Source organism: Bacillus sp. EKM501B (assembly GCF_011800505.1).
Taxonomy (GTDB): Bacteria; Bacillota; Bacilli; order Bacillales; family Bacillaceae_G; genus Bacillus_A; species Bacillus_A cereus.
Genome location: NZ_JAALFZ010000028.1, coordinates 1 through 53,996, shown reverse-complemented (window position 1 = coordinate 53,996; position 53,996 = coordinate 1). Strand labels below are relative to the sequence as shown.

Genomic DNA, 53,996 nt, shown 5'->3' with positions numbered 1-53,996 from the left:
ATTGAGGATCCAACTTTTCTCCACCGCAGATGACCACTTCTAAATTCTTAGCTTTTTTCGTTTGTCCAGCTAAAAGTGCACGTAAGGTTGCCGGAACGAATTGAGCAATGCGGACTTTGTGCTCATTCAAGAAGTCAATTAGCATTTCCTTTTGGAACACCACTTGTTTTTCCGCAATAACGACAACAGCTCCCGACATGAGTGGAATCAACGTTTCCTCCACACTAACATCAAAGGCAGAATTGGTCATATGAAGAATAGCATCTCCAGGAGCCACATGATACGTCCTTTCAAACCATTGCCATAAATTCAGTACACTGTGCTGTTCAATCAAGACGCCTTTCGGCTCCCCAGTTGATCCAGAAGTATAAATCATATAGGCTAGATGATGCCCTTCTGCCACTGAAGGTGGATTCGTTGTACGCTCTCCTTCCATCCCCTCATCCAAATAAATTACTTTGCCTGAGTATGAGTCTGTTCTTTCTTTCAGCACCGACTGTGTAAGTAAAAGAGGGACCGCGCTGTCTTTCAGCATGTACTCAATACGGCTATCTGGATATTGAGGGTCAATTGGTACATAGGCTCCCCCCGCCTTTAAAATTCCCAGCATCCCGATGAGTAGATCAAATGATGGGCGAACCATGATGCCTACCAACATATCCGTTCCAACACCTTGTTGAATGAGAACATGTGCTAGCTGATTGGCACGACTGTTCAATTCTCCGTAGGAGATGGAGCTTCCTCTAAAGACAGCCGCTGTTTCCTCCGGACGCACCTTAGCCTGCTTTTCAAATTGAGCCGAGATAGATTGGTAGGAAGGTATCGGTACAAAAGTATCATTCATACCAGCCAATAGCTCTTGTTCCTCCTGGGAAAGCAACCCGATTTCACTGATTATTTGATGTGGATCGGCCACCATCGTCTCGATAAGATGTTCAAAATGTTTTGCCATCTGTTTGATAGTTTCTTTTCTGAATAAACTTGTACTATATTCAAACCGGCACCCAAGGCAATCATTAAGAACTGCAGCCTCCAATGTTAAATCAACTTTAGAAGTGTTATAGTCTGTATCGACAATAGACATTTTGACACCTTCAGACAGCTCATAACTCTCTTTGACATCTTGTAGAGCAAATACAGTCTGATAAATAGGATTTCTGCTTGGATCACGATTGAGTTTCAGTTGCTTGGCTAGTTCATCAATAGGGTATTGCTGATGATTCAGCATACCAAGCATATCGCGTTTGACTTCTTGGCAAAATTGAGCGAAACTAGCTGTTCTGCCAACTACCTTCCTAATAGGAAGAGTGTTGACAAATAATCCTGTAATCCTTTCTATATTTGAATGAATGCGTCCTGATATAGGTGTACCAACGATCAAGTCATCTTGACCCGTGTATTTTGATAACAAGACAAAATATACTGATAAGAGACTCATATAAAGCGTCAGGCCGTGCTTCATAGAATAATCTTTTAGTTTGTTTAGTAGATTTATATTTAATTCAAATTCAAATGTTTTTCCATCAAAAGATTGCACATCTGGCCTTGGGAAATCAGCAGGCAAATTGAGCTGTTCTGTATGGTCAACAAGAATGTCCCTCCAAAAATCTCGGTGTGCAGAAAACCGATCTGCTTCTAATTGGCGCTTCTCCCATACAGCGTAATCTTTGTACCCAAGTTCCAATTGTGGCAAAGTTCTCCCCTGATATATCAATGCCAATTCTTCCATAAATACTTGGAGAGACATACCATCGAAAATAATATGATGAAAGTCTAATAATAAAACATGTTTTTGAAGAGATTGTATTTTAATCAACCGTGCCTGCATCAAGGGAGGCTTGTCCAATGAAAACGAATGAGGCGAAGCGCAAATAATCTCCTCTATTTCAGATTCCTTGTATACATCATAATCCACATGCAAGGAAACGTTTGTATGAACTTTCTGCTTAATGACGCCATCTTCTTTTATAAAAGCGGTTCTAAGCGATTCATGTCGATTGACTAACTTTTGCATTGCATCTATAAGCGCACCCGCGTCAAGTGGCCCATCTATTTGGAATACACAAGGTATGTTAAACAGATTAGCGTCTGTAATTAATGATCTTGTGTATACCCCTTCTTGCGCAGCTGTCACAGGATAAGAATCACTCTTCTTAGCAGGTAGCAGCTGTTCAAAATTGCCTATCTTCATTTTTTCTTCAATGACATCTGCCATTGCAAACAAAAGTGTATTAGAAAAAATATCCCCTAGCGTCAGTCGAATCCCGAACTCATTCTCAATCTCATTCAAAAGTTTTAATGCTTGCAATGAATGAAAACCTAGCTGGATAAAATCAGAAGTTGCATGTAAATCATCTACCTTTAGCGTTTTCTTCCAAACTTCGGCTAATTTTGCCTCAACTGCTTTATGAAACAAACCTGTCTCTTCCTTTTCCTTGAAAAAGACTTCAGGCTCTGGCAGCTCTCTCCGATTGACTTTGTGGTTTTCAGTTAAAGGCAATCGGTCTAATTGAATAAAATATGTCGGGACCATATAGTCCGGCAACTCTCTAAATAAAAAGGCTTTTATTTGATTTGTGATATCTACTTCATCTGATTCAAAGTAAGCGGCCAATACGGTTTGATGGGAGTTAGGTTTAACAGTCTTTACAACCGCTCTCCTCACCAAAGAGTGCTGAATCATTTTTGCCTCAATCTCTCCAATTTCAATTCGATGCCCTCTAATTTTGACTTGAAAGTCATTGCGCCCAAGAAACTGAATATTTCCATCAGGCAGCATTTTCGCTTGATCCCCTGTCTTATACAGCCTTTCAGAGGGATCATAAGGGTTTAAGATGAATTTTTCCTCTGTCAGCTCTACATTGTTCAAATAGCCTCTGGCGACGCCTTTTCCACCAATGTACAACTCCCCTATATAATGAGGTGGAAGAAGCTCCATGTTTTCACTAAAAATGTACATTGACATATTTGATAACGGTTTACCGATTGGCGTAATACCCTCATAATCTGCAAACGCCTGCTCAGAACAATAAATGCTCGATTCAATTGTCGCTTCAGTGACACCATACGTGTTAACAATTCGTATACTTTCACCATAACGTTCTAAGAGACGTTCATAGTCTTCTTTCAAACAAGAATCAGCACCCAGCACAACCAATTCAAGAGAAGTATGCTTAATCCCTTTTTCATACATGTCATCTAAAAGAGGAACAATTAAAGCTGGTGTTGATTCCAGCATTGTAATCTGATGTGTCTCAATCAAATTTTGAATACGTACTAAATCACGCTTTGCTTCTGACGAACAAATGACAAGGGTTCCTTGATTCAATAAAGCTCTTGCCATATCCCCAGAAAAGACATCAAACGAAAAGCTGGCCATCTGTAAGATACAAGGCTTCATTTCTTGAAAACCGTATGCTTCGTTATAGGCTTTCCACATATTTAGATAATTCCGATGTTCAATCATAACCCCCTTTGGCGTGCCTGTTGTTCCAGACGTATATATGATATAGCATAAATCTTCAGGCTTCGTCAGGTTTTCAATAGAAGATCTCGGCTGTTGCTGAATTGCTTCATCTTGAAAGTGGATGCATTCAATAGAAGCATCTTGTTCTACTCTATTTACTTGATCCGTCAGCAAAATCACAGAACTGCTGTCTTTTAGAATAAATTGGATTCTCTGCTCTGGAAATTCGGCATCGATTGGGACATAAGCTCCACCTGCTTTCATCACCGCTATCGATCCAACGATCATATCTTCTGTACGATTAGTAAGAATAGCAACTGTTTTTTCTCGTGTTATCCCCTTTTGTCGAAGGAGTCGTGCAAGCTGATTCGACCGCTCATCCAGTTCCTTATACGTCAGTGTGCGCTCCTCACAAACAACCGCTATCTTTTCAGGTATTCTTTTTGCAATTCTTTGAAAAATCTGTTGGAAATATTCCTCCGGTTCATGACAGACTATTTCCATTTGCTCCCTAAAATATAAGGATTGATCAGTAACTGTTAATAAATCTAAATTTCCAATCTGCTGCTGCGGAGCCAATAATGCTTTAGAAAGTAAAAGCATTATTCTATTAAACATGTCGCGGATCTCTGTCTCTTCAAATAAATCAACTCTATAGTCGATTTCAAATGCAATGTCTTCCCCATTTTTTACAATATGAAAGGCGAGATCATTGATTTCATAACCGTTATATAAAAAATCAACATTATATCTAATCCCATCTGTCTTAGGGAAATCCACCTCCAAATATTGTAAGGAAGTTGTATACAAATAATCATGCGTGCTGTGCTTTTTTCGCCAATCATTTAAAATACGATTATATGGATATTTTTGATGCCTCATTGTTCTAATCTGCTGCTGATTTAAATTTCTTACGAATGAAGAAAAAGTGAGAGCTGGATCAACCTCTACACGAAAAGGAACAGTGCTAACAAGCATGCCAAACAATTCCTTTTCACGAAGCGTTGTCCGATTGGAAAACATTGTACCGATTACAATATCCTTTTTCTGACTCATTTTGGACATATACAAGAAAACGCCTGACAAGAACAAATTAAATAAACTAATATGATTCTTAGTCGAATATTCTTTCAACTTTTCCGCAAGAGATTTCGGAACTGCTTTAGACAGCCGTATTGCTTTCGCACTGCTGCAATAATCGTTGCTAGGCTTAAGAGATGTTAATTCTGGCCTACTTTGGAAAATCTGTTCCCAATAAAGACGATCCTTTTCATAACGCGGACTTTTCTCGTATGTCTGCTCCGCTTCAATTTGCTCGATAAACGATGGACTTTTCACCATATCGATGACCGCACCACTTGCTAAATCAGTGTAAATGGAAATAATGGTCTCTATGCAACTCATGACAGACACAGCATCTGAAATAATATGATGAATATTCACATAAAGAAAGCACTGATGCCTGCTTTCTTTAAACACTTTAAAATCAAAAAGATCCTCGTCCTCTAGTGGTAAAGGTTGCTGAAAGTGGGCAAGTGCAGCCTCTTTTACACTTTCAGTGCCTGCATCTTTTAACTCGATAATTTCTATTTCTTTTTCAATATATTCAGCTACATACTGAACTGGTTCGCCTTCTTTTCTAGAAATCATACGTAAACGGATATTGTCTGTTCGTTTTATATACTCATTTATAGCAATAGAAATTAGATTATAAAGAAGGGGCTGCTCTGTAGCCAATTGTATAAGTGCCCCGTTGTTTGAAATACTTGTATTAGGATACATTTTTTCAACATACCAAATGCCCAGCTGTCCATTACTTAATGGAAAATAACGACTCATCTACATGTACCTCCTCATATATCCTTATTTTCTACAAACTGGCCTTGCTCCATTTTGATAAGATGATCAGCCTTATGGAAGTATTGATCGTCATGTGTAATCGCAATGACACACTTCCCTTCATCTCTTAACATAGGAAGCAAATTGTAGTAGAAGAATTTGCGATATTCTGGATCTTGATCTGCCGCCCATTCATCAAATAAACAAATAGGTCGATCCTCTAAATATGAAACTAGCAAAGCCAAACGCTTCTTTTGACCTGTCGACAGTTTAGTCGTGCTGAATTCACCATCTTTGATTGTGACCTTATCCTGAATTCTAAGAAGCCCAAGCAAGCTTTGAATTTCCTGCTCTCTTCCATCAATATCTATACCATAGAGACGGTCAAAAAGATAAAAGTCGCTAAAAATTGCAGAATAGTATTCTTGGATTTGTTCTGGTGTTTTAGAAACGCCGTTAATGAGAGTTTCTCCTCGATCAGCCGGATAAAGGCCGGTAACAAGCTTAGCAAAGGTTGATTTCCCACTTCCATTCCCTCCAGTAATAAAGGTAATTTCTCCAGCCTTAAATTCATAATCAATTGGTCCAACTGAAAAATCTTCTCCGCTTGTACCTTTATATTGGAATTGGACTCCCTTTAAAGTGAGAATCACTTTCTTTTCAGGCGACGGTTCGACAGAAATACGGTCTTCTTTTTCTAATTCAGCGACCTCTTCCATTAAACTATTAATACGTTTCCAGCTTACTTGAATCTGCATAATTTGCGGAAAAGAATGCAGCAGATAGGTGACAGGGCCAATCATATAAAGGAAAATAAAAACATAATTGTACAGCAATTCACCTTGCATTTTGAAAATCAGTGGAAAGAGAAACGCCACAAATCCAACAACCGACAATAGAATCATGTCTTCCATAATAAAAGCGTTAGCGAACTTTAGGTCAACCTTTGTCCCCTTTTTACGATAGTCGCTGCAAGCTTCTTCAAAATTTTGTTGGAATGCCAGTTTTCTTGCTCTATTTAGCTTCAACTCTTTGAATCCTGCCAACATGTCATTAATAAAACCAAAAAACTTATTTTGAATGTCCCTTGTCTCTTCATACAGTCTAGTTGCTTCCCCTGCAACAAATAGATTGATTAGAATAGTGACCACAACAACGCCCAAAGATAAAACAAGGCCCCAAAAGCTCAACATACCCAAATAAATTAGACAGAAAAACAAAGTAATTAAATTGGTCGCACCAGTAACTGCTAAATGCATGCCTTCACTAATTTTTTCTGTATCATTATTTAAACAAGCACTGATTTTTCCTTTCTCAAAACGCTCCATTCGTTCAAATGGAATTTGCAACGTTTTATCAATCAGCTTAACCCTTTTTTCATAAACTACTCGATTGGTAATTACAGCAATCCTTGTACGAATGTATCGTTCTGCAATGATATGAACAACCAACCCAATTAAAAAGGCATAGAATAAACCATTCGTAAAGTTGTCTTTCGTATTTAACGATTGATTAATGATGTATATGACAAACGTATTGCTCAACCCACTTACAGCCCCACTGATAATCATTAGCAGAAACTGTTCCTGCCCTTCTTTTTTATAAAATAAAGTAAGCGTATAGTAGAGAATATACAGACCTATCAATCCAATCGATAACCAATATACAATTGACATTTGTGTACTAACTGCTTGTAAATCGACAAACTCAGATTTTAGCCACTTATAAGATTCATGAAGAACGTAAATTAAGGCCCCATATATAACAACTGCCACACCCAAAAGCAATCTATTCTTTGCCGATACAACAAGTGAACGCTCTTTTCTCAGAGCCTGTACAATGACTCTGTATAAAATAAATAAATTGATGCAAATAAACACGCCGATGACAAACGAAGCCCCTGTCAAGGCACGTCCAATATCTGCTAGTGATTGCTCACTGCTAAAATTCAACGTTATTCCCCCCTTCAAAAACTCTAACTCTTTGTATTTTATTTCCTCTTTATTTCTCTCTACATATACAATGAAGGTTCCTTTTATTAATGCAAACACGCCTTGCTTTCTCACCACTTCCACCATTCAAAATGACAAGATTACCTGCTTAGATAATTTGAGAAATTGTATATATTGTAGCAAGCAAAAAACAAGTGCATTTTGATTGTTTCTGCAATTCTCATTTCCAAAATGGGGCTTAACTATACAAGATCCCTTACAACGAGTAAACTCCAAGATTATTTTTCTCTATCTATATTAATTAAATAAACAATTTTTCATAGTTCACTTGATATTTCCATTCCATTCAATTGTAGGGTGTTGAATCAAATAGGATGCATAATTCCCACAAAACCCAAAGTTATTGACAAGCACGCTAGATATGTTCGCAAATGCCTTTTCTTTCATAATATTTGCGGTAATTTTCGGATCAAGCTGATCTAAACCTGTTGTCGGCGGAATACATTGCAGCTTCAAGGCCAATAAAGCAGCTGCTGTTCCCAAAAAACCTGAACAACGCAACAAATGCCCACATGCTCCTTTATGAGAACTCACCGGTATACTGCTTCCATCTTCAATGGTTTCCACCAATGCTTCTGATTCGATCACATCTCCTTGCGGCGTTCCAGTTGCATGAGCATGTATATAATCTGGCTTATTGACCCCTGCCAGTTGGAGCGCTGTTTGAATAGATTTGACTACCTTTCCCTTATCTAGCTCAATCATATTTTGCTTTTCTCCCCCTAATACACAACTGGCACCGTCAAGCCATGCCAACGGCTTATGTTTACGTTCTTTCAAACTATCCGCCGACTCTAATATAATGACTCCTGCCCCCTCACCGATCGTAATACCATTTCTCTTGAGATCAAAGGGCTTTGCTTCAGTTTTTGTTATGGCTCTGACAATATCAAGTGAAGCAAAGTCATACTTATTAAATACTTCTGCACGTGCGATAAAGACCCTATCCAACTGGCCATGTCGAATCATGCTGTAGCCAATTGAAAGTGCTGTACCAATTGACGCACAAGCAGACGTCGGTCTAATGATGTTTCTTGTCTGAAATAAAGAAGTTGGAAGATGATGTTCAGGATCCATGATCCATTCATTAGCTTCATTTTCCATTGTGTCATTGTCCGGCCCTGTTACAACCGGAAGAATCAATCCCGTCCTGTGATGTTCTATCTTTTTTTCACTTAAACCAGCGATTTCTACAGCCTCTTTCATGGCAAATGATAAAAATTGTTTAGCGATACTTTCCTTAGAATGAAGAACATTCCCCTTTACCTGGCCAGCTATTTGACTCCTAAAACCACTTGCATCAAAACGGGTAATAGGCGACATAGCACATTCCCCTGAATATAACCCTTCTTCAAATGAATTCATTCCAAGCCCAAATGGAGAAACAAGCCCCATTCCACTAATGCCAATCCTATTCATATTTACAGCTCCTTCCACTGCCTTTATGTTAAACGACTTACACCTTGTCCTTTATTACTCTCGACGCAATGGTGAATCCATTCACTAAAACTTAAGTGTTCATCATGTTCGTTTTCCCATTCCCAGTTCCGTATTTCAAACAGAGGTTGGTAGTTTTGAAGACGGCATGCATTTGTTAAAGCGGCAATTGTAATCCGACCGGTGAAATTTTCATAGTCAGTTTCAGGTGCACGATAAATTTCTGCCACTAACATTAGACCGGCCAGTCGGTCTACTAAAGCGTTATGTGCTAATCCAATTCCATACATTTTGCCACAGTAATCTGCAAACGTTGTAGAGGGTCCATTGAGACCAAGTTGTATGGCTGCTTGAGCAGTTGGAAGACTATTTTCAAAAGATATCGTCATGTGAGGCCTAACAGCCTTTTTTCCTTTTTCCAAAGCTTCTACGTATCGTTCAATATCAGGCCAAATCGCATTTGAAACATTGACAAACAGGCCAATATCATCATTAGAATGGACAAATCCTTGATGTGATAATTCAGTAATAATTTTATACAGTCCTTCACATAACGGTTCTACAGTCTCATCGTTAAATTTACTTTTTTGATATTGAAAGGGTTCTCTTTCAATTGGTATCTCATTTTTTGTGATCCATTGATAGCTTGGAACCCCGTTTATAACGTCGACTTCAATGCCAATAAGAACAACTGAAGGTTCATTCTTCACTCAATCACACCCTTTGCTTGTTTTGTAAAACACATTTCCCTTAAAGCATTCCGGTCAATTTTTCCATTTGCCAGCATCGGAAATTCATCCAGTTGTTTGTAATAAAAAGGAACTTGTTCTTTTTCTAAATGCTTTTGTGCATAGCATTTTACATTTTTTGAGTTGATTTCACTTTTGTTTTTGCTAATGTATATGGCAGCGAGACGCACACCGTTGTTTTCATTATGAACACCAATAACGACAACGTCTTGAATTTCTTGAAAGTGGCGCAGCTTATTCTCGATATATTCAGGACTAATATTTTTTTCTTTAATCACAATAATATTTTTCGTCCGGCCTATAATTTTTACATAACCTTCCTCATTGATCTCTGCTAAATCTCCAGTATTAAGCCATCCTTCAGAATCGAGTGGATTTTCCTGTGAATTTGGACCAAAATAGCCCATCATATTGCTAGGGCTCCTAACAAGTAGCTCTCCCTTTTCGTTCAGTTTTAATTCCGTCCCTTCCAGTGGCCTTCCCACCGTTCCTATACAAAAATCATTCCATGCATTCAACGCCACATTGGGTCCAGCTTCTGAAAGCCCATATCCGTCGAGAATAGGACGTTTTATTAGTTCAAACCATTTTTCTGCGACAGTTTCAGGTAAGATTTCTCCTCCACATCCCCAGCTCCGCATGTTGGAAACTGCCTTTCGTTCATCCATGTCCTTACTGAAATGCTCAAGCATGATTTTGTAGAATGAAGGTGTTCCCTCAAACAAAGTAGCACCACTTTCTTTCATTAATTGCAAAACATACCGAGGCCGCAAATGTTCTGGAATAACCAGGTTCATTTTGCATGTTTCAATGATATTAATCAGAGTCAAGCCATAAGCTCCCCACAAAGGAACAGCCGCAAACATAATATCTCTTTCGGTAAAGCCCATTCTTGTGATTGTTTGTTCACTTTGATATTTGATTCCCTTTTTAGACCAGATGACAAATTTAGGCATACCAGTAACCGATCCTGTCGTTCTGATAATAGCCCCGATTCCTTCTGGAAGAAGTGCCTTTTCAATGCCATCATAACGTTCAACACAAAAACCATGATCCGCCTCATAGCAGAAAAGCGGCACTTGAATCCGCGCAAGCTCTTTTTGAGGATTTTTCATCGCACCTGTCACGACTGGAATAATTCCCAGTTCACTACACCCTTTATAGGCTGCGTAAAATAGCAGCGGATCTCTTATTGAAAGAGCGACAGCCTCTTTCGACTCTATATGGTTAGCCTTCATTAAGAGGATGAATTTATTTGTTAAATATTGAATTTTATCTGTTTGATCTTGATGGCCGACACTCACTTTGTTTTTTAATCCTATCATGCCCTACACCCCATACTCCTGTTGTACTGTATATGGAATATCCGTTTTCCAGTCTATGCATATTTCAATTAAGGACAGTTTCCCCTGTTTACATTGCTCTTTAGCTTCACAAATAGCATTTTTGAATTCTTCTTCATTAGTTGGAGAGTAAAAAGCTCCTTGAAGAGATTGAATCGCATGAGCCCATTGATGCTCTCTAAAATCACATCCAATAGAAACATTCATTTTTTGTTGATTAAATCGCGGCCACGAATAGCCTCCATTATTAATAACGATATAAATCATACCCAAACCCAGCTCGTATGCTGCATCTAATGCCCCTTTTCCCATTTCAAATGAGCCATCTCCAATAAACGTAATAATGGTGGATTCAGGCTGAGCTAATTTAGCTCCGATGCTTGCCCCCATTGGCACACCAAGGGCAGTTTGTTCGCCAGGTACAAGAGTTCTTCCCAATTGATTAATAAAAATAGGATAGGAATAGCCCCATATATCATGAAGTCCGTTATCCTGAACCAAAATGTTATTTCCTTCCATGTTCTGTGACAATATATGATAAGCAGCTCTGACAGGGTGCTTTGAAAAATCAGATTTAGTCCATTCGCTAGTGAGCTGATATTTGACCCGCCTCTGTCTCTCTAGCCATGGATGTCGCTTCGATCCTTCATTCTCCTCATGTTCCAGCAGCTGCTGCACAGTTAAGGAAACGTCACCTAAGATGCTCACATCTTCATCAACGGACTTTCTCAAACTTTGGTAATCACAATCGATATGTATAAACAAATTTTCATCTGCAATATCTTTCCAACCCATTAAAGCTGTTTCTTCAAGTTGCGTGCCAAAAGCCAGAAAGACATCCCCTTCCCTCAATAATTCCTTTGCTTCTGGCAAAGCATAAAGACCTATATTGCCAAATACATGTGGATGCTGCTCATTCACAATCCCCCTACCAGAAGCAGTGGTAAACACGGCGGCCTGAAATTTTTCAGCCAAGGTCAAAAGAGATTGACCTAACAAAGAATTATTTTGACAACCTCCTCCTGCGATAAACACCGGTCGTTTTGATCTCGTTAAGATCTCTGCAGTCAAGCTTATCTGTTGTGGATGTGGGCACATGACAATCGGCTCTTTTTGAATCAATGAAGAGGGCTGCTCATACCGCTGTTGCTCCAGATCATTTGGTATTTCTAAATAAACCGGTCCAGGCTTTCCATTTATAGCCATATGTACCGCTCTTTTTAGCGCCCACTCTGCTTGATCTTCGTGTTCAACCCTATACTGCCATTTTGTGATAGCTTTCATCAATTCGATACTGTTGAGTTCTTGAAAAGCTCCTGTTCCAATGGATGTTCTCGATGTCCCTGCAGAAATGATAATCAGAGGAACACACGCAGAAAAAGACTCCAACACTGCCGTTAATCCATTCACAAGTCCTGGACCGGGGCTTGTCGCATAAACGACCGGTTTACCTGAGGCTTGAGAATACCCCATAGCCATACTTGCTGCAATTCTTTGGTCTTTCGATGTATACACATCCATATTGGCTAAGTGTGCAGATTCTAGAAGACCTTCGCCTTCTCCCACCATAGCAAAGACCTTTTTAATATTTGAATTTTTTAATAAATATGCATAAAAATCCCATATAGAAGTGAACAAAAACAACTCCCCCTAATTTTTAATTAACCTGCATTATATATTGATTAAATACTCGGTTGACTTCTTTAGAAATTAAAATTGGCCTGCTTTCCATGCAGTCGTTGTATTTCACATAACTTGCCTTTGGACCATAACCACCAAAAGGCTGATGGCCACATTCCATATCAAAAAGTGTTTTGTTAAGGGCAACTGTATAATGTTTTTTTAATGGCCCGATTAAATCTGTATTCCCAAAAACAGATACACCAAATGACGATTCCAAGCGTTTTGCATCCATAAGCCAATTGAGTACCTCAGACGCATCATGATAGGAAACAACATTAAAAATCGGGGTAAAGTGCTCCTCATATCGCGGCATATCATCCATATCGGAAACCAAAACAGTAGGTTCAATCCAACTCTTATCTATATCCACTTGGCCTCCATATACAATTTTTTCTTGATAATCAGTAAGAAATATCTCAGCCTGCAGCACTAGCTCTTTATAATTACTGTTTTTGACCTTGTCACTCATTCGTCCAGACATTTTCATCTCATTTAACTGCTGCAACAAGCATTTGACGAACCTTTTTTTTTGACTTCTGTGGATAAAAAATAAATCCGGACACATGCAATCCTGACCAGAATTGAACACTCGAGCCTCTACAGCTTTTCCAGCAGCATATTCGATATCAGCTTCAGCGCCTATGAAAAAAGGATTTAAGCCGGAACCAAAAAATAGAAAGAGCGCGCCAGGATAGTCCTTTTGAACAGATAGGCTATTATGATAATTACCTGTAAATACTACCACTTCTGCATCAGATGTTTTCTTTTTAAATTCTGCATATCCAATAGGTTCAATTTTTACATTCAAATTAGAATATTTATTAAAAAAATTATGAATTTTTAACGTAGTAGAATGAGATAATGTGGACGGTCTTAAGAAAATACTTTTACAGTAATAGCTTGGAATAATTGCATATAACATATAAGAATATAGAATAGAGTTAGTTGGATAGAAGATTGCTACTTTTTCAACTATATCTCTTTTCATATATTTCAGTTCCTTTGTTGCTTGCTCCAGAACATTAATGCTAGAACTAATTTCATACTCAGCACTTTCAATCGTGCTGACTTCCATAAGGATTGATCTTAATTCATCTTTATACTTTTTCATGTTACATATAATAAAGCTCAGCTCTTCAAAAAACACATGATCCATAAGTATTTATACCTGCCCTTCGTTAGATTTTATAAGAATATACAGACATTAAATAGTAATAAATTTATGCTTTTAGGCTTGATACTAGACTAAAAGGCAGCCCTATATTGTTTTACTAAAAAATATAACAATAATGTGGTGTTTATATGGAAAAAGCAAATGGAAAATGTCATAATGCAACATAAAAAAGAAACAGTAAAGTATATTCTAGAGAACAATAAACCCGTGGCACAATTAATTCGAGAAACTGGATTAATTGTGAATCCCTTATATAGTTGAATTAAAAAGAATAGCGAACAACTTGAAGTAAATTTCTACCTCAGGTACTGAACTAAGAGCATTACAAAAGTAATTAAATAATCTCGAAGAGGAAAATAGAATTCTAAAAAAGGCGATGCACTAATTCTGACATAGTACTCGATTAATTTAGAATTTATTCACCATCATCGCTCCCAATATTGAGTGAAGAAGATCTGCAAAGTCTGAGAATTTCTAAATGTATTTATTCCAAATGGCTATACCGACCAAAAACTTATGCGCAAAACATTTCAAGCCCCCAAGAATTCAACCAAATATATAGAAATATCAAAATTGAAAAAGAACAAGTGAGTATAGTATTCAGTATGCTTCCAGTGATTATCAAAACTATTAAAACAATATAAATTGATAGGCAACTTGAACCGCAAAAGAAACTATTACAATTAATGCTTGTATCACATACCTTCACCGCATTCTTAATCAAGAACTTGTTTATCAAACGAAGTATAAAACAATGAGTAAAGTAAAAAATCACTTTTTGAGTATATTGTATTCTTCTATAATTCAAAGAGAATCAACTCAGTATTTGGCAATCACACACCAATTGAATATGCAAAATGTATAGTCAGTTTTTCGTGATATAGAATTCCCTTCATAAAAAAGTTTAAAAATGGCATTTCTTTAAACTTTTTTATAAATGCCGTTAAGCGAAACAACGGTAGAATATCTGTGTTATCTCATTTTTATTATAACTAACTATAGAACCACCTTCCTCTACTTCAATAGAGTCTCCTTTTTGAAAACCAACGTACATACTAACGTTTAATAATTCAATTTCTACAGTTTGCTCTATCTATTTTCTACTTTTGTAATTTTTGATACTAATTCTTTTTGCTTTGAGAAACTATTAAATTATAGATTTTCATTTTAAGAATTAAGATTTTGAATTTCATCAATTCTGATAATTCATCTTTCAATAGTAGAAAATCCTACTCAGAATTTATACCTTGACTCAATACATTTTTATACGGGGTATTATTCAATGTATCGTTTGATTATACAGATACACCATTCATGACACCAACGATAGTTTCTAACATAGTTCCCAAATAATTTACTTCATTTTTCAATTCAGAGTTACTACATCACTATTTTTCCATATTATTACTTCAGCTCCATTAAATTAGCATATGTAGGTAATTTTGTAAACGAATTAATTGGAAATGAAGATTGAGAAACTTTTTCTAAACATCACATTTGTTTATATACATAATGACTTTATTTCAAAGCTAGATTTATGACACTATACAACTTTTTTATGATGTAATTTAAATAATGTTAGCAATCTTGTATCCCATTTATAATAGAAAACTACAAGACTATTAAATTATTTAACACTTATTATGAAATCTTTCGCAATATACTCTAAAATACCGGATGTATAAGTAATTCTGCCACTCTCACTTCTGTACAATGCTGTACGTTAAACCAACTTATAATTTTATCTTTAACCGTAGCTGCCCTTTTTCGATTAGCTAGAATGCCCCGCTGTAGATATTTATTTAATAATGCTAGATTAAATCGTGTATTTTCCTTAATAAGATGCTGCTTTGTAATTTCTTAATAACATGATTTATCTATTTCTTTCATGATACATAGCACAAGTAAACGTAATATTTTCAAGTAAACCTTCACTTGTTAATAACCTAAAAGAATTAGACATCTAACAAATTAAACATAAAAAGATCATTATAATTCCTTCATCGCGATCTCCTTTAATTTTTCAACAATACGCTCTAATTCATCTACATCTTTTGATGTAAGTTTGCTGTAAATTTTATCTGAGACTTGCTGTTTTACATAATCTTGCTTTGAAAAATACTCCACTCCTTTTTCATCTAACGTTATAAATATTTCACGTCGATTTTGTAGATTAATTTCTCGTTTGATATATTGATTCTTTTCTAATTTTGCAATCAGTTGGCTAACTGCACTAGAGCTTATATTCATTTCCATCGCAATTTCGCCGACCGTACTGCGCTTAGCCACGTACACAATATCTAATACAACCGCCTGTTGTGTTGTAATACCGATATTTAAATATTGTTTATAATGTTTAAATATCAGACGGTCTATTGTATATGTAGCTTCATTAATACGCTTAACTTGTTCATATAAAGACAAAAAATCACCCGCTAATACGTTAGATAACTAATATATTAAGCAACTAATATGTTAGGTAACTAATATGTTAGCAGGTGACTTATAAACCGTCAATCTTTATTATTTCCCTTAAAAGAGTTTTATCATTTTTGTACCATATTTACTTATAATAATGGATTTTGGTGCAAATACATGAAAAAGATTACAAATGCTAGTAGATTCCTAATGGTATCGAAACCTATACTGTAAGTTCAAACTTTTAATGAATGAACACCTCCCACTTTTGGATAGACTAATCCTGCAAATCCATCTGTTCTTTTTTGATCATATGGATAACTTTGAAAATTCTGTTGAAAAGTTGTCTAACTGAGGCAACACTCTAGAAAAAGGCAAAAGGAGAATTATACATGTGATATTTTACTTATTCCCCGAAAGAACTCTCCTTCCTCAAGCGTGTGAAGGGCGTAACCCAACGATAGATGGGAGCTGAATTTCGTTTTGGCAAAGCCAAAAACTTTTGATAAACAAGCTATATGAAGTTCTTTAATAACTTGATATAAGAGGTTATAGGAAGAAAATAGAGTGCTAAAACTAAGCCATGTGGTTCCTTTGTAAAATATCAACCTTACCACAAGAGCGTCCATGCATTGGAAATCTAGGTGTAATACCCCGAAGTATCGCTCAGGGAATCGAAAGGTTAATTTCTTTGTAGAACTGAGAAGCTCCCACTTCAAGCTTTGCTAAGTGGCGAGTAGTTCACAACAGAACCTTCCTGACCATATCAATTAACTTTTTGATATGGTATTTCAATACCTTCATCGATAAATAAATGCTTCGCATCATCTACATAACTCATCGTATTACGTATCCAATAATATGACTCATCTATTTTAAAAAGTGGGACAGACAACTGATGTTCAAATGAAATCATAAATTGTACATCCTTTTTAATTGTAAATCTTGTGCCAAGTCCATCTGCTAATTCATAGCAACCCGTAATATCATCTTTAATAGTGAGCGGTAAAGTCATCACATATTTTGGTGCTTCTACAGCATATTGTATTCCCATTAAGTAATTCATAATTTCTTGTTCATATTGAGGAAACACTTCTTGATTCGTCGCTAACACAATTACTTCCCCTGTAGATATATTTATAAAAGCTTGTGCTGAGCAACCAAGCCATCCACCTGTATGACCAACCCACTCATTTTGAATGATAAAGCCATAACTATAATTATTAGTGACTTCTGTCGGTGTTAACATAAATTGAACAATCTCTTTGCTAATGTACTGCCCTTGCCAAAATGCTTTTAAAAACTTCGCTACCTCTGCGACTGTTGCATAAATACCACCGTCACCATATTGATCATTATATTTTTCGATTTCGTGTAAATATGGGTCATCAAGCACATTTTTATATTGTTGCTTCTCATAATTAAACGTTTGACCTTGCGCTACAGATTGCTTTATAGGTTGCGTGGTCATATGAGTAAGATTTAATGGCTCTGCAATATATTGTTGCAAATACGTTTCATACGATAAACCACTCACTTTTTCAATTATTTTGGCAAGTAAAACATAATTTGTATTACTATAAGACCAATGCTCATTTGATGTATTTTGTGGTAGCACTCCTTCGATAAATGTTTCAACACTTATTGTTAAATCGTCTGTGATATACTCTGGAATACCAGATGTGTGTGTAAGTAATTCTGCAACTGTTACTTCTGTAAAATATGGTACGTTAAACCAACATGTAATTTTATCTTCTAACTGTAGCTGTCCTTTTTCGATTAGCTGAAACGTCATTACCGCTGTAAACATTTTACTTAATGATGCTAGATTAAATTGTGTATTTTTGTTAATAAGGTGCTTCTTTTCGAGTTCTTGATAACCATGAAAATACTGCTTGATTTGACCGTTTTTTTCATAATAAACTGCACCGTTAAAAGCGATAGTTTCAAGTAAACCCCTCATACTTTAGCCCCCTAAACAAATTAGATATCTAACATATTAGGCATGAAGGGATTTTTATAATTCCTTCATCACAATCCCCCTTAATTTATCAACAATTCTTTCAAATTCGTCTAGCTCTTTTGATGAAAGTTTGCTGTAAATTTTATCTGCAATTTGCTGTTCTACATAATCTTGTTTCGAAAAATACTCTAATCCTTTTTCATCTAACGTTATATATATTTCACGTCGATTTTGAAGATTAATTTCCCTTTTAATATATTGATTCTTTTCCAATTTCGCTATTAATTGGCTAACTGCGCTGGAGCTTATATTCATTTCAATCGCAATTTCACCGACCGTAATACGTTTCGCTAAATATACAATATCTAATACAACTGCTTGTTGTGTTGTAATGCCAATATTTAAATATTGCTTGTAATGTTTATATATCAAACGGTTTATTGTATATTCAGCTTCATTAATGCGTTTAACTTGTTCATATAAAGACAAAAAATCACCCACTAACATGTTAGATACCTAATATATTATCAAGTGATTTGTTAAACGTCAATCATATGTCAACCTTTTTGCGTTTCTTTGCATGCGTGAGCCTATAGGGATAGGAAATGATTGAATACAAAGCGAAAACAACCGATCGTTTTATTGATTAGAATAGCTTGTGCTTAATTTGGATAGATACGAAACTTATAGGCTTTATTAATCATCAGTTAATTCACATCCATTTCGGTGTATGACTATTATGCACCAAACACACACTCGATAGATAGTGAAGTTACACTTTCTGTATGTCCAACAATTAAGATGGCTTCCTGCCATCCCTTGTTCGAAGCCAATAAGATTAACAAAGATGAAATTAGTTTAGAAAAAGATGGGAAAGATCCAATTGTATTTGGAGTAAATAAAGATGGTGATGAATATAAATTTAAGGCAACGACTTCAGCTATTAAAAAGAAATTTGAAGATTTGACTTTATCACCAAGTAAATAGCAAATGAAAAGTCAACAAAAAACTCTGTAATAATTTTAAAGAGTTTTTTGTTTGGAATTTATTTAAGTAATTTTTACGCTGATACATATTAGTAATATTGTTGGTTGGAAATAAATTTTCAAAACGATTAAACTTTATTTCAAATCCACACCTCTTTCGTCTTTTACCTCATTACTTGTAACAAAAGTATTACCCTATAAGAACATTGTAATTAAAAATAAGCACAAAAGAGATCCCTTTATACAAAGGAATCTAGTGGTTCAGCTTTTTTATAGACAGTTCGACTTTATTTCAATTTTACTTCTGCCTTTCTACTTCTAATTTGTTCCCATTACTATCTACCATTCTTAAAGAACCTGCTCTGAAAAACTCAACAGTATAATCTACTACTGCATTCATTTGTCTAGCATCTATCTTCTTACCGTCTTTAACAAATTCAGTAGGAATCATAGTTACTTGCTTCTTGTCTGCATTATATAACCACGTACCTGTCATATGGTTATCTTCATAAGAAGACTTACCAGTATCATCATAAGCCGTGAATGAATTATCTTCTCTAAGGTCTAAACCTTTATGAAACTCAGAACCTCTGTAACTACCCCACGTGCCAAATAACTCTTTACCGTCTGCGGATATTTGCACATTATCATCATCGGACTTAGAAGTTGAAGGAGTATCAGTTTTTATTCCTGTACCGAAACCAAGATCGTTTGCTTTTTTTACTGTAGCATCTTCAACTGGTTTGAAACCAGTTTTCCAATAACCATTACCTTCTCTGATTAAATCCATTGATTCTTTTGCTTTTGATTTATCTATGTCTTTAGCATTCGTTTTTGCCATTTTAGCCTGAATTGCATATGCCTTACTATAACAGTCTACCGCCTTTAATATTTCTTTATGTGAGTCTTGATACTCTTTAGGCGCTTTTATTTTATTAAACTTAGTAATAGTCTTTTGTAACTCAGCTTCTTCTTTTACTAACCCTTTTACTAATTCCTTTTCGTCCTTCGTTTTATCTAATGCTATCTCAGTTATAGAAGAAATTTTATTCATTAATTCAGAAGATAAACCCGTCATACGAACTGGATACTGCTCTTTTGATAACTTTTCCTTAGTTTCTGATTTAGACTCTACTTTTTCTTTTGGCTTTGCGTCTGTTTTATCGGTACCACAACCTGCCAATAGCATAAATGGTATCGCTAACGTTACTAGTTTCTTTGCTTTCACTATGCCCCATCCCCTTAGAAAAAATTGTATTTAATTAACATATTGTACCATAACATAATTTGTATAAATAAGATATAAAGTTATCTCATCATTAATTAAAATGTAGACTCTACATAAAAAAAGCACTTAAACATTAAATAGCTGTTCGAGTGCCTTATTTCTTCCCTATTTTTCATGTAAATTTAAAAAGAGTCTCCAATTAAAGCGAATGCTGCCCCTGCTGCTACATGAGTCGGTCCTCTCAAATATATCCTCCTTTCTATTATTCAAGCTTTATCTCAACAGTTGGCGAAAATATAATATCCTTTCACCCAGCGCTCTTTTAACCATCTCAGTTTATATTCCATGCTTGGTTTATAAGTTGCTGCAGAATCCATTAAGTTATATCTATCTAAAATCTCCAAACATCTAATAGGGTTTGTTAAAGTATTTAGAAATTCCAAGTCCTCGCTCTCGAGAGACTTCCATACAATTCCTTTAAAATTAATTGGCAGCAGTTCTAATATCATATCTCTATCCAAACATGATGTTTCTAAGAAATTTTGAAGATGCGAGAGAGATAAATAACTCCAGTTTGTACTTTGGTATTCTTCCCCTAAAAATGTATATCGATCTAAGTCATTACAATTTAATTCATAACTCTTTATTGCTTCTATTCCCCATTTCATCTTTTTCCCCCACAATCATTATTTCCGTACTCAACCAATAGTTATGTTCACAAATCCCTATTATTAAAAAAGATCCAAGCATCAGTAATACGCTCAGATCTCTGTTTAATAATTAGATTAAATAAAACTTTATTAGCCTCTTTTTAGAAAATTAAATATGCTCCCCATGATCCATAAATACTTCAATTGATTCTTGTTGTGGTACGTCTTTTACATTAGTAAAACCAAAAGTAAAAACGGTGGACAACATCATCATTAATAAGATAGCTTTTTTCATTTTAGCGCCCTTCTTTCTTTGCTTATTTTGTCTGCGTCTAAAGCAATGTGTAAATATTTGCTTGCCTTTTCATGATTTTTTGAATTGTAGAATTGGTCACCTAAAAGAGAAGCATATTCTTTTACCCACTCATATAATTCTTCTGCTTCAAAATAAGAAATACCTTCTATAACTAATTTCTCAAATTCTTCGAGTGGTGCTTTATTATGTAATGCCCTTAAGATTTCGAAATGATGACGATAACCTACATCACTAAGCTTATAACCTTGTTCAATATATTCATTAGCAATAGTATGCTTTCCTAGCTTGAAATGTTCTCTCGCTAAAAGAAACATAGTTTTAAAGTTATTCTCTAATGAATTCTCTAAATGTTTAACTGCTAACTCTGGCATATTTTGACTTGCATATAAAAGTCCTAAATTATGCTTAACGCGTTTAATTAGAATTTCATCACCTGATTTTTTGAAAGTGTCTAATGCTGAAAGTAAATATTCTTCTGCACTTTCAAATTCATTTAGTCGTATGTTTGCCATTCCTAAAGTATTTAAACATGCTGCTATTTTCAGTTCATATCCTGCGTTATTTATAAATATTTCATTTGCCTTCATAGCATATTGAATTGCTAGAATTGGTTTCATTATATGGTAGTAGTAAACAGCAACCCAATAATTAAATTCTGCTTTTTCAATTTCATCATGCATGTAATCTAGAAGCTTTTCAGCTTCTTCAAAATGAACCCTTGCTTCACTATTGTTTGCCGTATTGATGGCGTAAATAGCTTTAAATAAATGATAATAGTACTCTAAAAATGTTTCATTTTCGTCTGGTAAAGGTTCAACTTTGTCTAAAATATCTTTCGAACCCTTCGTATCACGAATTAGAAGGCTGTACCGCGCATTTAGTAAAGCGTAATACATTAATATTGTTTGATCTTCCTTGATATAATTAATTTTACTTTCAATATCTTCTTTTATCTTTTCGGACTGTAATACACGTTGTGCAATCATAGCTTGATACCAGTCATTTAATAATTTGGTGATTTTTTCGTTAGAAATGAGGTTAACACTCATCTGCTCCTACCCCCTTTTATCAAATATTATCACGGTATACTTGTATTTATAAATATATTCACAATATTTTAACTTGAGAAACTTATTTTTGAATATTCACAGAAGAAAATAAAGAAAGTAATTCAAGTTTTAGGTATCACTCTAGAATTAGTAGCTATTTTCAGATTTAGTTTCACTTCAAGCAACAAAATACTGAACATGGGAAAATATTTTAATACAAAAAGAGCCATTCTATCACAAATGGCTTCTTTCATTTCATATATTTTCTTTGCTGTGCCATTTCAGATACAAGTGCATTGATTGTAGAGATATATTCTCTTCCAATAGCCTTTAAGATGAAAGCCTGTTCTTTTGTAGGAAGTAGCTTGATTTTTACTGTTACAGTTTGTTATATTTTTCTACAACTAAATCCCTAAGAAGTCTGGCTCTTTTAAGACTTTTGTATTCGTCTAAAGTTATAACTCTTACAATTGACCACGAACCAAGCCACATCATTTTTCTGATATAACCACTCGGGATTTTAATTTGAGAAGTATCACATGCATTTCTCCCACACAGAACAAACAAGGCATTATTGTAGTCATCTCTATATTCTCTGTTGAATTTATGGTCTTTCATAAATTGTTCAAATCCGCAATTACTACATTTAATTTGCACCTTTCTCAGCTCCTTGTTTTTTGTTTTTCTACATATTTTTTAAAAGTTGCACTCGATACATTTCCTGCGGTAGATACAAAATAACTACATGCCCATAAACTTGGAAAATGTTTAGGGTAAGGAAATTCCTCTCTCAATTTTTGAAGTCACTCCCTTGATTTTTACCATAATATCAAAGGACTAATTGTTGGCAGCGTGTTTAAAAACATATGTGTATGGTCTTTGTTACACTCTAAAGCGACAATGATAATTTCTAATTCGTCGCATATTCCTTGTACCAACTCCCTAAATCACTCTTCTACATCTGTTCGGTATGATGCTACCTACTTTGTTCAAAGAAACCCGTTGTCCATTCTATCCCTTTCCCTTTTTAATTAAAAAGTTATCTGTTACTCTTTATTTTATATATACTTTTCTTTAACTTAGGCTTTTTATGTAACCTTACTTTGATTCCATTTATATCAAAATCCAACTTTTCTTTCTCTAAAGCCTCCATTTTCTGCTTATGTTCTTTTTCTATTCTATCTTTTTCTTCTTTTCTCTTAGTCGCTTTAGGACCAATTACGAATAGAATTAAGAAAATACTAACCATTACAATGAACGTAGTCACTAATACTCATCCTCCCTTACCAAAACCTCATACACCAAAAGCTTTTTAACTTATTAGATTTAAATTAGAAACCTAAAGGAGAATAAGTACTAGTATATATAGAAGGAATAAATATAGATGTTACCTTCACTATTCCTCTATCTCCTTATATAAACCAAAATTATAAATGGCGCAGTAAGGCCGGTACTAACAATGTCATTACAAATATAAAAATGGAACTATATCTCAAACTTGAACTCCATTTTCCATATTTGGGATGTTCAAATTTCTTATAAAGCATACCTAATGCTAAAGATATCAAAAACATTAATACAGCTGTTCCTAAAATTATAGAGGTAATTAAGCCCACCATATTACTCATAAAGGTTTGAAAATCAAAAGAACGTGTTGTCAACATTAACACTGGTAGAATCCTTATTAATAGTATGAGAATAAATGAACCTACTCCAAAATATATAGATCTTTTTTTCCACTTTATATGTTTAAACCACAAAGAAGCCCCAAAAACTAATAATGATATTAAAATTACTACAGAAAGAGTAAGGAAAATTACATCAAAAAATGCAGGCACACTCGCATGGACCGCAACATCTATTTTATCTCCCCCATCTTTTATTACATCGCTGCCGCCATTAAACAAAGAACCAAACCAGTCTGTAATCCAATCAGTCATCCAGGAAATATCGAATGGTAAATCTTCGTTTTTTGTTTGCGCAGGAGCAACTGAGTTGAAAATTTTCAAATTCTCCTCCCCCTTCATTAAAAATTACCCCCTTTACTTTAAGTATATAAATTTCCTTAACCAAAACTAAGAAAGTATTAAATCATCCTTGATTAAATAGAAGAACCACACTTATAGATAGAAATTTCATTTGTTACATTTGTACACTCGCTTTTTGATAACTATCCATTGCATTTAGCTTTATCCCTATTTTGGAATAAGTAAAAAAGTACCCATCCAATTGTGATACACATAATAATTGGATGAGTACTTCATTACACATTCTTTATTCTATTTTTATTGATATAGAAGAGGTTTATACATTTCATGGTGATACAAACTATAGTAACCAAGTGAACTACCCGCCACTTAACGTCCTAGCGGACTGTTTGAAGTAGGGGCTTCTCGGTTAGTCGTTACTTTTGGTAGCTAACGAATTCGTCCTAAGACAGCCGAGCTAACTCCCTTGTTCCAAGGGTTATTTTATTGCTATCTATGCTAACGCCAATAGGCGTATTGCTTCATTTTTGATATTGATAGCTGCGTTATAATCTCTATCGAGATTTACACCGCATATACAAGAATAGACTCGCTCAGACAATGACATATTTTTCACATTTCCACAACTGCTACATATTAAACTATTTGTCTATTTTCACAAGTTGTTTGCCTTGTTCGTGTAGTTTATAAGCTAAAAAAGAAGTGAACATACCTCAACTATTGTCAGCGACACTTTTTCCAAAATGAAGTGCTTGCGACATTCCTTTCATATTTAGATCTTCAATAGCTATAACATCAAAATGAGTAGCTAACTCTTTAGACTTATAATGAAGGAAGTTCTTACGTTGGTTCGCTACTTTTTCATGTAACTTAGCTACACGGATACGTTGTTTATTCCAACGAATAGAACCTTTTGTTCTTCTTGATAATACTCGTTGTGCCTTTGCTAATCGTTCTAACATTTCAAGATAGAACTTAGGATAATTGGCTCTCTCATCCTCAGAACTAACGTATAATCGATCCATCGCAAAGTCTAATTCCACAACTGTTTCTACTTCTTTTTGTACAATCTCTTTTTTGTATTTAGTCAAGATAGACACATAGTATTTACCAGTAGGTGTCATAGAAATCGTACATGACTTGATTACATGGTCTTGTGGTATTTCTTTATGCTGCTTGATACGTACCATTTTCAGTTTTGGCAATTTGATATGACTGTTAAACAACATAATATTTCCGTTCACTACATTCGTTGAATAAGACTTTCTGTCTTTTTTGCTTTTGAATGTTGGGAAGTCATTTTGACCACGAAAGAAATTTTTATAGGCAGTTTGCAAGTTTAGTTGAGCATTTGCCAATGCTAATGAATCAACTTCTTTTAACCACTGAAATTCTGCTTTGTATTTCGCAGGAGTGGGAAGCTTTTGTTTCTTGAGTTGTTTCTTATCATCTTTGTATTTTTCGTACACTTCTTTTCGTTCAGCTAACATTCTATTATACACGAAATGTACACAACCGAAGGTTTTACGCATAAGGTGTGCTTGTTCTTCTGTTGGATACAAATGGAATTTATATACTTTATTCTGCTTTGTCATATCATTTCACCTTGATTTTCAATATATTTTTTTACTACGTCTATTGATAAACCATCAGTAGTTAGTAAGCAAAAACTTCTTGACCAAAACATTTCTTTCCATAGTTTCTTTCTCACTTGTGGAAAGTCTCTCTTGATGAGACGAGAGCTTGCACTTTTATAAGCATTGATGAATTTTATCATTTCTGTATTAGTAGGTTACTTACTAGAGTCGGATACAGCGAATTTACCTCCTTGATCTGAAGGATTCACGTGGTAATAGCCACTGCTTTTTTAATAGAATATCGTTTATTTTAATCCATGAAAATGCCTTTATATTAGATTTTTTCCGAGCTTAGCGGGGAGAGATCCACCCTAGGGCAGTGTCTGATTAAAAGCTTGATAATGAAGGAGAAATACCAGCGCAGTGTCAATAACGCTAGTACCTTCTCTAACTCTCGTATTTTTTATCCCTCCATTGGAATGTTTAAAAGCATATTATCTATATCTTTTTGTGAACATTCATCTAAGTAATATACAACCTGACTATTCTCTTGTCTTTTATTCAATTTTTTACAAACAGTTTTCTGTTCTTTGTTATTTTCACTTGAAAACTTATCATTTGAATTATCAATTGAGTATCTTATTTCCTTCCCATCATAATTTAAAGTTTTTACAATTGGATCCCCCTCATCAGTATAAGAAACAATTTTCACCTTATCCGGTTTTTCAAGCTTTACATTTTCAACAAAAGACTTAAATTCATTCAGATTAACGATTTTTTCGTGTTTTAGTATTACATCCTTTTTTTCATCCACAAGGCTACTCTCTTTACTACAACCACTTATTAAAAAAATAGATAGAACTACAAAAACCAAAATATATTTTTTCATAGTATTCTCCTTAAATACAAAAAATTTTTAGAGTATTCATCGACAAAGTCGAAAATCCCACTAGGAATATTTTACCTTACAACAAATAGAAAACTAAAATTTTTAAATATTCTAATATATTTTTCTCAAGAACACCCCAGACATAATGTGATATTATTCTACATTATAGGAATTATTTTCCTTATTATTACATTATTAGGGAGGAATATTATGTTTGAGAAATGGAAAAAGAAAACGCTGTCAACTATCGTAGTTTTAGGAGGTGTTTCTACTTTATTTGTTTCCACACCATCAAGCCACGCAGATTATTGGGGATATAAAATGGATGGCGGCGTAGCAAATAAATCATATTGGGTATCCGAACTATCTCAACCACAAGCTTCTTATATCCATCAAGCAATGAGTGATTGGGTTCATACTGGACACATTTTAGCTACACCTATTGATTTCAAAAATACAACCAATAAAAGCTCAAGTAGTATGGATTTTCACACACAATCACAATATATTGACGGTGATGAAACGATAGCAGAAGCCTATATGTACAAAAACGGTGGTGAAGTTCTGCCTTGGAAAACAAATTGGAGTTGGACTGCCGTTAAAATAAATGATCTTCGTTTTAATGAATTAAGTGAATTTCATAGAAAAGGTGTAATGGCACATGAAATAGGACATTGTTTTGGACTAGCACATGATGGCCAACCTAACCGTCAAAGTATTATGAGACAGGGACCAAGTAATAGAGATGTTAATAGGGCTACTTACGATAATTTAATAGAGATTAATACTTTATATAGATAATGGAAAGGAAGTATAAAATATGAAAAAAGTTCTTATTGGAATTGGAACGCTAGGAATCCTAAGTGGACTATATGCTTTTTCTAATTATGAAATTAACGGAGAAAATCAAAAAAGTAATAACATTTTAGCCGAAACAAAACAGTCTGATAACAAAACAAAAAATACAAATACCACAATGGAAGTTAACTCACATGCAGATTTCAAAAAAACATATGATTCCGTTCAAGATTTAGTAAATAGTTCTGATATTATAATAGAAGGAAAAATCATTGAAACAAATTACTTCGATAAAGATCAAAGTACATTTACAAAATCAAAAGTACAAGTTACGAAAAGTTTTAACAATAAAGCCAAAACTGGAGATATCATACATGTACTAGAGCGCGGTGGGATAACGACTAAAGGGAAAATACATGAATATAATCCAGAAAAATTCGAAATATCGGAAAACGAAAAAAACACACCAGTACAAATTTCTTTTGATGGGGCACCAATTACGAAAAAAAATGAATCGGTTTTAATTTTTGGAGTTCAACAAAAACCAGGATTCTTTGGTTTTAATGAAACAATCTATTATCCTTTAAATTCTCACCAAGGCAAATTTAATATTGATAATAATACAGTAAAACGTTACTCTGATGATGAAAATTCTTCTGTAGCGAAAAAACAAAAAACGACTAACTTCCAAAAGACAAATAACGATAATTCTAGTAATTCCCTTAAAACATCACTAGAAAATATGGAACAACAAATTCAAGATAATTTACAAAACAAATAAAATAAGTATCTCTAACATAGCTCCATGACAGAGCCTCCGTTCTAATACAAAGGTTTTTCTTCGAAGCATACCTTTTGTTTTATTTTAATAGAAACTACCTGATTGACTAGAACAGGAACTGTCTCACCATGACTTAAAATTTTTTTATCCCTGTACATTGTGCGGGGATTTTTTTCATATAGAAAAGACACCCTAAAGTGCCTTCTGCCATTTTGAAGGGGTGTTTACTGGGCGTATATCTCGTTCCGCTTGATTATTATCAAATGGAATAGCGGGGTAGAGAAGGAATGCCAAAATCGAGTTTTGATATGTGCTCAATCGATTTAAGAGATTACGCACCAGACTTTGCTTCGGTCTTCCGCGGGCGTTCTTCTCTTTTGGGCGAATGGAATTCAATTCTTCTCCTTTTGCGAGAATCGTTTCATATTCTTGATGCAAGTTGACGAGTTTTTACGAAACTTACTACAACAATATAAGAATATTCGTACTATTTTGTGATTTATTGTAAAATAATATACATAGAAAGGTATTTTAGGGGAAATATAGAAAGAGTATGACTTTCAGCTTTTAAATGGCTAAAGCATATCCTTTTGTTATTTAAAGGGGGGTAAAGAAAAGAGTATGAAGGATTTAAAAAGAAAAAGTATTTATGTTTTATTAATAGTTATAGCAATTATGGGGTTAAGTGGTTGTGGTAAAGATCCATCAAATGATTTGCAATCTAAAAAGTGGAATGTCGTTGCTACCAATAGCGAATCATATACAGCAGAATTCGCTAAAAATACAGTTTCTTTCAAGATAGGAGCTTTCACAAGAGGGTTTACATATAAAATTAACAAAGATGAAATTAGTTTAGAAGAAGATGGGAAAGATCCAATTGTATTTGAAGGAAAAAAAGATGGTGATGAATATAAATTTAAGGCAACGACTTCAGCTATTAAAAAGAAATTTGGAGATTTGACGTTATCACCAAGTAAATAACAAATGAAAAACCGAGATAGAACTCTGTAATAATTTTACAGCGTTTTTTGTTTGAACTTATATAAATAATTATTGAAGTAATTTTTACGGTGATACATATTAGTAATATTGTTGGTTGGAAATAAACTTTCAAAACGATTAAACTTTATTTCAGATCCACACCTCTTTCGTCTTTTGCCTCATTACTTGTAACAAAATTATTACCCTATAAGAATATTGTAATTAAAAATAAGCATAAAAAAGATTCCTTTTATACAAAGGAATCTAGTGGTTCAGCTTTTTTTATAAACAGTTCGATTTTATTTCAAATTCACTTCTGTCTCTCTACTTCTAATTTGTTACCTTTACTATCTACCATTCTTAAAGAACCTGCTCTCAAGAACTCAACAGTATAATCTACTACAGCATTCATTTGTCTAGCATCTATCTTCTTACCGTCCTTAACAAACTCAGTAGGAATCAAAGTTACTTTATTACTGTCTTTATTGTATAACCATGTTCCTGTCATATGGTTGTCTTCATAAGAAGAGTTACCAGTGTCATCATAAGCCGTGAATGACTTATCTTGTCTAAAGTCTAAACCCTTACGAAACTCAGAACCTTTGTAACTACCCCAAGAACCGATTAACTCGTTACCGTCTGCGGATATTTGTACGTTACCATTATCAGAAGTAGTTGACGACTTAGAGTCGATCTTCGTATCTACATCGAAACCTAAGGCTTTTGCTTCCTTCTCATTATGGGATTCAATAGGGTCGAATCCTTTATGCCAGTACTTGTTACCCTCATTAATCAAGTCCATTGACTTTTTAGACTTTTCTCTATCTTCGTCTGTTACTTTTCCTTTACCCTTTATAATCTCTACTTGAAGTGCATAGGCTTCACTATAACAGTCTACTGCTTTTAAAATCTCTTTATGAGCGTCTTCAAACTCTTTTGGTGGGTCTATCTTCTTAAACTTAGTGATAATCTTTTGCAACTCAGACTCTTCTTTTAGAATTTCTTTCTTTAAGTCAGTTTCCTTTTTAGTTTTATCCATAGCTATCTCAGTTATTACTGTAATCTTCTGCACTAACTCAGAAGATAAACCAGTCATTCGAGTTGGATACTTCTCTTTTGACAGCTTTTCTTTCGTTTCTGATTTAGATTCTACTTTTTCTTTTGGCTTTGCGTCTGTTTTATCGGTACCACAACCTGCCAATAGCATGAACGGTATCGCAAACGTTACTATTTTCTTTGCTTTCACTATGCCCCATCCCCTTAGAAAAAATTGTATTTAATTAACATATTGTACCATATCATAATTTGTATAAATAAGATATAAAGTTATCTCATCATTAATTAAAATCTAGACTCTACATAAAATAAGCACTTGAACATTAAATAGCTGTTCGAGTGCTGTATTTCTTCCCTATGTTTCATGTAATTTTAAAAGAACCTCCAATTAAAGTTATGTCAATTACAATAAGTGAAAAGAAAAATATATATTCAATCATACTTCCTGTTCTTGTATATATCGGAAATCTTATTTTTATTTTCATTTTCAAAGGATAAAGCAATTATAAATTTTTTTATTCTATATACCTAACATAAATAAGATTTGACCTTTAACTGTTCTCACATTTAATTTAATTAGTACCATTACGCTCTAGCTCTTCTCGATTAAAGTATTGTTCTAGTAACTCTTTACCTGTTTTTATTGTAGTATAGTACTCTACATCATACAGTTTCCCTTCTGATGGATTGTGAAAATCTTCATATTTCTTGAAGTCTTCATTTTCTTCAAATGATTTCTTTGCAAGGTCCATGTCTTCTGCTTCTATTTTAGCAAACAATCTACCTATATCGAATACACCGTCTTCATCAATACTCTCTTCTAAAAGGTAGTGTCTCTCTTCCTCTATAGGTGTTAGTTTACTTTTTGTAACAGAATATAAATGTTTCGTTTCTTCTACTTCTACCATAATGAAAATCCAACCTACTCTTACAACTGTACATGGTGCTAATCCTTCTAATGTCAGTGCAACTACCTTTTGGTCTTTCACAAATTTCCCCATCTTACATACCCCTTAATTTGTTTATTTTATTCTGTTTAAAGGTCGAAATATTTTCAAAGTGATGATACATATCTATAACCATATAAAACAGCACTTCCTTTTACTACAATTGTATTTTCTTCAATACTTTTCACTATCGCTTTTCCTGTTAAACGATTCATATATTGGATATAAACAGCAAATTCTATAGGTTCCTGTTTTTGTTTTGCTTCTTCAAAATAATATAATTCTTCTTCATAGGCACTTAACTCTAACTCCCAATCTTCAAAGTTAGTTTTATGTATGGATAGTGCATGAGATTCAAGCGATCCTATTTCATATTTTAAATCTTTAACAAAAACACCGTCTATGCCATACCAGTTCCTTTTTCTTCACATTTTGGTCATCCTTTTCTTTTCTATCAATAATTTTTCTACTTCTATTAAGTCAATTATTGACTATAAAAATATTGGAATATTTCCATTTTTATCATACAGGATAAAGAGTAATTACACCAATTATTACCATGGGTTTCTAAAGTTTTTTGAAATGATATTATTGCTTTTTAACAGGTTTATTATTTGCGTACATCAACTGTACAATGATATTTATTTTGCCATTATTGAAACAGAGTAATATAGTTGTTGTAGCTTTGAAATAAAGTTTGATTAAAATGAAGTCTTTCCTTGTGAATTACTATGTAATTTTTATAAAAAGTACGATTGTTTTGTTATCCATTATTTTGTTTAGTTCTCCTTCAATTAAGTATCTTTCTTTACATTATATTGACTATTATTCATTATATTTGAGATAATTAATATAATGATGTAAATAATACCATGGAGGTTTGCAACATGAAAAACATAATGGAATGCCTCAACAATCCATATATTAAATATCCATTAACTGTGCTTTCAGCTATAGCTATAATAAAAACAGGTTATGATTTAGGTTCCTTTATTACAAAGTTAAAATATTTTTAAATCATAAAAAGGCAATTTACTTTTTTTACAAAAGATCAATTGCCTTAAATGATATAGAAAAAGCACTGCTGAAATCTTCAACAATGCTTTCCCATTAAACGTACTATGATAATGAACGTCTAATTTTTCTACTCATGAGTTCTGTATACTCACATATATTTATCTTAGATTTAAGATACGTTCTATTTCTTTCACACTCAACTTACTTGCTTTTGCAATAGTTTCAAGTGGTACACCAATTTCATGCATTCCTCGGATCATCTGCATCTTACCTTGCTCAATACCTTTTTCCATGCCCTCTTGTTCTGCATGTGCTAACTTAGCTTGTTCATCTAAAAGCAATTTCTCTCGAGCTTCGTACGCTGTTCTAAAAGAAGAATCATGGCTCATATTTTCCCATTTATTTATTGCCTTTTGTAAAATTGGATCTTGATTCATCGCAATCTCCTCCAATGTTTGAGTTAAATGTTCATCTTCATGTGCTGGTAATAATAACATCCAACGAACAAATGTATTTTCCCATGGGTTTACTTTTTCTTCACGCCATTGTTTTACCAATTTCGGTATCTCTACAAAATGGATTTCAATGTCGTCACTTAAGAGTTGCTGTAATTTTGTATTCCATAATTGTCCGATGGTATGAAATTCATCATCCTGAGAAAATAAAATAAAGTCTAGTAAGTTAATGGTAATTGTTTTCCGAAGTGAACGATATGGCATCCCTTCTTGCATTTGTGAAGTATAAAGTTTACTCCAGTAATATAAGGAGCGCTTCACCATATCATGTGTATTTCGAAGCTGGATTTCGATATTTACTTGCGTCCCATTATCCAGTGTTGCTAATAGGTCTAAAATCGATAACTTATCATCTTCATAAGATTTATGGAGATGTGGATCATCTAATTGTAGCGAAGTAATAGGTGCATCTAAAGATTCCTCTAAAATTGCATTTAGGAAACCCGTTAAAATTTCCTCATTTCCTTTTATTCCAAAAAGCTGTTTAAAAGCAAAATCAATCCGTAAATTTACTAATTTAGTGGACATGGATTTCCTCTCCCTGTCTATATCATCTCTTATTACTATTGTACATAAAAAAAGGTAGAACATGCAAACAAGCTCTTACGTTACCTCACATAAGAGCCTGCCTACATTGACAAAAAATTAGTGGTTCTTAGCAAAAACAATTGCAAGTGACATCGTTTTTGTCCAGAACCTTTATTTTCATCTATTCTTTTTCTGGCCAAATTTTCGCATTTGGTTCTAATAACCACTTGTGGTCTTCCTCCATGATACGATCATTCCATGGGTTATTCTCAAGATGTCGAATCATCCAACAAAAATACATTGCATATCCAGGCGCAGTTGCTTGTGGGTGGTCTAGTTCACCTGGAATTGTAATAAAACTATTATGTACAACGCGATAAGCATCCTCACCTACCATCGCACATCCAAATCCCTGTGGCTTGTTAAAGCGATAATAATATACCTCCGGTTGATTATGATGATGCGGTGGATAACTGGACCATCTCCCTGGATAAGAAATAACTTCTCCTACTACCATATTAGAATACGCTGCATTGTTATAGTCAAAAATCGTACGAATAACACGTTGTGCTGTTCCCTCCCATACTCCTTCTCCAGCTACAACACTTTGACACTCATTTGGAGTATACAACTTGGACGCAAATTCTTGATCATTATCTGTTTTTTGAACAAGCACTTCACTATCTGAAAGAGCAGTAATTGTAACCTTCACATTTTTAGCCACATGTAAACACCAAGGGTTTTCTTCAAAAACAGACTGTCTTTGAATAACTTGTTCCATTCCTTCCCACTCTAGACGTATTGTCCCTTCTAGTAAAAGTACTGCCGTTTCATTTTCATTATCAAATAGCAACTCTTCTTTTCCATTAGACATCTTATATATGCCTATATCCATTAACATATCACTGCATTGACCGTTCATTTCTGTTAATACATTATAGCCTTCATTTAATTCACCTAATTTTCCTAACATGATGTTCTCCCCCTTTTTTTATGGCTACTCTATCATTCTCTACTTTTATCAACTAACTAAATTATGAGTTCCTTCTATTATTTAATGAAGAAAGCCTTTCTGGTTATGCTTTGTTTTCACTTCCGAATATGCGTATATGATTTTTAACGTTTTCGTATGCGGCCTCAACTACATCTTGATGGTACGTAAAGTAATCTAAATAAGGAGTATTTAAGGCCGCAGTGTTAACTCTAGTAATTACATTCTGAAACGTGGCTGTTGCTACATTAATTTTTCGAACACCATGTTGAATACATTGCTTGAAATCCTCTGGGCTAATGCCAGACCCACCATGTAATACTAAAGGAATATCGACTATCCCATTAATCTCCTGCAAGCGGTCTAATCGTAAATCAGGGTCTCCATTGTACATCCCGTGCGCATTTCCAATCGCAACAGCTAACGCATCAACATCTGTTTCTTCTGCAAATCTTTTTGCTTCTTTAGTACTTGTCAGCATCATTTCAATATCTTCTGATCCGTCCTCACTACCACCTACTCTGCCAATCTCAGCCTCTACTGTCGCTCCGTACTGTTTCGCAAGCTCCACAACTTCTTTTGTCCTTTGGATATTCTCTTCTAACGGATAGTGAGAGCCATCAAACATAACCGAACTAAAACCAATTTCTAATGTCTCTTTAATTTTTTCAAACGTCATACCGTGATCAAAGTGAACTACTACTGGAACAGTTGCTTTTTTCGCTGTAGCTACCATCAAAGGACCAATCATATGAATGGGCGAATGATTCAAACGAACTTCCGCAATTTGTAGAATGAGCGGGGAACGTAACTCTTCAGCTGCTTGAATAGCTCCCATTACCATTTCCATATTAGCGACACTAAAAGCTCCAACCCCATAATTCTCTTGATTTGCTTTAATTAAAATATCTTTCATTTGAACTAATGGCATTACATACTCCCCTATTTCAATATTATTTATTAAATGCAAAACCAACCGTCACGTCTTTTTACCCCTTTTGTAAGAAGACATGTTGATTACCATACCATTTACTTAGGGATAATCTTAAAATGCTTAAATTACAAACCTGCTTTTTCTTGTATAAATCTTCGAGCTTTTAATGCGTATTCAAAAGGATTCGCTAAAGCTGGGTCTTGCTCTGCTTCTACCACAAACCAGCCCTTATATTCAGAGTTTGCAAGAATAGTAAAAACTTCATCAAATACAATTACGCCATCTCCTGGAACTGTAAACGCACCATTCTTCACTGCCTGTAAGAAGCTTAAATTGTTTTCCTTTACAGCATTTACTACTTCCTGGCGAATATCTTTTAAATGTACATGTTTAATGCGAGGTAAATATTTTTTCAAAATATAAAGCGGCTCTTCTCCTGAAAAAACAAGATGACCTGTATCAAAAAGCAGAGATACAAACTCTGGATCCGTCATATCCATTAACTTTTCAATTTCTGCTGTTGTTTGAACACCCGTACCCATATGGTGATGGTATACAATATGTAGCCCCTTTTCCTGAGCTAATTTACCGAGGTGATGTAACCCATCCGCTAGCTTTTCCCACTCTTCTTCTGTAAAAACGGGTTTATTGCGAAATAGTGGTACATTCATTAAACCTTGAATACTATGTCCTTGCTCTGATACAACAATGACTTTTGCGCCCAGATCATGCAAGAAATCTCTATGTTTAATAAATGCTTGTACTGTCTCTTCAAGTGGCTTCGTTGTCAAGAACGTACTAAACCATGCACTAGCAATCTCTAGGTTTCGTAATTCCAAAGATTTTTTTAATACAACTGTATTTCTCGGGTATTTATTCCCTACCTCACTTCCATTAAATCCAGCTAGTGCCATCTCACTAATACATTGTTCAAACGTATTTTCTGCTCCTAGCTCCGGCATATCATCATTTGTCCAAGCAATTGGTGCAATTCCAAGTTTAATTGTATTTTCTTTGAACATCCCCTTGTCTCTCCTCTTTACAAAATGTGATAGAATTTCGCCAAATTCTCTTAACTGGTCATTAAAAAGAGAGCTTCCTAATCAATATGTATGTAGATAAAAAGCTCTCTTTGTGCCCTAATCTAATAAGACCTTGCCTGCTGCAAGTTACTTACTTTACTCTCGTACGCAGCTTGTACACTTTGACTTTTAGATACTTCTGCAACACCTACATGCCACCATGAATCGTATCCATTTGTCATTGTTTTTGGTAATACTTTAATATCAATTAATGTAGAAACTGTTTGTTTTTTCGCATCCTTAAGCGCTTCCTGTAATTGTTCTATCGATGTAACACGATACGTTTTCACACCATATCCAGCTGCGCTAGCTGCAAAATCAATTTTCATAATTGCCCCGTCTAATTTACAAGTTTCCTGGTTTCGATAGCGAAACTCTGTTCCAAAGCTCCCCATTCCATTGCCCATTTGTAAGTTATTAATGCAACCAAATCCGGAGTTATCAAACAATAAGACGTTAATTTTTTTGTTTTCTTGGAGACTTGTGACAAGCTCAGAATGAAGCATCTGGTAACTACCATCCCCTACCATTGCATATACTTCCTTCGATGGTTCAGCTATCTTTACACCTAGTGCGCCCGCAACCTCATAACCCATGCAAGAGTATCCATACTCCATGTGATATGTATTTGGTTTTCTTGATGCCCACATTCTTTGTAAATCACCCGGAAGACTTCCTGCCGCGCCAACAATAATTGCATCTTCATCAATTAATGTATTGATTTGTCCAATGACCGTAGTCTGTGTTAATTCTGTACCAAGTGCGTCTACATACTCATTTAAATTCTCATCGAAATGACCTTCAACTTCCGGCGTGAAACCTTGACCTGTAAAGCGAATATTATGTAGACGTGCTAATTCTGTTTCCCAAGCCTCTTTTGCATCAGTGATTTCTACTGTGTAACTAGATTGATACTCAATCGATTGCAGTTCATCTATTAGAGCAAGAAGTGTTTCTTTTGCATCTGCTATAACCTTTAATGCATCAAGTTTGTTCGCATGGAATTCTGAAATGTTGATGTTTAAAAACTCAACCTCTTTATTCTGGAACAATTGCTTAGATGCCGTTGTAAAATCAGTAAATCTTGTCCCGATTCCAATAACAAGATCGGCTTCCTTTGCAATTATATTAGCTGCTAAATTTCCAGTTACCCCAATGCCGCCAAGATTATATAGGTGGCTACTTTCAATCGCACTTTTCCCAGCTTGCGTTTCTCCAAATGGAATGCGGAATGTTTCAGCAAACTGTTTGAATTCCTCTGCCGCTTCTGCGTATCTTACACCACCACCGCAAATCATAATTGGCTTTTTCTTTTTCTTAATCATTTTTATCGCATCCGCTAAACTGGCTTTTGTAGGTAGACGACGTTCAATACGATGAACACGCTTTTGGAAGAAGTAACTTGGAAAATCCCAAGCTTCCCCTTGGACATCTTGTGGTAAACAAATTGTTACAGCACCTGTATCTGCCGGATTCGTTAAAACACGCATGGCTTGAATCATAGCTGTCATCAATTGCTCAGGACGATTCACCCGGTCCCAATACTTACTTACCGCACGGAAAGCATCATTCGTAGAAATAGATAAGTCATGCGTTTGTTCAATTTGTTGAAGAACAGGATCAGGTTGTCTCGTTGCAAATACATCACCTGGAAGCAGTAAAACGGGAATATGATTTGCAGAAGCTGTAGCAGCAGAGGTAATCATATTTGCTGATCCAGGACCAACAGAAGAAGTACATACCATAATTTGTTTTCTGTGTTTTTGTTTCGCAAAGGCCATCGCAGCATTTGCCATTCCTTGCTCATTTCTTCCTTGATATACTTCTAATTCCCCTGCATCTTCTTCTAAAGCTTGACCTAGGCCTACTACATTTCCATGACCAAAAATCGTAAAGATTCCCTTAACAAACTTTTGTTGCTTTCCATCAAACTCTACATATTGCTGATTTAAAAACTTTACCAATGCTTGCGCCGTCGTCATTCTAACAGTTTGCATATGATTTGCTCCTTTCTATCTCTAACAGTCATTCTGCATATGAAAAAGGAGTATTAGGAATTTGAAAGACTCCTAATACTTCCTTCTTATGTTTTACCACTTGCGTTACTTTCGCTTACAAACAACTAGAAAGAGTCTACTTCTCTCTTCATGATTACTTTTCCCAACGAGATGTAAGCATTTTCTTTCTTGTATAAAACTCAACGCCGTCAGTACCATTCGCATGAAGATCACCATAGAAAGAATCTTTCCAGCCAGAGAACGGGAAGAATGCCATTGGCGCCGGAACCCCAACATTCACACCTAACATACCTGATTCAATTGTTTCACGGAATTGACGTACACTTGCCCCGCTATCGGTATAAATGCAAGCTCCATTTGCAAAACGAGACTCATTGGCAATTTCAATCGCTTCATCCAATGATTTCACACGAACAATAGATAAAACAGGAGCAAAAATCTCATCTTGCCAGATTTTCATTTCTTTTGTAACATGGTCAAAAATTGTTGGGCCAACAAAGTAACCAGCTCCTTTTACAGCTGTATCTTCGCGTCCATCACGAACTAATGTAGCACCCTGTTCTACACCGGAATCGATGTAACCAATTGTGCGCTCTTTATGGTTATCACGAATAACTGGTCCTAAAAATACATCTTCATCAAGACCATTTCCGATGACAATTTTATTAGCTTCTTCTACCAATCTATCAACTAATTGATTTGCAATTTCTTCTTCTACTGTAACAACAGAAGCAGCCATACAACGCTCACCAGCTGAACCAAATGCAGCACTAATAATTTGCTTTGTTGCTAGGTCAAGATTTGCATCGTTTAATACAATGGAATGGTTTTTCGCCCCTGCTAATGCTTGAACTCGTTTTAAATTTTCTGTTCCTTTTTTGTATACATATTCTGCGACAGGCTGAGAACCTACAAATGAAATTGCCTTCACTAATTTATGTTCAAGAAGACCGTTTACTACATCGTGTGCGCCATTTACGATATTTAATACACCTTTAGGTAAACCAGCTTCTTCAGCTAATTTTGCTAATTTTGCTGCTAGAAGTGGTGTACGCTCTGAAGGTTTTAACACAAATGTATTACCGCAAGCAATTGCAAGTGGAAACATCCAGCATGGAACCATCATTGGGAAGTTAAAAGGTGTAATCCCGCCTATAACACCAATTGGGTAACGATACATGCCAGACTCAATACCTGTTGCAATATCAGGAAGCTGTTTTCCCATCATTAATGTCGGAGCACCCGCTGCAAACTCCACGCACTCAATACCACGAAGAACTTCACCGTAAGCTTCGTTATAGCTTTTTCCGTTTTCAATCGTAATAAGTTTCGCTAACTCTTCCCAGTTATCTACTAATAATTGTTGATATTTAAATAGAATACGAGCACGTTTTGGCACAGCTGTTTTGGACCACGATTTGAATGCTTCATTTGCTGCTAATACAGCTTGTTCAACATCTACTTTTGTTGAAAGTGGTACTTGAGCAATTACTTCTCCTGTTGCAGGATTATATACAGCTTCCATCTTAGTTGAAATGGATTCTACCCATTCGCCGCCAATATAGTTTTTTACAATTTGTGCTGTTTGTACTGTCATATTCATTCTCTCCCTTTTATGTAATGTAGAAGCGTCCAATAGGATACGCCCTTGCTTAATTAATGGTTTATGATGTTTCTATACAATTTCCTCAGCCGTTTCCATGAATGCAGAAATCTCTGCCCTTGTTGGCATTGCATCAGAACAGCTATGTTTAGAAATAACAATCGAAGCAGAAGCCCCACCTAATCGCATCGCTTGAGGAATCTCAAGCCCTTGCATTAGGCCATAAATAAATGCAGAAGCATACGAGTCGCCAGCGCCAAACGTCTTTAACACTTTTGTTTTAAAGATACCGCCGCGGTGAGATTGCCCGTCTCTTGTATAAGCGATTGACCCATCCCCGCCGTGCTTAATTACGACAATTTTCGCATGATGAGAAAACCATCTTTCAGCCGTAACTTGGTCATTAGATTTTTCATAGTTTAATAGTTTTTCCATCATATCGAATTCTTCACGCGTTCCAATAATGACATCAGATTTTTCAGCTGCTAGATTGTAATACACAGCCGTTTCAGCTTCTGACTGCCATGTATAAGGGCGGTAATCCACATCAAAATATACGACTACATCATGCTTACGCGCATATTCTAGCGCTAAAAATACCGCCTCGCGAGAAGGACTTTTCGCTAAAGCTGTTCCTGAAATTAAGAGTGCTTTTGATTGTTTAATATAGTCCTCAGATACCTCTGTTGGATCAAGGTTTAAATCTGCGACATTGTCGCGGTACATTAAAATACTGCAATCCTCAGGGCTTTTAATTTCTGTAAATGCTAGACCTGTCACTGCACCTGTACGGTCGATACATATCTGATCTGTATTAATCTTATTGTCCTGTAGATACCCTGTAATAAAGCGGCCCATTTGATCGTCGGACACTTTACCGATAAATCCTGTCTGTAAGCCGAGACGCGCCGCACCAATCGCAATATTCGCAGGAGAACCTCCTACATATTTAGTAAACGTTCTTGTTTCTTCCATAGGACGTTGTGTTTCATTGGCATTTAAATCAACGCATAAACGTCCAACTGCAATTAGGTCTAATGGACAATCTTCTTTAAAAATAAGTGGATTCATTATTACTACCTCCCATGCTTTATCGTTTTCCGACAAAAGACTCCTTCCTCAAAAATGTGAAGGTGTAAAACACCAATTTTAGGTGGGAGATGAATGTCGGTTGGCATAAGCCAACATATTTGCTACCATATACTTGTACAGATTGCTCTTTGAAAACTGAAGATATGAGGTTGGTTGCAGAAAAACGTTGCAACCGTAAAATCTTCAACGTTCTTTCGCACCACGTTTGCTGAAGTTGCGAAAACCAAGCTAAAGTAGGAAGCGTGGTGAGTCAACGTACAAGATGCTTATGTTTTCACCGTAGGGACTACGGGCGGCGCCTGCTAAGATAACTGTTGGATACATCGGTGTTCGCAGGAATCTTCCACTTCAAACAGTCCGTAAGGACGTTAAGTGGTGAGTAGTTCAAAAACCTACTATTCATTACTCTTTATCTATCTAGAAGTAAGCGCCCTCTTTATTGATTTAATGCAGGCTGTTTATGTTCAATTTGTACAGGTTTTCCTGTTAGTAAGGATTCCTTCGCAGCCTTCGCAATTCGCTCTGCTTGTAATCCATCATTACCACTGCAAATAACAGCTTGTCCTTCTATAATTGACTTTGTAAATTGTGTTACTTCCTCAATGTAAGCTTGCGTGTAGCGCTCTAAGAAGAAATAAAGCGGCTTATCTTTTACAATACCTTCTGTTTTTGACACTTGAACTGTTGTCGGGCAGCAATTATCCGCAGCAACCGCGCCTTTTTCACCAAACACTTCAACACGCTGGTCATATCCATAAACAGCTTGGCGGCTATTATCAATTACCCCCAAAGCTCCATTCACAAATTTTAATGTGACAATTGCTGTATCAACATCATTTACTTCCTGAATGGATGGATCAATTAATGTTGTGCCATATGCAAATACTTCAACGACTTCACTATTCATCACATAACGAGCCATATCAAAATCATGAATCATCATATCCATAAACAATCCACCTGAAGAGCGAACATACTCTATACTTGGTGGTTGTGGATCTCTAGACGTAATTTTTAAAATATGTGGGTGTCCCACTTCTCCTTGTTGAATTAGATCATAGACTTTCCTGAAGTTAGGATCGAAACGACGATTAAAACCTACTTGAAGAGATACCCCTTGTTCTTTTACTACTTCTAATGCATCTAATGTTTCTTCTACTGAGAAACTAACAGGCTTTTCGCAGAAAATATGTTTTTTCGCAAGAGCCGCTTCTTTTATAATTTGCGCATGTGTATTTGTTGGTGAACAAATAAAGACAGCATCAATTTCTGGATCTGCTAATAAATCCTGATAGTTTGTAGTCAGAGTGGAAATCCCTTTATCCTCGGCCCACTTTTCTAGATGACTAATCACAACATCTGAAACCGCTTTAATTTTTACTTGTGGCATCAGCTGCAAGTTATCTACATGCAGTTTCCCTATTCGTCCAGCACCAATAATTCCAATCGTTAAAACATTCATATGATTTCTCCCTCTTTATTTAAATTTAAGAAAAAAATGAAAGTCTATAAGGTTTAGCACATCAAATTTAGTTAAGCGCTTTCCCTATTTTTCTTCATTATACACACTTGATTCTAAATTGAAAACATTTTTATTTTTTTGAATACTCTTCTTTTCATCCGAATTTCAAATTTCGTAAGTAAACGTACTACGTCCATATACAAATTAATAATTAGAAACAAATAATCTAAACAACTACAAAAATAATCTTTTAAAATACTGATATAACAAAGAAAACGAGGCCTTTTAAATAGTAAACTGCCATCTATAAGGTATTCCTTTCTTTTCATACTCACTATTACTTTATTGTCCGATAAGTAAATGGAATGCCCCTATAAAAGAAAGTTGTAAATTGTCAAAAAATTTCATTGACGGTCTCATAATGTAAGCGTATACTTTTTTTATCAAAAATAATTAAGCGCTTAACCAAAAATAACTTATCGGTGGTGGGAGAATGAACGCTATTAGTTCAAGCAAAACATTTATGGACAGGATTGGTATCCCTTCTAATTTAACTTGGGGATACATAGGAATTATTGTTTTTATGATTGGGGATGGTTTAGAACAAGGATGGTTATCCCCTTATCTCGTTGAGAGAGGCCTAACGCTAGAACATGCTGCATTTTTATTTACTATTTACGGTATTACTGTATCTGCTTCTTCTTGGTTTTCAGGGGTATTTGTACAAATGTGGGGACCAAGAAAAGTAATGACATTTGGTTTAGTATCATTTATTTTAGGATCAATCGGTTTCATCGGTATAGGAATTCAACATATGAATTATCCTGTAATATTACTTTGCTATGCCCTACGAGGGTTTGGTTATCCCTTATTTGCTTATTCTTTCCTAGTTTGGGTATCTTACAGTACACCTCAACAAATGCTTTCAAGAGCAGTTGGCTGGTTCTGGTTCGTATTCCAGCTTGGACTTAGTGTTATCGGAGCCTTCTATTCTAGCTATATGGTTCCTAAAATCGGGGAAATCGCTACTTTATGGAGTGCTTTAATTTTTGTTGTCGTCGGGGGATTGTTCTCAATTGTTGTAAATAAGGACAGATTTAAAGCACAAACCGTAAGCGCTAACAAATCAAGCGAATTACTAAAAGGCATTACCATCGCATTTGAAAATCCTAAAGTTGGTATAGGTGGTATTGTTAAAATTATAAACTCGGCCGCTCAGTTTGGATTTGTTGTTTTCCTGCCTACTTATATGATGAAATATAATTTTACGATGACTGAATGGCTTCAAATTTGGGGTACTCTATTCTTTGTAAATATGGTGTTTAATATTATTTTTGGTATTGTTGGAGACAAGTTTGGCTGGGTAAATACGATTAAATGGTTCGGAGGAGTCGGTTGCGGAATTGTAACTCTTGCACTCTATTATGTACCACAAATGGTAGGGCATAATTATTGGGCTATATTATTCGTTGCATGTTGCTACGGAGCAACACTTGCCGGTTATGTACCTCTTACAGCATTAGTTCCATCTTTATCTCCTGAAAATAAAGGAGCGGCAATGTCTGTCTTAAATTTAGGTTCAGGATTATCAGCATTTGTTGGACCATTAGTAGTAACTGCTTTCATCGGTCCATTAGGTGTAGGCGGCGTGATGTGGATCTTTGCTGGTTTGTATTTCTTTGGTGCATTTTTAACTCATTTCCTTACTATTCCAAAGGAAGATGGGATGGAGCAGGATTTAAATACGAAAAGCAGTGAGCAATTCTCTGTATAAATCCTCTATATAATAGAAGGTCATCATAACTGTATATGGTTAAGATGACCTTCTTTTTGTTACATTCAAGTAGGATATCAAAAACGCTAACATGTAATATCCTTTACTGATGATCGCTCTACTAATTGAGGAATAATAGTAATTTTTTGCTTAGCATGTTCCTTCATTTCCATCGTTTTTAAGAGTTGTTCAAACGTACAAGCTGCCATTTGTGTAATTGGCTGTTCAATTGTCGTTAACCCAGGATCTGCTATCTCAGCATAAATTGTATTATCAAATCCGATTATTGATAAATCTTCCGGAATTGAAAGTCCTTGTTTTCTTGCTTCATTCATAAGGCATATCGCAATTAAATCTGTACAAGCAAAAACCGCTGTAGGCCTATTAGGCAAGCTAAGTAATTCTTTACTTGCACGTTTGCTATCTTCCACAGTCGAATAGCAGCTAATTATTGCATCATCATCTAATGAGATATCTGAATCTGTAAGAGCCTGCTTAAAGCCATTCAGCCTTCCTAAGCTACTTTTTCTATCCTTCTCCATCATAATCGTTAAAGATGTATGGCCCTTCTGCGTTAGATAATTCCCAGCTAAATAGCCGCCCCTCATATCATCAGTTGTCACAACATGAGTCGTGATGGAAGGATGATCTACAGTGAATAAAACAAGTGGCAAATCTCGATTCACGATTTTTTTAACAAGTTTATAATCATTTAGTTCCGTCGCAATAATAATGCCATCTACTTGCTTTTTAAATAATAAATCAATGTATTCGTGCTCACGTTTTGTTTGATGGTCCGTACTACATAAAATGAGTGTATACCCTGATTCTCGTGCACTATTTTCAAAAGCTCTTGCTACTTCAGCAAAAAATGGATTTGAGATATCTGGGACAAGTACCCCAATCGTATATGTTTTTTTACCTGTTAACGCTGCTGCTACACTACTTGGCTGATAATCTAATTCGTCCATTACCTGATTTACTTTGTTTATTGTTTTTTCACTAATACGCCCTGTTTGATTAATTACCTTAGATACAGTCGCTATTGATACACCTGCTTTTTCCGCAACATCATAAATTGTTGGTTTCACTTTAATTGTCCCTTCTTAATCATCTTTTTCTATATTTTATCATAAATATATTTTGCTTCTTGGTACACAGGAGGAATTTTTTAATGAATTTACCGGAAGAATTCTCCTTCCTCAAGCGTGTGAAGGGCGATAGCCAAACGGTAGGTGGGAGATGAATTTCGGTTTGGCATAGCAAAAAACTTTTGCTAAACTAGCTATCTGAAGTTCTTTGATAGCTTGATATAGGAGGTTGCAGGAAGAAAATAGAGTGCGAAAACCAAGCTATTCGGTAACTGCTTAAAATATCAACCGTATACAGAGAGCGTCCAAGCGTTGGACTCTAGACGTAACGCTCAAGGAGTCGAAAGGTTTCTTTCATCGTGGAGCTGAGAAGCTCCCAATTCAAGCTTTGCTAAGTGGCAAGTAGTTCACTAATATCTCTAATAATTACATTAATAAAAATAAAGAAGAGTCCTGTATTAACAGGACCCTTTTTCTATAGTTTCAACATAATTGTTCCTCAATTTATAAACATAAAGGAGATGGTTTTATACATGATCCCTTAGAAGAAACCGAAAAGAGTTTCTTCTTTGTTAATATAAATTGAAACTAAATTAGATTTTCAGAATATCACCAATCAATTTAATCTCTTCTCCCTCAATAACTATCCCATCACCATCTTTACAAGCATAAATCTCCCTATTTTTCAACTTAGAATAATCTTTTAATAAATCTAAATATTTCCCACTTTGTTCCTCGCTCCAATGAGGCATAAAATCAAAATCTACAATACCTAGGGACCTTCTATCCTCTAGTCCTATAATATCCTCGTCTAAAAATTGGGCTGTATCAATACTTTTAGTTGTTATTATACTACCAGCACTAACACCAATCAAAACCCCACCATTTTGCAAATATGATTTTAATGAATGCAATAAATTTCTTTTTCTTAAGGAATATAAAAAGCGGAATGTATTTCCACCAGAAAGATGTATTCCATCATAATTAAATATGTCATTAACCTTTCTTTCATCGTATTCTTTGTCTAAATCAAAATATTTCACATTATTAATTCCTAAATATCTATAGTATTTAACTACATAGTTAAAATATTTTCCTGTTACATCTGAAGTTGCTCGAAGATATGCTATTGAAGGATTTTCTTTATTTAATAACCTTAAAAGTTCATAATCCAATTTTCTATCTTCTTGTACTTGATCACTGTATAATACTATTTTTCTCATTAAACTCCCCCTATTTTCTAGTTAATAACTTATCAATTTTGAATTTTTTGAATTTATTTTCGCCCTTTCTCACAAAAAAATAATACCAATTTAATATATAACTTTTTTAGTATCTCTTAAGGTACACTTCCTAAAAGCGGTATTCCATATCTGGACTCGATAATTCTTTTTTTATCATATTCTTTTAAAATGAATTTTAAATAGTCTATTAACTAAGGAGATAGACTATTTAACGGATTTAATTTATTTTTTATGTGTCAGTCCTGAATGTTTAATCACACATTCATTTTTTAAAATTCCCTAATCACTCCATTATATCATAGGCTTTAAACAGGTCTTCAAGTTCAATATTATTCATAGTTTCATCTACGGAAATCATATATGAGGTAATAACTGATGAAACTTTTTTAGCAAGTTCTAATCTTAATCTAAGAGATACTCTACCTCCATAATCGATAAGCTCATTAATTACTTCTTTATAGTCAGATGGCGATGTATTAAAGCCGTACTTAAAAATGCTTTTCTGGCACTATGACACATAGTAGGCCCTCCAACATCAATTAATTTTCTTATTTCTTCTAGTTCTTTATAATCTTTCATATAATGAACTGAATTCTTCCCTTTTCAATTTCTTCAAACTTGCTATAAGAAGATTCCAGTGATTTTTTTACAATTTCCATTCTTTTTGAATATACTATTTCATTGGTTAAATCTATTAATTTCCCCCTCATAACCTTTTGCCCATAGACATAAAGAATAATTCCTAAAACGAAATACATTAACAGCTTAATCTTTAACGCATTATTACTTGTTACAGTCATATTAATAGTGAAAATTATAAGCGCATTACCACAACCACTAATAACGCTTTATAGATAACAAAAATATTCCCTATCGTTTTCTTTTTTGAAAAAGCTTATAAATACTAAGTATATATACACTAACCATACACTGGTAAATACAAAATAAAGTGCAACTTCAACACTATTAGGAAGCCATACAAAAACAAATTCCCAGGATACTCCTCTATACAGGATATATGGAATTAAATATATACAGTAACTTATTCCCAGCATGAACAGAAAAGAAAAAACAAGCTTTAATAAACTCTTTTTTCCATATGTATTTAAATGCCTTTGTTTATTTAATATTGCTTTTAATGCTTTTAATGCTTTTAATGTGAAAAATAATATGCTTAAAACTATTAAAATTGAAATGCATATAATTACACTAGCTATTGTATCTGCGCCTTTATTTAAATCTATTATATTTTTATTGTAAGTGCCCTCTTCTAAAATCTTATTAATACCTTGACCTATAAGTTCTACATATTGTGAGTTCGTATTACTTAGTACTGCAACCCCGACTTTATCCTTAGGATTAAATACTATAAATGAAGAATAGTTAGGATTATTCCCGGCATGTGAAATTTGATTTTCACTCTTTGGATAAATGAACCAACCACTAGCATAGAATGATCCATCACTTAATGGTCTAACTGTACGATTAGCCTCTTGAGATTTTCCAACTATGTCTTTATCAAATTTCAAATCATTTAAAGTGCCCAGCTGAATCTTAAGCCACTTAGCCATATCTTCAGCACTGGAGATAATATACCCAGCCGGCTTATTCCCTCTATACACAGGTGCATCATATACATCATTTTTTAAGAATTCGAGTTTATACCCTTTAGCGATATATTCATTAACAATCTCATTTTTATAAAGATAAGTATTATGTAAACCCAATGGCTTTAAGACATTTTCTTCAATATAGCCTTCATAAGATTTCCCTGTCACTTTTTCAATAACCAACCCTAAAACATCATAATTTATAGTTGCATACTGGAAATCCCTACCTGGTTCACTATCTAATTCTATATTAATTAAGGTTTTAACTGTTTCTTCAAGTGCATTATCTTCATTAGAAACTGGTATCTTATCTATCGTTTTAAAAGGTATACCACTTGTTTGATGTAATAATTGTTCTATAGTTATTGAAGCTTCCTTACCTTTATATTTAACTTTTAACCATGGTATATATTTAGTTACTTCATCTTCAAGTTTAATTTGTCCACTTTTTTCTAAATTAAAAATTCCTAAAGCAGTAACTGCTTTACTATTAGATCCTATTTCAAACAAGGATTTAGAAGTAACTGGCTTTTTAGCATCTATATCTGAATATCCGAATCCTTTTTGATACACAGTCTTATCGCCTTTAACTAAGGTAACTGCTAGTCCTGGAACCTTACCTTTATCCATATTTTCTTCTATAAACTTTTCTATTTTTAGTTTTGTATCATTTGTTAATAAATTTATCTGTTCAACCTCATTGTCTAATGCATATCCCTTAAGTGGTAATACAACTATACTGAGAAAAACACTAAGTATAACTAACAATTCTCTTAATTTTTTCATAATAATATACCCCTTGCGTAACTTCTAATTAAACAATGCATCTAAATCTTCTTGTGAAATTTCTACAGCATCAAAATCCGATGGGGTGAATCCCTTGAAATCCTTTTCTATGCACTTATCTAAAATTACCTTCAAAGTATTCACATAACTTTCAATAAACCTTTGGATTGTTTCATCTTTAAATCTATTTTTACTGTAGATAATATTTATCTTTAGTGCACCATTTACCACCATAGCCTCTAAATCCATTAGTGCTGTCAATGAATTATTCTTGTCACTATCTAACGCAAATTCAATGTTGTTTAGATTTAATTGGTTCTTATCAATTATATTATCAAAACCTCCAAGATAATTGAATCTTATATACTTGACTTCTTGTTCTTTAAATTCCCTATTTAAAAACTTAAGAATGCTATAATTAAATCCTTTATTAGGTATGTTTCTAAGTTGTTCCTTTAATGATTTAATTTTATCCTATATCTCCTCATGATCCACCTTAAAATATGCAGGGTACATACTTGTAAACCATCCAACAGTTCTAGATATGTCAATTTGACCATTTATCAACTCTCTTCAGTGTCTTTCAAGTTCAACTATTACTTCAGTTTTATCGTCACCCTTCCATAGTACCTCCATATGTTGTATAGAGATATCTCCTTCTAAATTGTCATTGATGCCTCTTTCAAGTCCTAATACACACCTTAGAAAGAGCACTTTTAAAAAGTGCTCTTTTTACTTTGCATGTCATCCATGCTTGTATAAGGATAATAAAACTCTTTAATTTTATCTTTAAAAAGGAAATAACCTCCCATCAAACAGTATGATAGGAGGTTATTAAAGTCATTTAAAATTTGTTTTTTGTTTTAATGTTTTCGATTTTAGCAAATAATAATATTGTTTAATTTGAGGCGCAAATTTAAAAAACAAACTTCTTTATTTCAAGTTCATAATTTTTTCTTTTACAAATACTGCAAACCTCTCCAGGTCACCTTCCTCAATTAAATTCATCACTTCACGTTCGCCATCATGAAAAAAAATGATTTTCTTTCCTGTTAATAATCCTTTTTCTACATCTATTGAATTAATTCTGGCATAATTAAATACTTTAAACGTTTCACTCCCTAAATATTTTGTATAAAAACACATACGTTCATTTGTAGCGACCAATATCCCTTTTCTTTGACTACCCATACCAAATACTTGATATTGAAACATTCCATATAGGCTATTTTCAATAATCTCATTTTCATTAAGATGTGATTGTACCATTGTCATAGCCGTTTTTATATTTTTCATGACAACTCCTCCTGTATTCTCCCTTTATTAACTATAAGGATATTAGAATATCTATATTTTCATCATACAGGATAAAGAGTTTAAATTCCAATTAATACCACTTTTTGAAAAACTTTATTAACTGTGAACAATCCTACGATGTTTTGAGATTTTAACTTTTGAATATTTTATTTAATCCTTACTAATAATATAAATAAATTGGTACCAGCCAATCAGTATCCATAATAAACCTCTCTTTTTTTGAATTCTTCCTGTGGCAAGGCGGCTATTTTTTATAGCTGCCTTGCTTGTATGAATTATAAATATTTGCACATACTATTAATGGAATGGTTGAATCATTGTCATTGAAAATGTTCAGCACTTCCGCTCCTTAAGAGAACAGTCTACGCAACTGTTCTCTTTCCTATTTCCTTTTTTCACGCATATAATCTGACAAGCATTATTAACTCTAACTCCCCTACAATCAATCGCATTGCAACATTCTCAACATTTCCTCAACAAATTCTCAATATTTTTCATGGACAACAGCACACTTTCTCAACAGTTTTAATATCTTAATATTAAATACTGAAAGGAGATGTTGAAAAATGACTTGGTTCATTATTTTAGGGTTTATGCTTATTTTAATAATAAGCGGTTTTCATGCACATAGTATTCATATCATTTTCAAAATAGGTTCAGATACAAAAGCTGTGCCAAGTTGGTCTTTCGTTAATAAAATAAATTTCCAAACATTAAAAGAATTAATAAAAGGACTAAATAAGGATAAACTTAAAATCCTTACAATAGGAGAACTTGTTATTCCTTTAAGTTTCTTTAATAGATTATTTAGCAAAACATTAATTTTTCTATTTCTATTCTTTTACTCTCAATACTTAAACTAACGTAATATGAGATGAGGTGAACTACCCGCCACTTAACGTCCTAGCGGACTGTTTGAAGTGAGGAATTCCTAAGTAAAGAGTTCTATCGAACGCTAAATAAAAAAGCTTATCCTTTAACACCTAATGATAAGCTTTTTTATTATTCTTTTCATTTTTTGTTTTCGGAAGTATTTCTTTAAGTTGATAGCGGTGCGGTGCTATCCCATCACTATAAAGCTAAAACTTTATAGTGCCATCAAAACGGAAACAACAAGTTGCATTTATATAAATAGCTTTTAAAAATTGATAATTTTGTTTAGGGATACTTTAAGATTTTAGCTTGAGAGGCATATAGTGCAACCTCATACAGAGTGATTAGGATAGTGAACTTAAACGTGTTATTTTTAGCATTCTAAATAATCGGGTTCAATGTATTTTTCTGTTTCAGGAGAGCTTTTAATTTCTATAGGATATTTCTTAAAAGCTACAACAGTAACCCTATCTTCTTGAACTAAACTTCTGGATTCATTTATAGAAGAGAAACCTGTTCGCGTTAAAAAATTGTATAGAGAGGATTTTGTCATCCAAAAACTAGTAATGTTATCTAATGATGCCCATTTTGATTTTAAACGTTCTTCTATTGATGAATTAGCAGAGTGTTCTAGCATTGTGTGCCCCTTATATTCATAATTTTTATAGAGTACTGATACATTGGGAGTATGAGTGATATGAGTATCAATTATTACAAACCTTTTGCATACTTCATACACTTTTTCTAAAAAAGGGAATACATCTGAGCAATCTAAATGATATAAAATACCAGAGCATAAAACAATATCAAATTGACCATATTTTTCAGCACTTAAATTTCTTACATCATCTTGATAAAAGGTTAAGTTTTCCAACCTTAATAAATCTTTAGCGAATATAGCTTTTTGTACGTTTGATTCTCTTCCTTCTATCCCTACAACAGTTGCTCCTTGCATAGCAAACTCAATAGCGTAATGCCCCTCTAAACAAGCTAAATCTAAGATTCGAAGATTTTTAAAATCACATTGTGTGATATCTTGAATCATTGTCACAATTTTTTTTAACGCAGGATTTGGTTGTCGAATATCTCTTGTATATAGAGTATCCGTTAATTTAATATCATAAGCGGTCCATTCACCATATTTACGAATAATGTTTTCTTTTTCGAGAACAAAATCTTTCATGATACAATTCGCCACCTTTAACATAATATTATGTGTAATATATACCTTTATAAGATCAATATATGTGTGTATAACTTGTATTTAGACGAAGGTAAACATTTTAAAGTTTATTCCCAAGTACCATTAAGCACAAGTCTACGCTAAAGGTGTTATATGCATAATAATGTTTTTATGAAAAGGTAGTTGCAATTGCAGCTACTTTTTTATATAAGGCACATTGTAATAGATAGTTGCGCCAAAATAAATACTCTCTTTCAACTTTTTCAAAAATAAGCTGTTTTTTAATGTTATGTACAAAAAACTAGAAATATTTAATTCTACGTTTTTTATAGATTAATCACTTCATTTACTATTTCTCAAATTCATCCATTTCAGCTTTACGCTTTAAAAATATTTCAATATCTTTATTTACTCTTTCCATTAAACCAAGGGCGTGTCTATCATTTAAAGCTAATTCTTTATAACCCCATATATATTCTATTGTTGTCGCTTTACTTTGTTTATGATCTGCAAAATACCATTCTAAAGGCTGTAAAGGATTAGATACTTCAAACAATTCAGCTGGGTACCATGAAGGCAGGTTTTCATTTTCACCTAAGATTAGATAGTCTAATTCTCCATCCAATGAACTAATACCATAAACCACATATTCCTTATAGATTTCTAAATTTATTATCGAATCTCGATTATATCCTTGTTTTAATAACCCCTCTGAAAATGTATCTCCTGAATTTTTTATACACTTTACTTTCATATACAAACTCCTATCAACAAAAAATTAATTTTTAAAATTAAAATCATCGAAATTGATATAATAAAAACCGCAGAAATTAAATATTCCCACGGTTTTATGTTTACCTAAGGCTCTTTTCATTATTTTACAACAATATAGAATTCACCTATCATTTCTTCTTGAGCATCTTGAAATGTTTCTAAAATCAAATCCGCTTCTGCGGCCTAACATATTCTTACTATCTGTGAACTACCCGCCACTTAACGTCCTAGCGGACTGTTTGAAGTGGGGGCTTCTCGGTTAGTCGTTACTTTTAATAGCTAACGAATTCGTCCTAGGACAACCGAGCTAACTCCCTTGTTCCAAGGGTTATTTTATTACTATCTATGCTAACGCTAATAGGCGTATTGCTTCATTTTTGATATTGATAGCTGCGTTATAATCTCTATCGAGATTTACACCGCATATACAAGAATAGACTCGCTCAGACAATGACATATTTTTCACATTACCACAACTGCTACATGTTTTTGTGGAAGGAAACCATTTGTCTATTTTCACAAGCTTTTTTCCTTGTTCATTTAGTTTATAAGCTAAGAAAGCAGTGAACATACCCCAAGCATTATCAGCGACGCTTTTTCCAAAATGAAGCGCTTGCGACATTCCCTTCATATTTAGATCTTCAATAGCTACAACATCAAAATGAGTAGCTAACTCTTTAGACTTATGATGAAGAAAGTTCTTACGTTGGTTTGCTACTTTTTCATGCAGCTTAGCTACACGGATACGTTGTTTATTCCAACGCCCTGAACC

45 protein-coding genes and 7 pseudogenes are annotated in these 53,996 nt (G+C 34.4%); 9 read left to right on the top strand and 43 right to left on the bottom strand.

All coding sequences use genetic code 11. The features are described 5' to 3' along the window. The 7 genes from HFD78_RS27145 to HFD78_RS27115 form a co-directional block, all read right to left on the bottom strand. A partial coding sequence (locus HFD78_RS27145) for a non-ribosomal peptide synthetase (protein ID WP_191968132.1) occupies positions 1-5,305 on the bottom strand: 5,305 nt, incomplete at its 3' end. Between the two features lie 14 nt (positions 5,306-5,319). Beyond that, positions 5,320-7,371, bottom strand: a complete 2,052-nt coding sequence (locus HFD78_RS27140) for a cyclic peptide export ABC transporter (RefSeq protein WP_223272784.1) — start codon at positions 7,369-7,371, stop codon at positions 5,320-5,322. Between the two features lie 210 nt (positions 7,372-7,581). Then, positions 7,582-8,736, bottom strand: coding sequence for a beta-ketoacyl-[acyl-carrier-protein] synthase family protein (locus HFD78_RS27135; RefSeq protein WP_001079735.1), 1,155 nt, complete (start codon positions 8,734-8,736; stop codon positions 7,582-7,584). A gap of 23 nt (positions 8,737-8,759) precedes the next feature. Further along, positions 8,760-9,464, bottom strand: coding sequence for a hypothetical protein (locus tag HFD78_RS27130; RefSeq protein WP_000787315.1), 705 nt, complete (start codon positions 9,462-9,464; stop codon positions 8,760-8,762). Further along, a complete protein-coding gene (locus HFD78_RS27125; protein WP_000579675.1) occupies positions 9,461-10,828 on the bottom strand; it encodes a class I adenylate-forming enzyme family protein in 1,368 nt (455 codons plus the stop codon). The genes HFD78_RS27130 and HFD78_RS27125 overlap by 4 nt, the downstream gene beginning before the upstream one ends. 3 nt (positions 10,829-10,831) lie before the next feature. After that, entirely contained in the window at positions 10,832-12,484 is a 1,653-nt protein-coding gene (locus tag HFD78_RS27120) for a thiamine pyrophosphate-binding protein (protein ID WP_000495214.1), read from the bottom strand. 19 nt (positions 12,485-12,503) lie between these two features. Then, a complete protein-coding gene (locus HFD78_RS27115; protein WP_000350128.1) occupies positions 12,504-13,685 on the bottom strand; it encodes an aldehyde dehydrogenase family protein in 1,182 nt (393 codons plus the stop codon). Positions 13,686-14,477: 792 nt separating this feature from the next. Between HFD78_RS27115 and HFD78_RS30180 the strand changes: the two are divergent. Beyond that, a pseudogene (locus HFD78_RS30180) lies at positions 14,478-14,582 on the top strand (hypothetical protein); the annotation flags it as partial. A gap of 1,110 nt (positions 14,583-15,692) precedes the next feature. Here HFD78_RS30180 and HFD78_RS27105 read toward each other — a convergent pair. From HFD78_RS27105 to HFD78_RS27090, 4 genes and pseudogenes are all read right to left on the bottom strand, one after another. After that, complete coding sequence (locus tag HFD78_RS27105; RefSeq protein WP_000061084.1) at positions 15,693-16,127, bottom strand: MarR family winged helix-turn-helix transcriptional regulator; 435 nt, start codon at positions 16,125-16,127, stop codon at positions 15,693-15,695. A 760-nt stretch (positions 16,128-16,887) separates the two neighbouring features. Then, positions 16,888-18,084: a serine hydrolase domain-containing protein gene (locus HFD78_RS27100; RefSeq protein WP_001214685.1), complete on the bottom strand. Its 1,197-nt coding sequence runs from the start codon at positions 18,082-18,084 to the stop codon at positions 16,888-16,890. 54 nt (positions 18,085-18,138) lie between these two features. Continuing rightward, positions 18,139-18,573: a MarR family winged helix-turn-helix transcriptional regulator gene (locus HFD78_RS27095; protein ID WP_000061082.1), complete on the bottom strand. Its 435-nt coding sequence runs from the start codon at positions 18,571-18,573 to the stop codon at positions 18,139-18,141. Between the two features lie 104 nt (positions 18,574-18,677). After that, a pseudogene (locus HFD78_RS27090) lies at positions 18,678-18,788 on the bottom strand (helix-turn-helix domain-containing protein); the annotation flags it as partial. A 115-nt stretch (positions 18,789-18,903) separates the two neighbouring features. Between HFD78_RS27090 and HFD78_RS27085 the strand changes: the two are divergent. Then, positions 18,904-19,071 carry a hypothetical protein gene (locus HFD78_RS27085; protein ID WP_000460997.1) on the top strand — a complete coding sequence of 56 codons (168 nt, stop codon included), beginning with the start codon at positions 18,904-18,906 and terminating at the stop codon, positions 19,069-19,071. Between the two features lie 297 nt (positions 19,072-19,368). Here the strand turns inward: HFD78_RS27085 and HFD78_RS27080 are convergent, their stop codons facing one another. The 11 genes and pseudogenes from HFD78_RS27080 to HFD78_RS27035 all read right to left on the bottom strand — a co-directional run bounded on the left by HFD78_RS27080 (position 19,369) and on the right by HFD78_RS27035 (position 26,767). Continuing rightward, entirely contained in the window at positions 19,369-20,298 is a 930-nt protein-coding gene (locus HFD78_RS27080; protein ID WP_000644864.1) for a DUF3994 domain-containing protein, read from the bottom strand. A gap of 278 nt (positions 20,299-20,576) precedes the next feature. After that, positions 20,577-20,966, bottom strand: a complete 390-nt coding sequence (locus HFD78_RS27075; protein WP_000870990.1) for a hypothetical protein — start codon at positions 20,964-20,966, stop codon at positions 20,577-20,579. A 151-nt stretch (positions 20,967-21,117) separates the two neighbouring features. Then, on the bottom strand, positions 21,118-21,243 hold the full coding sequence (locus HFD78_RS27070) for a hypothetical protein (RefSeq protein ID WP_000709206.1): 126 nt from the start codon (positions 21,241-21,243) through the stop codon (positions 21,118-21,120). After that, complete coding sequence (locus HFD78_RS27065; RefSeq protein ID WP_000115742.1) at positions 21,240-22,313, bottom strand: response regulator aspartate phosphatase; 1,074 nt, start codon at positions 22,311-22,313, stop codon at positions 21,240-21,242. The genes HFD78_RS27070 and HFD78_RS27065 overlap by 4 nt, the downstream gene beginning before the upstream one ends. Positions 22,314-22,566: 253 nt before the next feature. Beyond that, positions 22,567-22,683: pseudogene (locus HFD78_RS30175) on the bottom strand (RNA-guided endonuclease TnpB family protein); the annotation flags it as partial. Positions 22,684-22,975: 292 nt separating this feature from the next. Then, positions 22,976-23,251 (bottom strand): annotated as a pseudogene (tnpA, locus tag HFD78_RS27060) (IS200/IS605 family transposase). Between the two features lie 101 nt (positions 23,252-23,352). Then, positions 23,353-23,580, bottom strand: coding sequence for a hypothetical protein (locus HFD78_RS27055; RefSeq protein WP_000206464.1), 228 nt, complete (start codon positions 23,578-23,580; stop codon positions 23,353-23,355). 160 nt (positions 23,581-23,740) lie between these two features. Continuing rightward, positions 23,741-24,340: a hypothetical protein gene (locus tag HFD78_RS27050; protein WP_000675540.1), complete on the bottom strand. Its 600-nt coding sequence runs from the start codon at positions 24,338-24,340 to the stop codon at positions 23,741-23,743. Between the two features lie 454 nt (positions 24,341-24,794). Further along, a pseudogene (locus HFD78_RS27045) lies at positions 24,795-25,896 on the bottom strand (RNA-guided endonuclease TnpB family protein). Beyond that, positions 25,893-26,087 (bottom strand): annotated as a pseudogene (locus tag HFD78_RS27040) (transposase); the annotation flags it as partial. The pseudogenes HFD78_RS27045 and HFD78_RS27040, both read right to left, overlap by 4 nt. 254 nt (positions 26,088-26,341) lie before the next feature. Beyond that, positions 26,342-26,767, bottom strand: a complete 426-nt coding sequence (locus HFD78_RS27035) for a DUF4362 domain-containing protein (RefSeq protein WP_000760020.1) — start codon at positions 26,765-26,767, stop codon at positions 26,342-26,344. 210 nt (positions 26,768-26,977) lie between these two features. Here HFD78_RS27035 and HFD78_RS27030 point away from each other — a divergent pair, with 210 nt between their 5' ends. Together HFD78_RS27030 and HFD78_RS27025 are read left to right on the top strand one after the other, a co-directional pair. Next, complete coding sequence (locus tag HFD78_RS27030) at positions 26,978-27,568, top strand: matrixin family metalloprotease (RefSeq protein WP_000462217.1); 591 nt, start codon at positions 26,978-26,980, stop codon at positions 27,566-27,568. A 19-nt stretch (positions 27,569-27,587) separates the two neighbouring features. Next, positions 27,588-28,346, top strand: a complete 759-nt coding sequence (locus tag HFD78_RS27025) for a hypothetical protein (RefSeq protein WP_000756632.1) — start codon at positions 27,588-27,590, stop codon at positions 28,344-28,346. Between the two features lie 192 nt (positions 28,347-28,538). Here the strand turns inward: HFD78_RS27025 and HFD78_RS27020 are convergent, their stop codons facing one another. Next, positions 28,539-28,685, bottom strand: coding sequence for an IS66 family transposase (locus tag HFD78_RS27020; RefSeq protein ID WP_232293939.1), 147 nt, complete (start codon positions 28,683-28,685; stop codon positions 28,539-28,541). Here HFD78_RS27020 and HFD78_RS29730 point away from each other — a divergent pair. Together HFD78_RS29730 and HFD78_RS27015 are read left to right on the top strand one after the other, a co-directional pair. Next, positions 28,634-28,789 carry a hypothetical protein gene (locus HFD78_RS29730; RefSeq protein WP_179863132.1) on the top strand — a complete coding sequence of 52 codons (156 nt, stop codon included), beginning with the start codon at positions 28,634-28,636 and terminating at the stop codon, positions 28,787-28,789. The two genes, HFD78_RS27020 and HFD78_RS29730, sit on opposite strands and share 52 nt — an antisense overlap. A gap of 178 nt (positions 28,790-28,967) precedes the next feature. Further along, positions 28,968-29,327: a hypothetical protein gene (locus HFD78_RS27015; RefSeq protein ID WP_000653924.1), complete on the top strand. Its 360-nt coding sequence runs from the start codon at positions 28,968-28,970 to the stop codon at positions 29,325-29,327. A 310-nt stretch (positions 29,328-29,637) separates the two neighbouring features. Here the strand turns inward: HFD78_RS27015 and HFD78_RS27010 are convergent, their stop codons facing one another. From HFD78_RS27010 to HFD78_RS29725, 3 genes are all read right to left on the bottom strand, one after another. Continuing rightward, positions 29,638-30,573 carry a DUF7018 domain-containing (lipo)protein gene (locus tag HFD78_RS27010; RefSeq protein ID WP_000644800.1) on the bottom strand — a complete coding sequence of 312 codons (936 nt, stop codon included), beginning with the start codon at positions 30,571-30,573 and terminating at the stop codon, positions 29,638-29,640. A gap of 382 nt (positions 30,574-30,955) precedes the next feature. Further along, a complete protein-coding gene (locus HFD78_RS27005; RefSeq protein WP_000514637.1) occupies positions 30,956-31,384 on the bottom strand; it encodes a hypothetical protein in 429 nt (142 codons plus the stop codon). 53 nt (positions 31,385-31,437) lie between these two features. Further along, positions 31,438-31,734, bottom strand: a complete 297-nt coding sequence (locus tag HFD78_RS29725; protein ID WP_033668101.1) for a hypothetical protein — start codon at positions 31,732-31,734, stop codon at positions 31,438-31,440. Positions 31,735-32,217: 483 nt separating this feature from the next. Here HFD78_RS29725 and HFD78_RS29880 point away from each other — a divergent pair, with 483 nt between their 5' ends. Beyond that, positions 32,218-32,346 (top strand): hypothetical protein, encoded by a 129-nt coding sequence (locus HFD78_RS29880; RefSeq protein ID WP_000789921.1) that lies wholly within the window; start codon positions 32,218-32,220, stop codon positions 32,344-32,346. Positions 32,347-32,505: 159 nt separating this feature from the next. Here HFD78_RS29880 and HFD78_RS27000 read toward each other — a convergent pair whose 3' ends face one another. The 8 genes from HFD78_RS27000 to iolG form a co-directional block, all read right to left on the bottom strand. Beyond that, positions 32,506-33,390, bottom strand: a complete 885-nt coding sequence (locus tag HFD78_RS27000; RefSeq protein WP_000104994.1) for an Rpn family recombination-promoting nuclease/putative transposase — start codon at positions 33,388-33,390, stop codon at positions 32,506-32,508. 181 nt (positions 33,391-33,571) lie between these two features. Beyond that, on the bottom strand, positions 33,572-34,363 hold the full coding sequence (locus HFD78_RS26995; RefSeq protein ID WP_000900823.1) for a 5-deoxy-glucuronate isomerase: 792 nt from the start codon (positions 34,361-34,363) through the stop codon (positions 33,572-33,574). Positions 34,364-34,466: 103 nt separating this feature from the next. Beyond that, a complete protein-coding gene (locus HFD78_RS26990; protein ID WP_001131817.1) occupies positions 34,467-35,312 on the bottom strand; it encodes a class II fructose-bisphosphate aldolase in 846 nt (281 codons plus the stop codon). A gap of 128 nt (positions 35,313-35,440) precedes the next feature. Next, positions 35,441-36,337, bottom strand: a complete 897-nt coding sequence (iolE, locus tag HFD78_RS26985; RefSeq protein ID WP_000471989.1) for a myo-inosose-2 dehydratase — start codon at positions 36,335-36,337, stop codon at positions 35,441-35,443. Positions 36,338-36,459: 122 nt separating this feature from the next. Further along, on the bottom strand, positions 36,460-38,394 hold the full coding sequence (iolD, locus tag HFD78_RS26980) for a 3D-(3,5/4)-trihydroxycyclohexane-1,2-dione acylhydrolase (decyclizing) (RefSeq protein WP_001195359.1): 1,935 nt from the start codon (positions 38,392-38,394) through the stop codon (positions 36,460-36,462). 154 nt (positions 38,395-38,548) lie between these two features. Then, entirely contained in the window at positions 38,549-40,012 is a 1,464-nt protein-coding gene (locus tag HFD78_RS26975; protein ID WP_000218123.1) for a CoA-acylating methylmalonate-semialdehyde dehydrogenase, read from the bottom strand. Between the two features lie 78 nt (positions 40,013-40,090). Continuing rightward, positions 40,091-41,089, bottom strand: a complete 999-nt coding sequence (iolC, locus tag HFD78_RS26970) for a 5-dehydro-2-deoxygluconokinase (protein ID WP_001068610.1) — start codon at positions 41,087-41,089, stop codon at positions 40,091-40,093. Positions 41,090-41,546: 457 nt separating this feature from the next. Next, positions 41,547-42,572, bottom strand: coding sequence for an inositol 2-dehydrogenase (iolG, locus tag HFD78_RS26965; RefSeq protein ID WP_001101872.1), 1,026 nt, complete (start codon positions 42,570-42,572; stop codon positions 41,547-41,549). 493 nt (positions 42,573-43,065) lie between these two features. Here iolG and HFD78_RS26960 point away from each other — a divergent pair, with 493 nt between their 5' ends. After that, positions 43,066-44,346 (top strand): MFS transporter, encoded by a 1,281-nt coding sequence (locus HFD78_RS26960; RefSeq protein ID WP_000991772.1) that lies wholly within the window; start codon positions 43,066-43,068, stop codon positions 44,344-44,346. An 86-nt stretch (positions 44,347-44,432) separates the two neighbouring features. Here the strand turns inward: HFD78_RS26960 and HFD78_RS26955 are convergent, their stop codons facing one another. From HFD78_RS26955 to HFD78_RS26935, 5 genes are all read right to left on the bottom strand, one after another. Further along, entirely contained in the window at positions 44,433-45,437 is a 1,005-nt protein-coding gene (locus HFD78_RS26955; RefSeq protein ID WP_000805145.1) for a LacI family DNA-binding transcriptional regulator, read from the bottom strand. A 593-nt stretch (positions 45,438-46,030) separates the two neighbouring features. Further along, positions 46,031-46,660: a Type 1 glutamine amidotransferase-like domain-containing protein gene (locus HFD78_RS26950; RefSeq protein WP_001227151.1), complete on the bottom strand. Its 630-nt coding sequence runs from the start codon at positions 46,658-46,660 to the stop codon at positions 46,031-46,033. Between the two features lie 869 nt (positions 46,661-47,529). Then, positions 47,530-49,077 carry a serine hydrolase domain-containing protein gene (locus HFD78_RS26945; RefSeq protein WP_002197058.1) on the bottom strand — a complete coding sequence of 516 codons (1,548 nt, stop codon included), beginning with the start codon at positions 49,075-49,077 and terminating at the stop codon, positions 47,530-47,532. 24 nt (positions 49,078-49,101) lie between these two features. Further along, the gene (locus HFD78_RS26940) at positions 49,102-49,545 is read right to left on the bottom strand and encodes a condensation domain-containing protein (RefSeq protein ID WP_198287953.1); all 444 of its coding nucleotides are present in this window, start codon (positions 49,543-49,545) and stop codon (positions 49,102-49,104) included. 465 nt (positions 49,546-50,010) lie between these two features. Beyond that, the gene (locus tag HFD78_RS26935) at positions 50,011-50,373 is read right to left on the bottom strand and encodes a PH domain-containing protein (RefSeq protein ID WP_098606890.1); all 363 of its coding nucleotides are present in this window, start codon (positions 50,371-50,373) and stop codon (positions 50,011-50,013) included. Between the two features lie 587 nt (positions 50,374-50,960). On the opposite strand from HFD78_RS26935, the gene HFD78_RS26930 reads away from it, so the two are divergent. After that, the gene (locus HFD78_RS26930) at positions 50,961-51,257 is read left to right on the top strand and encodes a hypothetical protein (protein WP_000219733.1); all 297 of its coding nucleotides are present in this window, start codon (positions 50,961-50,963) and stop codon (positions 51,255-51,257) included. A 383-nt stretch (positions 51,258-51,640) separates the two neighbouring features. On the opposite strand, the gene HFD78_RS26925 is transcribed toward HFD78_RS26930, so the two are convergent. From HFD78_RS26925 to HFD78_RS26915, 4 genes and pseudogenes are all read right to left on the bottom strand, one after another. Further along, positions 51,641-52,450 (bottom strand): class I SAM-dependent methyltransferase, encoded by an 810-nt coding sequence (locus tag HFD78_RS26925; RefSeq protein ID WP_000651404.1) that lies wholly within the window; start codon positions 52,448-52,450, stop codon positions 51,641-51,643. Positions 52,451-52,799: 349 nt separating this feature from the next. Continuing rightward, complete coding sequence (locus tag HFD78_RS26920; protein WP_000864952.1) at positions 52,800-53,204, bottom strand: hypothetical protein; 405 nt, start codon at positions 53,202-53,204, stop codon at positions 52,800-52,802. Between the two features lie 119 nt (positions 53,205-53,323). Next, positions 53,324-53,432 (bottom strand): annotated as a pseudogene (locus tag HFD78_RS30015) (barstar family protein); the annotation flags it as partial. A gap of 135 nt (positions 53,433-53,567) precedes the next feature. Next, positions 53,568-53,996 (bottom strand): RNA-guided endonuclease InsQ/TnpB family protein (locus HFD78_RS26915; RefSeq protein ID WP_191968131.1); only part of this gene is annotated, 429 nt, incomplete at its 5' end.

Coding starts and splice junctions, on each gene's coding strand:
- HFD78_RS27025 (WP_000756632.1), top strand. CDS start 27,588: ATGAAAAAAGTTCTTATTGGAATTGGAACGCTAGGAATCCTAAGTGGA.
- HFD78_RS27135 (WP_001079735.1), bottom strand. CDS start 8,736: ATGAATAGGATTGGCATTAGTGGAATGGGGCTTGTTTCTCCATTTGGG.
- HFD78_RS27005 (WP_000514637.1), bottom strand. CDS start 31,384: ATGGGGAAATTTGTGAAAGACCAAAAGGTAGTTGCACTGACATTAGAA.
- HFD78_RS29880 (WP_000789921.1), top strand. CDS start 32,218: ATGAAAAACATAATGGAATGCCTCAACAATCCATATATTAAATATCCA.
- HFD78_RS27115 (WP_000350128.1), bottom strand. CDS start 13,685: ATGGATCATGTGTTTTTTGAAGAGCTGAGCTTTATTATATGTAACATG.
- HFD78_RS26925 (WP_000651404.1), bottom strand. CDS start 52,450: ATGAAAGATTTTGTTCTCGAAAAAGAAAACATTATTCGTAAATATGGT.
- HFD78_RS27050 (WP_000675540.1), bottom strand. CDS start 24,340: ATGAAGGGGGAGGAGAATTTGAAAATTTTCAACTCAGTTGCTCCTGCG.
- iolD (WP_001195359.1), bottom strand. CDS start 38,394: ATGCAAACTGTTAGAATGACGACGGCGCAAGCATTGGTAAAGTTTTTA.
- iolE (WP_000471989.1), bottom strand. CDS start 36,337: ATGTTCAAAGAAAATACAATTAAACTTGGAATTGCACCAATTGCTTGG.
- HFD78_RS27000 (WP_000104994.1), bottom strand. CDS start 33,390: ATGTCCACTAAATTAGTAAATTTACGGATTGATTTTGCTTTTAAACAG.
- HFD78_RS27100 (WP_001214685.1), bottom strand. CDS start 18,084: ATGAGGGGTTTACTTGAAACTATCGCTTTTAACGGTGCAGTTTATTAT.
- HFD78_RS27035 (WP_000760020.1), bottom strand. CDS start 26,767: ATGAAAAAATATATTTTGGTTTTTGTAGTTCTATCTATTTTTTTAATA.
- iolG (WP_001101872.1), bottom strand. CDS start 42,572: ATGAATGTTTTAACGATTGGAATTATTGGTGCTGGACGAATAGGGAAA.
- HFD78_RS26950 (WP_001227151.1), bottom strand. CDS start 46,660: ATGAGAAAAATAGTATTATACAGTGATCAAGTACAAGAAGATAGAAAA.
- HFD78_RS26960 (WP_000991772.1), top strand. CDS start 43,066: ATGAACGCTATTAGTTCAAGCAAAACATTTATGGACAGGATTGGTATC.
- HFD78_RS27065 (WP_000115742.1), bottom strand. CDS start 22,313: ATGAGTGTTAACCTCATTTCTAACGAAAAAATCACCAAATTATTAAAT.
- HFD78_RS27030 (WP_000462217.1), top strand. CDS start 26,978: ATGTTTGAGAAATGGAAAAAGAAAACGCTGTCAACTATCGTAGTTTTA.
- HFD78_RS26920 (WP_000864952.1), bottom strand. CDS start 53,204: ATGAAAGTAAAGTGTATAAAAAATTCAGGAGATACATTTTCAGAGGGG.
- HFD78_RS27070 (WP_000709206.1), bottom strand. CDS start 21,243: ATGAAAAAAGCTATCTTATTAATGATGATGTTGTCCACCGTTTTTACT.
- HFD78_RS27075 (WP_000870990.1), bottom strand. CDS start 20,966: ATGAAATGGGGAATAGAAGCAATAAAGAGTTATGAATTAAATTGTAAT.
- HFD78_RS26990 (WP_001131817.1), bottom strand. CDS start 35,312: ATGCCATTAGTTCAAATGAAAGATATTTTAATTAAAGCAAATCAAGAG.
- HFD78_RS26975 (WP_000218123.1), bottom strand. CDS start 40,012: ATGACAGTACAAACAGCACAAATTGTAAAAAACTATATTGGCGGCGAA.
- HFD78_RS27125 (WP_000579675.1), bottom strand. CDS start 10,828: ATGATAGGATTAAAAAACAAAGTGAGTGTCGGCCATCAAGATCAAACA.
- HFD78_RS26995 (WP_000900823.1), bottom strand. CDS start 34,363: ATGTTAGGAAAATTAGGTGAATTAAATGAAGGCTATAATGTATTAACA.
- HFD78_RS26935 (WP_098606890.1), bottom strand. CDS start 50,373: ATGAAAAATATAAAAACGGCTATGACAATGGTACAATCACATCTTAAT.
- iolC (WP_001068610.1), bottom strand. CDS start 41,089: ATGAATCCACTTATTTTTAAAGAAGATTGTCCATTAGACCTAATTGCA.
- HFD78_RS26930 (WP_000219733.1), top strand. CDS start 50,961: ATGACTTGGTTCATTATTTTAGGGTTTATGCTTATTTTAATAATAAGC.
- HFD78_RS26945 (WP_002197058.1), bottom strand. CDS start 49,077: ATGAAAAAATTAAGAGAATTGTTAGTTATACTTAGTGTTTTTCTCAGT.
- HFD78_RS27015 (WP_000653924.1), top strand. CDS start 28,968: ATGAAGGATTTAAAAAGAAAAAGTATTTATGTTTTATTAATAGTTATA.
- HFD78_RS29730 (WP_179863132.1), top strand. CDS start 28,634: ATGCCAAAATCGAGTTTTGATATGTGCTCAATCGATTTAAGAGATTAC.